This is a genomic window from Aquabacterium sp. (genome assembly GCF_035476535.1).
GTDB lineage: Bacteria > Pseudomonadota > Gammaproteobacteria > Burkholderiales > Burkholderiaceae_C > Pseudaquabacterium.
Window position 1 is genome coordinate 1 of the sequence record NZ_DATILJ010000154.1, and the last position, 46,269, is coordinate 46,269.

General features: G+C 69.2%; 41 protein-coding genes and 1 pseudogene. 22 read left to right on the plus strand and 20 right to left on the minus strand.

Translation table 11 applies throughout. The annotated features are described in order from the left end of the window. Positions 1-24: 24 nt before the first annotated feature. Complete coding sequence (locus VLK61_RS15035) at positions 25-1,710, minus strand: glycoside hydrolase family 3 protein (protein WP_325422424.1); 1,686 nt, start codon at positions 1,708-1,710, stop codon at positions 25-27. Between the two features lie 53 nt (positions 1,711-1,763). Continuing rightward, the gene (locus VLK61_RS15040; RefSeq protein ID WP_325422425.1) at positions 1,764-3,095 is read right to left on the minus strand and encodes an MFS transporter; all 1,332 of its coding nucleotides are present in this window, start codon (positions 3,093-3,095) and stop codon (positions 1,764-1,766) included. Between the two features lie 174 nt (positions 3,096-3,269). Here VLK61_RS15040 and VLK61_RS15045 point away from each other — a divergent pair, with 174 nt between their 5' ends. Beyond that, on the plus strand, positions 3,270-4,349 hold the full coding sequence (locus tag VLK61_RS15045; RefSeq protein ID WP_325422426.1) for a LacI family DNA-binding transcriptional regulator: 1,080 nt from the start codon (positions 3,270-3,272) through the stop codon (positions 4,347-4,349). 42 nt (positions 4,350-4,391) lie between these two features. Here the strand turns inward: VLK61_RS15045 and VLK61_RS15050 are convergent, their stop codons facing one another. Next, a complete protein-coding gene (locus VLK61_RS15050) occupies positions 4,392-4,934 on the minus strand; it encodes a MarR family winged helix-turn-helix transcriptional regulator (protein ID WP_325422427.1) in 543 nt (180 codons plus the stop codon). A 136-nt stretch (positions 4,935-5,070) separates the two neighbouring features. On the opposite strand from VLK61_RS15050, the gene VLK61_RS15055 reads away from it, so the two are divergent. The 8 genes from VLK61_RS15055 to VLK61_RS15090 all read left to right on the plus strand — a co-directional run bounded on the left by VLK61_RS15055 (position 5,071) and on the right by VLK61_RS15090 (position 12,833). Continuing rightward, positions 5,071-6,336 (plus strand): acyl-CoA dehydrogenase family protein, encoded by a 1,266-nt coding sequence (locus VLK61_RS15055; RefSeq protein ID WP_325422428.1) that lies wholly within the window; start codon positions 5,071-5,073, stop codon positions 6,334-6,336. Between the two features lie 105 nt (positions 6,337-6,441). Beyond that, positions 6,442-6,987 (plus strand): flavin reductase family protein, encoded by a 546-nt coding sequence (locus VLK61_RS15060; RefSeq protein WP_325422429.1) that lies wholly within the window; start codon positions 6,442-6,444, stop codon positions 6,985-6,987. Between the two features lie 31 nt (positions 6,988-7,018). Beyond that, positions 7,019-7,522, plus strand: a complete 504-nt coding sequence (locus VLK61_RS15065) for a TRAP transporter small permease (RefSeq protein WP_325422430.1) — start codon at positions 7,019-7,021, stop codon at positions 7,520-7,522. 17 nt (positions 7,523-7,539) lie between these two features. Next, positions 7,540-8,814, plus strand: coding sequence for a TRAP transporter large permease (locus VLK61_RS15070; RefSeq protein WP_325422431.1), 1,275 nt, complete (start codon positions 7,540-7,542; stop codon positions 8,812-8,814). A gap of 25 nt (positions 8,815-8,839) precedes the next feature. Then, complete coding sequence (locus tag VLK61_RS15075) at positions 8,840-9,862, plus strand: TRAP transporter substrate-binding protein (RefSeq protein WP_325422432.1); 1,023 nt, start codon at positions 8,840-8,842, stop codon at positions 9,860-9,862. A gap of 17 nt (positions 9,863-9,879) precedes the next feature. Next, positions 9,880-10,860: an amidohydrolase family protein gene (locus VLK61_RS15080; RefSeq protein ID WP_325422433.1), complete on the plus strand. Its 981-nt coding sequence runs from the start codon at positions 9,880-9,882 to the stop codon at positions 10,858-10,860. Between the two features lie 39 nt (positions 10,861-10,899). After that, positions 10,900-11,760 carry an intradiol ring-cleavage dioxygenase gene (locus VLK61_RS15085; RefSeq protein WP_325422434.1) on the plus strand — a complete coding sequence of 287 codons (861 nt, stop codon included), beginning with the start codon at positions 10,900-10,902 and terminating at the stop codon, positions 11,758-11,760. Beyond that, the gene (locus VLK61_RS15090) at positions 11,757-12,833 is read left to right on the plus strand and encodes a maleylacetate reductase (RefSeq protein WP_325422435.1); all 1,077 of its coding nucleotides are present in this window, start codon (positions 11,757-11,759) and stop codon (positions 12,831-12,833) included. Before VLK61_RS15085 ends, VLK61_RS15090 begins: the two co-directional genes overlap by 4 nt. 16 nt (positions 12,834-12,849) lie before the next feature. Here the strand turns inward: VLK61_RS15090 and VLK61_RS15095 are convergent, their stop codons facing one another. Beyond that, positions 12,850-13,431: a pyridoxamine 5'-phosphate oxidase family protein gene (locus VLK61_RS15095; RefSeq protein WP_325422436.1), complete on the minus strand. Its 582-nt coding sequence runs from the start codon at positions 13,429-13,431 to the stop codon at positions 12,850-12,852. 4 nt (positions 13,432-13,435) lie between these two features. After that, the gene (locus VLK61_RS15100; RefSeq protein ID WP_325422437.1) at positions 13,436-13,609 is read right to left on the minus strand and encodes a hypothetical protein; all 174 of its coding nucleotides are present in this window, start codon (positions 13,607-13,609) and stop codon (positions 13,436-13,438) included. 68 nt (positions 13,610-13,677) lie between these two features. Between VLK61_RS15100 and VLK61_RS15105 the strand changes: the two genes are divergently transcribed. The 4 genes from VLK61_RS15105 (at position 13,678) to VLK61_RS15120 (ending at position 20,523) form a co-directional block, all read left to right on the plus strand. Then, a complete protein-coding gene (locus tag VLK61_RS15105; RefSeq protein ID WP_325422438.1) occupies positions 13,678-16,911 on the plus strand; it encodes an adenylate/guanylate cyclase domain-containing protein in 3,234 nt (1,077 codons plus the stop codon). A 22-nt stretch (positions 16,912-16,933) separates the two neighbouring features. Further along, entirely contained in the window at positions 16,934-17,590 is a 657-nt protein-coding gene (locus VLK61_RS15110) for a redoxin domain-containing protein (RefSeq protein ID WP_325422439.1), read from the plus strand. 85 nt (positions 17,591-17,675) lie between these two features. Next, on the plus strand, positions 17,676-18,443 hold the full coding sequence (locus tag VLK61_RS15115; protein WP_325422440.1) for a response regulator transcription factor: 768 nt from the start codon (positions 17,676-17,678) through the stop codon (positions 18,441-18,443). Between the two features lie 4 nt (positions 18,444-18,447). Beyond that, entirely contained in the window at positions 18,448-20,523 is a 2,076-nt protein-coding gene (locus VLK61_RS15120; RefSeq protein ID WP_325422441.1) for a PAS domain S-box protein, read from the plus strand. A gap of 25 nt (positions 20,524-20,548) precedes the next feature. On the opposite strand, the gene VLK61_RS15125 is transcribed toward VLK61_RS15120, so the two are convergent. Continuing rightward, positions 20,549-21,334, minus strand: coding sequence for a Crp/Fnr family transcriptional regulator (locus VLK61_RS15125; RefSeq protein WP_325422442.1), 786 nt, complete (start codon positions 21,332-21,334; stop codon positions 20,549-20,551). 230 nt (positions 21,335-21,564) lie between these two features. Here VLK61_RS15125 and VLK61_RS15130 point away from each other — a divergent pair, with 230 nt between their 5' ends. Next, complete coding sequence (locus tag VLK61_RS15130; protein WP_325422443.1) at positions 21,565-22,074, plus strand: ornithine carbamoyltransferase; 510 nt, start codon at positions 21,565-21,567, stop codon at positions 22,072-22,074. Here the strand turns inward: VLK61_RS15130 and VLK61_RS15135 are convergent, their stop codons facing one another. Further along, complete coding sequence (locus VLK61_RS15135; RefSeq protein WP_325422444.1) at positions 22,075-22,764, minus strand: sulfite exporter TauE/SafE family protein; 690 nt, start codon at positions 22,762-22,764, stop codon at positions 22,075-22,077. Further along, a complete protein-coding gene (gene hemN / locus VLK61_RS15140) occupies positions 22,764-24,182 on the minus strand; it encodes an oxygen-independent coproporphyrinogen III oxidase (protein ID WP_325422445.1) in 1,419 nt (472 codons plus the stop codon). The genes VLK61_RS15135 and hemN overlap by 1 nt, the downstream gene beginning before the upstream one ends. Positions 24,183-24,330: 148 nt before the next feature. Between hemN and fnr the strand changes: the two genes are divergently transcribed. Next, positions 24,331-25,074: a fumarate/nitrate reduction transcriptional regulator Fnr gene (gene fnr / locus VLK61_RS15145; RefSeq protein WP_325422446.1), complete on the plus strand. Its 744-nt coding sequence runs from the start codon at positions 24,331-24,333 to the stop codon at positions 25,072-25,074. Positions 25,075-25,203: 129 nt separating this feature from the next. Here the strand turns inward: fnr and VLK61_RS15150 are convergent, their stop codons facing one another. The 11 genes from VLK61_RS15150 to VLK61_RS15200 form a co-directional block, all read right to left on the minus strand. Then, positions 25,204-25,509, minus strand: coding sequence for a hypothetical protein (locus VLK61_RS15150; protein WP_325422447.1), 306 nt, complete (start codon positions 25,507-25,509; stop codon positions 25,204-25,206). Further along, a complete protein-coding gene (locus VLK61_RS15155) occupies positions 25,481-25,708 on the minus strand; it encodes a nitrogen fixation protein FixH (protein ID WP_325422448.1) in 228 nt (75 codons plus the stop codon). The genes VLK61_RS15150 and VLK61_RS15155 overlap by 29 nt, the downstream gene beginning before the upstream one ends. An 18-nt stretch (positions 25,709-25,726) precedes the next feature. Further along, positions 25,727-27,217 carry a cytochrome c oxidase accessory protein CcoG gene (ccoG, locus tag VLK61_RS15160; protein WP_325422449.1) on the minus strand — a complete coding sequence of 497 codons (1,491 nt, stop codon included), beginning with the start codon at positions 27,215-27,217 and terminating at the stop codon, positions 25,727-25,729. Positions 27,218-27,226: 9 nt separating this feature from the next. After that, positions 27,227-28,132 carry a cytochrome-c oxidase, cbb3-type subunit III gene (gene ccoP / locus VLK61_RS15165; RefSeq protein WP_325422450.1) on the minus strand — a complete coding sequence of 302 codons (906 nt, stop codon included), beginning with the start codon at positions 28,130-28,132 and terminating at the stop codon, positions 27,227-27,229. Further along, positions 28,129-28,296, minus strand: coding sequence for a cbb3-type cytochrome oxidase subunit 3 (locus VLK61_RS15170; RefSeq protein WP_325422451.1), 168 nt, complete (start codon positions 28,294-28,296; stop codon positions 28,129-28,131). The genes ccoP and VLK61_RS15170 overlap by 4 nt, the downstream gene beginning before the upstream one ends. An 18-nt stretch (positions 28,297-28,314) precedes the next feature. Continuing rightward, positions 28,315-28,938, minus strand: a complete 624-nt coding sequence (ccoO, locus tag VLK61_RS15175) for a cytochrome-c oxidase, cbb3-type subunit II (protein WP_325422452.1) — start codon at positions 28,936-28,938, stop codon at positions 28,315-28,317. 13 nt (positions 28,939-28,951) lie between these two features. Beyond that, positions 28,952-30,397 (minus strand): cytochrome-c oxidase, cbb3-type subunit I, encoded by a 1,446-nt coding sequence (gene ccoN, locus VLK61_RS15180; protein ID WP_325422453.1) that lies wholly within the window; start codon positions 30,395-30,397, stop codon positions 28,952-28,954. A gap of 20 nt (positions 30,398-30,417) precedes the next feature. Next, entirely contained in the window at positions 30,418-30,621 is a 204-nt protein-coding gene (ccoS, locus tag VLK61_RS15185; protein ID WP_325422454.1) for a cbb3-type cytochrome oxidase assembly protein CcoS, read from the minus strand. Positions 30,622-30,627: 6 nt separating this feature from the next. Then, positions 30,628-32,874 carry a heavy metal translocating P-type ATPase gene (locus VLK61_RS15190; protein ID WP_325422455.1) on the minus strand — a complete coding sequence of 749 codons (2,247 nt, stop codon included), beginning with the start codon at positions 32,872-32,874 and terminating at the stop codon, positions 30,628-30,630. Positions 32,875-32,989: 115 nt separating this feature from the next. Continuing rightward, a complete protein-coding gene (locus VLK61_RS15195) occupies positions 32,990-34,054 on the minus strand; it encodes an FAD:protein FMN transferase (RefSeq protein ID WP_325422456.1) in 1,065 nt (354 codons plus the stop codon). A 19-nt stretch (positions 34,055-34,073) separates the two neighbouring features. After that, positions 34,074-34,652 carry a c-type cytochrome gene (locus tag VLK61_RS15200; protein WP_414636817.1) on the minus strand — a complete coding sequence of 193 codons (579 nt, stop codon included), beginning with the start codon at positions 34,650-34,652 and terminating at the stop codon, positions 34,074-34,076. Positions 34,653-34,655: 3 nt separating this feature from the next. Here VLK61_RS15200 and nosZ point away from each other — a divergent pair, with 3 nt between their 5' ends. From nosZ to VLK61_RS15230, 6 genes and pseudogenes are all read left to right on the plus strand, one after another. After that, complete coding sequence (gene nosZ, locus VLK61_RS15205) at positions 34,656-36,590, plus strand: TAT-dependent nitrous-oxide reductase (RefSeq protein ID WP_325422457.1); 1,935 nt, start codon at positions 34,656-34,658, stop codon at positions 36,588-36,590. 40 nt (positions 36,591-36,630) lie between these two features. Then, positions 36,631-39,218, plus strand: a pseudogene (locus VLK61_RS15210) (4Fe-4S binding protein); the annotation flags it as partial. 6 nt (positions 39,219-39,224) lie between these two features. Continuing rightward, the gene (locus tag VLK61_RS15215) at positions 39,225-40,448 is read left to right on the plus strand and encodes a nitrous oxide reductase family maturation protein NosD (RefSeq protein WP_325422464.1); all 1,224 of its coding nucleotides are present in this window, start codon (positions 39,225-39,227) and stop codon (positions 40,446-40,448) included. Then, positions 40,420-41,358, plus strand: a complete 939-nt coding sequence (locus VLK61_RS15220; RefSeq protein WP_325422458.1) for an ABC transporter ATP-binding protein — start codon at positions 40,420-40,422, stop codon at positions 41,356-41,358. Before VLK61_RS15215 ends, VLK61_RS15220 begins: the two co-directional genes overlap by 29 nt. 9 nt (positions 41,359-41,367) lie before the next feature. Next, on the plus strand, positions 41,368-42,183 hold the full coding sequence (locus VLK61_RS15225) for an ABC transporter permease (protein ID WP_325422459.1): 816 nt from the start codon (positions 41,368-41,370) through the stop codon (positions 42,181-42,183). Further along, positions 42,180-42,707 (plus strand): nitrous oxide reductase accessory protein NosL, encoded by a 528-nt coding sequence (locus tag VLK61_RS15230; RefSeq protein ID WP_325422460.1) that lies wholly within the window; start codon positions 42,180-42,182, stop codon positions 42,705-42,707. The genes VLK61_RS15225 and VLK61_RS15230 overlap by 4 nt, the downstream gene beginning before the upstream one ends. On the opposite strand, the gene VLK61_RS15235 is transcribed toward VLK61_RS15230, so the two are convergent. Beyond that, entirely contained in the window at positions 42,696-43,472 is a 777-nt protein-coding gene (locus VLK61_RS15235; protein ID WP_325422461.1) for a helix-turn-helix domain-containing protein, read from the minus strand. The genes VLK61_RS15230 and VLK61_RS15235 overlap by 12 nt on opposite strands. 104 nt (positions 43,473-43,576) lie before the next feature. Between VLK61_RS15235 and VLK61_RS15240 the strand changes: the two genes are divergently transcribed. Beyond that, a partial coding sequence (locus tag VLK61_RS15240; protein WP_325422462.1) for a bifunctional acetate--CoA ligase family protein/GNAT family N-acetyltransferase occupies positions 43,577-46,269 on the plus strand: 2,693 nt, incomplete at its 3' end.

Genomic DNA, 46,269 nt, shown 5'->3' on the forward strand with positions numbered 1-46,269 from the left:
GCCGGGCGCTCGGCGCAACGACCTTCACCAGTGCGCTTCGACCTGGCCGCAGAACGCGTCGATCGGGCTGCGGCCGGTGAAGGCTTCGTCGCCGAGCAGCTTGCGCAGCACCGCGCGCTGCACCGGCTCGGTGGCCGTGTAGGCGTTGATATAGGCCGGCGCACGCGGCGCGTCGAGCAGGTAGCCGGCGTGACCGAAGGAGACGATCACCGTCGGGATGTCGGTCCAGAAGCGGCGCATCGCCTTGCGGGGGTCGTTGCCGTGCAATTGCAGCCAATCCAGGAAGACGCGGCCGCGGGAAAACAGCGACTCCTTGGCCAGCAGGTACAGCACCAGGTCGGTGTCGGCCGGTGTCGGCATCTGCGCGGGGTCGAAGGCGCGGACTTCGAAGCCACGCGCCGACAACCCGGTCAGCAGGTCCTGCAGCGGTCGCGGCTGGCTGTCGACCCAGTGCGTCTCGATGCCGGGGCTGATGACCACCACCCGGCGGTGACGCTGCGGCGTGAGCGGCAGCACGCCCTGGTCCTTGACCAGCGTGACGCTGGCGGCCGCGGCGCGCTCGGCCACGTCCAGGTGCGATGGTGTGCGCAGCCGCTGCAGCACCTCGTCCAGCGGGCGCAGCCGTTCGTCGATGCTGCGCCGGTGCAGACCCAGCCGCGCCTTCAGCGCCAGCACGCGCGTCACGGCCTCTTCGACCCGCGCCTCCGAGAGCCGGCCTTCGCGTAGGCCACGCAGCATCAGGTCCAGGTCGCCCTGCGCATCCAGGCTGAACAGAAATACGTCGCAGCCGCTTTCGATGACTTGCGGCACCAGCTCGGCCCGGTCGGCCCAGGTGGTCAGGCCGGCCATGGCAGTGGCGTCGGAGATCACGATGCCGTTGAAGCCCAGCTCGCGCCGCAGCAGCAGCGTGTTCATCTCGTGCGAGATGCTGGCGGGCCGGTAGGCATGGCGCCCGGCCTGCGGGTTGAGCCGCAGCACGCCGGCCGGGAAGGCGATGTGGCCGGCCATCACCGCCAGCACGCCGGCGTCGATCAAGCCCCGGTACAGGCGGCCGAAGCGCGCTGTCCAGTCATCCCAGCCCAGCGGGTTCACGGTGGTCAGCAGGTGCTGGTCGCGTGCGTCGTAGCCTTCGCCCGGCCAGTGCTTGGCGGTGCAGGCCAGGTCCTGGGCCTGCATCTCCTGCACATGCACCAGGGATTGCGCCAGGATGGTGTCGACATCGTCGCCATAGGAGCGTGTACCGACGATGGCGCTGTCGGGCCGCTGGTTGATGTCGATGACCGGCGTGAACGACCAGTCGAAGCCCATCGCCCGGCTTTCGGCGGCCAGCGTGCGCGCGACCTCGCGCGACAGCGCCAGGTCGTTCATGGCGGCCACGGCCATCGGGTTGGGCATCGGCGTGCCGCAGCCGTGGCCGTAGGCGCCGCCTTCCAGGTCGCCGGTGATCAGCGGCGGAATCTCGCTGTGCTCCAGCACCGCCCGCGTGGTCAGCCAGGCCTGGCGCGCATCGGCGCCCCAGGCCCGGTGCACGCCACCCGGGCGCGTGGCCATCACGGCCGGCACTTCGCCGGGCAGGTCGCGGAAGTGGGCCAGCACGAAGAGCTGCCGCACCTTCTCTTCCATGCCCAGGCTGTCGCGGGTGCGGCGCACCCAGGCGATGTCCTCGGGCGACAGGTTGAACGGCGGCAGTGCCAAGGCGTCGGTGTTCATCGTCACGGGGGATGGGTCCAAGAGATCCAAGAGGTCCAGGCGGCCCAGGTGGTTCAGGCGGCCACGGCGCGGCGGGCTTGCAGGTCGGTCTGCAGGCGGACCAGGCGGGCGCGGTCCAGCGGGTAGAGGAAATAGAAGGCGGCCATCACCGCGTACAGCAGCGCGGGCAGCAGGCCGATCATCAGCACGATGCCCTGGCGCGCCGCCTCGGAAATGACAGCGCCGGGCTGGTAGCCGGTGTGGCTGAGGATCAACCCCGACAGGGCAGCGCCCAGGCCGATGCCGAACTTCTGTGCGAAGGCCACCGAGCTGGTCGCCAGGCCGACGACGCGCCGGCCCGATTGCAGTTCGATGTCGTCGGCGGCGTCGGCCACCATCGACCAGATGACGGGGATCTTGATCGCGCCCAGCAGGCTGACCGTGAAGATCCAGGTGTTGAGCTGCCAGCGGCTGCCCAGGTCCAGCCCGTGCAGTGCCAGCAGCGCCAGCACGGTGAGCGCCGTGGTCCAGATGACGACGCTGCGCTTGCAGAAGCGCCGCGTCAGCTGGCTCGATGCCAGCACGCCCAGCAGCAGGCCGACCTTGCCGATGACGAAATAGCTGCTGGCCCACTCGGGGTGGCCGACGACATAGATCAGAAAGTACATGGCCACGCCCAGTGGTAGCGCGAAGGCGGTGAACTGCACCAGGCTGGCGGCGAACAAGGTCCACCAGGTGCGGCTGCGCAGGATGACCTTCAGCTCGCCGGCCAGGTCAGGCCGCTGCGGCAGCGGTGCCACGCGCTCCCGTGTCCCCGCGAAGCAGGCCCAGAACAGCAGCACGGAGAGCACGCCCATTGCCAGGACCGTGGACTGGTAGCCCATGCGGCGGTCGCCGCCGCCCAGCCATTCCACCAGGGGCAGGGTGGCTGCGGCCACCAGCAGGCCGCCGGCAAAGGCCATGAACATGCGGTACTCGGCCAGCCGCGTGCGCTCGACCGGGTTGGCGCTCAGCAAGGCCGGCATCGCCGAGTACGGAATGTTCACCAGGCTGTAGCACAGCATCAGGGCGATGTAGGTGGCGTACGCGTAGACCACCTTGCCGTCCAGCGGCAGCGCCGGCACGGTGAAGGTGGCCCAGGCCGCCAGTGCCAGCAGCGGCGGCGCGAACAGCAGGTAGGGGCGGCAGCGGCCCCAGCGTGTGCGCGTGCGGTCGATGGCGTAGCCCAGGAACAGGTCCCACACGGCGTCGGCCACGCGGGCGACGAACAGGATGCCTCCGGCCACGGCCGCGCCGATGCCGAACACGTCCGTGTAGAAGAACATGAGGAACATGCTGATCGACTGCCAGAACAGGTTGCTGGCGAAGTCGCCCAGGCCGTAGGCCAGCTTCTCCCTCACGCTCATGGCCATGTTGTCGATACCGGGTCGGGTGTTGTGGGGTGCCGAAGCAAAAAGGGACAACGTTGTCCCTTTCGCTATTTCAACGCAATTGCCCGCTTCGGCCACCAGGACAATCCCTAGTCCCGGTCCCGTGCGGCCGGCGCTCGCACGCGAATCGGCGTCGGTCGAGAATGGCGCATGAGCTTCCAAGCGCGCCCCAAGGTCACCATTCACGAAGTCGCCGCCGCGGCGGGTGTCTCGATCAAGACCGTCTCGCGCGTGATCCGCGACGAGCCCAAGGCCTCCGAGGCCACGCGCCAGGCGGTGCGCGAGGCCATCCGGCAGCTCGGCTATGTGCCGCACGCATCGGCCAGTGCGCTGTCCAGCAGCGTCACGCCGGTGGTGGGTCTGCTGAGCCTGAGCCTCACCGAGCCTTCGATGCTGCGCGCCGGCTACGAGTACCGCATGAGCATGCAGGTGGGGGCCTTCGCGGCCTGTCAGGCCGTGGGCTTCGGCCTGAGCCTGGTGCGCCTGTCCGAGCAGGACCGCTCACCCCATTTCACGGTCTTGATCGACCGCGTGCGGCGACGCGAGATCGGCGGCTTTCTCATCCCCTCACCCTTGTGCGAACGCAAGGGCCTGCTGCCGGCGCTGCGCTCCGCGGGCGCGCACTTCGCCACCATCAGTTCACCGGCAGGTTTGCACGACGGCCCGTCGGTGGTGGCCAACGACCGCGAAGCCATGCGGGCGATGACGCAGCTGGTGTTGCAGCACGGGCACCGCCGCATCGCGTTCATCCGCGGCAACGCGGGCTGGCGCGACGCTGAGCAACGCTATGCCGGCTACGTCGATGCACTGGCCGCAGCCGGGCTGACGCTGGACCAAACGCTGGTGGCCCAGGGCGCGTTCGCCTTCGACGCCGGCCGGCAGTGCGGGCAGCACCTGCTGTCCTTGTCCCGGCCGCCCACGGCCATCATCGCGGCCAGTGACGACATCGCCGCCGGCGTGATGGCCGTCGCCCATGAGCGCGGGCTGAACCTGCCGGCCGACCTGTCCGTGACCGGCTACGACGACACCGACATGGCGCGCAAGCTGTGGCCGGCGCTGACGACGGTTCACCATCCGGTGGAGCAGATGGCCGAGGAGGCGACGCGGCGCCTGGTGGCGCTGATGCGGCCGGCCCGCCATGCCGAGCCGAGCACGCCGGCGCAATTGGAACTGCGCGGCGAACTCGTGCTGCGCCAGTCGCTGGCGGCGCCCGGCCGGCCTGCGCGCTGAGACCGCCTGGGCTGGCCCAAGGGGCATGCAGCGCGCGGGCGTTCAAGGATCGCTGCTGTCCAGCACGGCGAGATTCACATAGACCGTGCGCAGCATGCCGCGCAAGGCATCGGCTTGCGCACTGCTCAAGCCGGCCAGCGACACGCGCTCGAAGAGCTGTGCCAAGGGGATGATGCGCAGCGTCAGATCGCGGCCGGCCTCGGTCAGGCTCAAGGCCAGGGCGCGCGCGTCCTCATCCGAACGGTCGCGCACGAGCAGGCCGCGTTGCAGCAGCCCGTCGACCACGCGTGACAGTGTCGACGGCTCGGCCGATGTGTGTTCAGCCAGTTGCGACAGACGCTGGTGCGGCGCGTGGTGCAAGGCCGCGAAGACGCGCCACTCGGTCAAGGAGATGTCGAAACGCCGGATCTCCTTGCTGAACGCCTGCCCCATGCGTGTGCCTGCGCGGGCCAGCAGATACGGCAGCGCAATCTCAAGATCGAAGTCAGCTGAATTACCACCATCCGCAGGTAATTTCAGCGGTTTTCGACTGGCGTTGCCGGGTTTCTTCGGGGGCACCACGGCGGGCGTCTTGCTCTTGCGCATGGCCGGATCGTACCAGTGCCCTGCGCCCATGGATTGGTGCAAACACCTATCTTTTATTAATTGCAAACGCAACTGTTTAATCCTCTAATCCCGGCTCATGGAACGTTGTCCTGCTGTGCCGGAAAAGGAGCCTGTCATGAGCGCTGGTGCCACTGCCTTCAACCGTCTGAGTAGCGTCGACCTCGCTGCACCGGGGCGCAAGTCGCCGGTCGCGGGGGCGCCTGAGCTGTCGAAAATCCTTGCGTCCGCAAGTGAACTGGTGCCGATGTTGCGTGAGCGCGCACAAGCCACCGAGGAGGCTCGCCGGGTGTCCGAAGCCACGACGCAGGCCTTCCACCAGGCCGGCTTCTTCAAGCTGATGCAGCCGGCCCGTTACGGCGGCTACGAGTACGGCTTCACCGCGTTCATCGACGTTGTCAGTGAACTGGCGCGTGGCTGCACCTCGTCCGCGTGGGGCTGCTCGCTGGGGGCCATTCACCAATGGCTGGTCGCCACCTTCCCCGAGCAGGCGCAGGACGACGTCTGGCGCGATGACCCGAGCGCCATCGTCTGCGGCTCCTACGCCCCCGCCACGGTGGCCGAGAAGGTCGACGGCGGCTACCTCGTGCAGGGCAAGTGGCTCTTTGCCTCCAATGTCGATAACTCGCAATGGGCGCTGCTCGGCGTGCACTTTCCGCCGGAGGAAAAGGGCGCGGCGCCGACGGCGGGCTTCCTGCTCGCCCCACGTTCGGACTGGACGGTCGAGGACAACTGGTTCGTCGCCGGGCAGGCCGGCACGGGCTCCAAGGCGGTGGTGCTGGACAAGCCCACATTCATTCCCGCACACCGCAAGCTCAGCTTTGCCGAAGCGTCGTCGAACCAGCCGCCGGGCAGCACGGTCAACCGCAACCCGATCTACCGCATTCCCTTCCTCTCGGCCGTGCCGGTGTGTCTGGTGTCGCCGATCCTGGGCACGGCGCAGGGCGCGGTGGACGAACTGATCCGGCTCGCCGGCCACCGCGTCACGCGCGGCGCCGTTGCCGGTGGCGGCAACCGGCTGGCCGAATTCTTCCCGGTGCAGTCGCGCCTGGCCGAGGCCTCGGCCAGCGTCGACGCGGCGCGCCTGCTGCTCTACCGCGACACGGCGCAGGTTGAACAGATGGCGGCCGACGGCCTGCCGATCAGCATCGAGCAGCGCATCCGCAACCGCCGCGATCACGCGTTCACCGCCCGCCTGTCGCGCGACGCGGTCGACGCCGTGTTCGCCTGCGTGGGTGGTGCCGGCCTGTCGCTCGACCAGCCGATCCAGCGCATGTGGCGCGACGCGAACGCGATCTCACGCCACATCAGCCTGAACTGGGACGCCGTGTCGTCGATGGTCGGGCAGTACCTGCTCGGCCTCGAGCCCAAAGGGCAGTATTGATGGTCCCCCCCGGAGCGAGCTTCGCTCGCCTCCCCCCAGGGGGGCGGCGCCAGTGGACCGGCAGAGCCGGATCCACGGCCCCTGCTTGGTGAGACGGAGCCGTCTATGTACTCCTGGGCACTGATCACCGGAGACGCTGCGGACAGCGTTGATGCGCGGCAACTGCGGCAGGCGCTTGGCGCGTTCCCGACCGGCGTCTGCCTGGTCACCACCGTCACCGCAGACGGCAAGCGCGAGGGCATGACGATCAACTCCTTCGCCTCGGTGTCTCTCGATCCGCCGCTGATCCTGTGGAGCATTCGCGACGATGCACGCAGCGCCGACGCCTTTCTCGGCGCGCAATCCTTCAACCTCGCGGTGCTGGCCGCGCATCAGCGCGATCTGGCGCTGCATTTCGCGCGGCCGGCGCCCGACAAGTTCAAGGCCCATGCCGAGGATTTCGAACTCGCGCCGAACGGCTGCCCGCGGCTGCAGGGCGCCGTGGCAAGCTTCGACTGCAGCGTGTATTCGCGCCATGCGGAGGGCGATCACACGATTCTGCTCGGGCGCGTTGAACGATTCACGCGCACCGATGCGGCGCCTTTGCTGTTCCACTCCGGACAAATGGGCTCGCTGTGGGACCTGGCCAGCACGCTGGCCAAGCCGGCCTGAGCCTGACCATAACGTCTGAAACGAGCGCCACATGACCACACCTCACAGTACCGATTCCAGTCCACCGCCGGCGTCACGCCTGTCCTGGGGCCTGGATCGCCTGCTCGGGCTGGCCTTCTGCGGCGTCGTCCTGCTGAACTTCGTCAGCGCGGCGACGCGCTATCTGGGGGGCGGGGCCATCCTGGGGGCTGACGAAGTGCAGGTCTACGCCGTCGTCTGGCTGGTCTTCATCGGCGCTGCCATCGCGGCCTGGCGCGGCACGCACCTGCGCATGGACGTGTTCTCGTCGCGGCTTCACGGCCGCGCGGCGCGGCTGCGCGACCTGCTGGAAGGCCTGCTGGCGCTGGCCGCCTGTGGCGCGATGGCCTGGGTCTCCTGGCGCTTCGTGAGACAGATCCACGAGATGGCGCAGCGCAGCGATGGCGCCGGCATCCCGATGTGGATTCCGCACGCGGCGGTCTTCGTCGGCTTCGCTCTGATCACGCTGGCGGCCGCCTACACGCTGGTGAAGAGCCTTCGCGCCATGCTGCGCTGAGCGATACGAGACTGCCCATGATCTTCACCCTTGCCATCATTCCCACCGCGCTGATGATCTGCGGCGCGCCGGTGTTCCTGGTGCTGCTGACGGCCTCGGCCGCTACCGTGCTGTTCGTCATGGACGTGCCGGTGGAGGCGCTGCACCAGACGCTGTTCGGCGCCATCGACAGTTTCGCCTTGCTGGCGGTGCCGTTCTTCCTCTACGCCGGCGAGCTGATGGGCCGCGGCAGCGTGGCCCGGCGCATCGTCGACATCATGCAGGCCGCCACCGGCTCGATGCGCGGCAGCCTGCCGCTCGCGACGGTGGGCACCTCGGCCGTCTTCGGCGCGATGTCCGGTGCCAGTGCCGCCACCGTGGCGACCATCGGCAGCCTGATGCTCAAGCCGCTGGCGCAGCGCGGCTATCCGGAGCAGTTCCGCGCCGGGCTCATCACCGCGGTGGGCGCCATCGACGTGATCATCCCGCCGTCGATCCCGCTGATCATCTACGCCGCGGCCGCTTCGGAGTCGGTGCCCAAGCTGTACGCCGCGGGCGTGGTGCCGGGGCTGCTGATCGCCGCCATCCTGGCGGTCTACGTGGTCTGGTACGCGCGCCGGCTGGGCATCTCCGACGGGCTGCCGTTCTCCGCGCGGCAGCTGTTCGTGGCGCTGCGCCGCGGCTCCTGGGCGCTGGGTGCGCCGGTGATCATCCTCGGCGGCATCTACGGCGGCCTGTTCTCGCCCACCGAGTCGGCGGCCGTGGCCTGTGTCTACGCGGCGCTGGTCACGCGCTTCGTCTACCGCGAGTTGAGCTGGGACCAGATCATCGAATGCGCCGCGCGCACCGTGATGCTGAGCGCCCAGATCCTGATCATCGTCGCCTGCGCGAACGTGTTCGGCTGGCTGCTCACGGTGAACCAGATTCCGATGGCGCTGGTCGATCTGGTCCAGGGCTGGCAGCTGTCGCCCTGGATGATCCTGCTGGCGCTGAATATCGTCTTCCTGGTCGTCGGCTGTTTCGTCGACCCGCTGTCGGCCATCCTCGTGCTGACGCCGCTGCTGATGCCGCTGGTGAAGGCCGCGGGCATCGACCCGGTGCACTTCGGCATCGTGATCACGACGAACCTGGCCATCGGCATGTTCCACCCGCCTTTCGGGCTGAACATCTTCGTCGCGCAGTCGCTGTTCAAGTTCCCGCTGGAGGTGATCTATCGCGGCATCGTGCCCTTCCTTTTCCTGTACCTCGCGGCGCTGGTGCTGATCACGTACATCCCCTGGCTGTCGCTGGCCGCGGTGCGGCTGATCTACTGATGAACCCATCCCCAAGGAGACCAAGATGTCCTCATCTGACTTGACCCGTCGTGCGTTGCTGAGCCTGGGCGGCGCCGCCGCAATCGCGGGTGTCGCCCCGGCCCGTGCACAAGGCACTCCGGTGGTGATGAAGCTCGCCTCGGCGACCATCAACGATGTCATCCACCACTGGATGAAGACCTTCAAGGCGGCCGTGGAGGCCCGCGCGCCCGGGCGCATCAAGGTGGAGCTGTACCCGGCCAGCCAGCTGGGCGCGATCCCGCGCATGGTCGAAGGCACGGCGCTCGGCACCATCGAGTGCTTCGTCACGGCCTCGAGCTTCCTGACGAGCCTGGATCCGCGCTTCGAGGTCTTCGATGTGCCCGGCATGATCGCCAACACGGCGCACGCGCAGCGCGTCTTCAGCACGCCCGAGTTCCGGCAGCTGGCCTTCGGCTTCGGCGGCGCCAAGGGCCTGGAGCCGATCTCGGCCTTCATGCACAGCCCGCAGGCCGTCGTGTCGCGCAAACCCATCCGCAGCATCGCCGACTTCAACACGCAGAAGATCCGGGTGCTCAGCACGCCGATGCAGATCGAGCCCTTGCGCAAGCTGGGCGCATCGCCGGTGCCGATGCCCTTGTCCGAGGTGATGCCGGCCTTGCAGAACGGGGCCATCGACGGCTTCATCGCCGCCTCGACCATCTTCTCGGCGCTGAAGTTCTATGACGCGGCGAAGTTCCAGACCGAGCTGCCGCAGTGGCCGATCATCGCGCTGGCCACCTGCAACAAGGCCTGGCTGGCCAAGCTGCCGGCCGATCTGCGCGCCATCGTGCAAGAGGAAGCCACCAAGGCCGAAGCACCGACGAACGAGTTCGGCGCCAAGGACATCCAGGCGGCCAAGGCGATATGGCTGCAGAACGGTGGGCAGATCATCGCGCTCTCGCCGGAAGACACGACGGCTTTCGCCAAGCTGGTCAACAGCACGGCCGTGGCCATCCTGCGCGGGAATGCCGCAGCGAGTGAAGCATTCCAGAAATTCGCCGCGCTGGCCCAGCAGCACAAGGCGTGAGCTTCAGGAGAACTGAATTGAACGGAAAAATCGGCCTCGAAGAGCACTTCGCAATTCCCGAGACGCTGCAGGACTCGGCCGGCTTCGTGCCGCCGGACTACTGGGCTGTGCTGAGCAAGCGCCTGCTCGACATCCACGACGACCGGCTGCGCCAGATGGACGACAACGGCATGGAGATGATGATCCTGTCGTTGAACGCGCCCGCCGTGCAAGCGATTCCCGATCGCGACAAGGCCTGCGAGATCGCGCGGCGCGCGAACGACTTCCTCGCGGAACAGGTGGCCCGCCGCCCGGACCGTTTCCAGGCCTTCGCGGCGCTGCCGATGCAGGACCCGGACCGCGCCACCGCCGAGCTGCAGCGCTGCATGAAGGAGCTTGGCTTCAAGGGCGCGCTGGTCAACGGCTTCTCGCAGGTGGACACGGCGGAGAACGCCGTCTACTACGACGCGCCGCAGTACGCGGACTTCTGGGCCACGGCCGAGCAACTGGACGCGCCGTTCTACCTGCACCCGCGCAATCCCCTGGCGTCGTGGGCTCAGATCTACGAAGGTCATCCCTGGCTGCTGGGCCCCACCTGGGCCTTCGGCCAGGAGACGGCGGTGCACGCGCTGCGCCTGATGGCCTCGGGCCTGTTCGATCGCCACCCGAAGCTGCAGATCATCCTGGGCCACATGGGCGAAGGGCTGCCCTACAGCATCTGGCGTGTGGACAACCGCAATGCCTGGGTCAAGGTGCCCAAGGCCTACCCGGCCAAGCGGCCGCTGGGCGACTACTTCCGCGAGAACTTCCACCTCACGACCTCGGGCAACTTCCGCACCCAGACGCTGATCGATGCCTTGCTGGAAGTGGGCGCCGACCGCCTCCTGTTCTCCACCGACTGGCCTTTCGAGAACGTGGACCATGCGGCCACCTGGTTCGACGCCGCCAGCATCAGCGAGGCCGACCGCGTGAAGATCGGGCGCGGCAACGCCAATCGCCTGTTCAAACTCGGCCTGTGAGTTGCGGCCTGTGAACTTCGGCATGCATCGGAGGCAGCCATGATCAACATCGACCAGTGGACCATCACCGACGCGGTGCTGGCAGCCCAGCAGGGCAGCAGCTCACCGCGCCTGCAGCAGGTGATGGCCAGCCTCGTGCGGCATTTGCACGACTTCGCACGCGAGGTGCAACTGACCGAGGACGAGTGGTTCGAGGGCATCCGCTTCCTCACACGTGCCGGCCATATCACGGACGATAAGCGGCAGGAGTTCATCCTGCTGTCGGATGTGCTGGGTCTGTCCACGCTGGTCACGGCGCAGAACAACGCCAAGCCGGCGGGCTGCACCGAGGCCACGGTGTTCGGCCCCTTCTTCGTCGAAGGCGCGCCGCGTGTCGAACTCGGCGCCGACATCGCCAATGGGGCCAAGGGCACGCCCTGCGTCGTGCGCGGCCAGGTGCGCGCGCTGGATGGCACGCCGGTGGCCGGTGCGGTGATCGATGTCTGGCAGTCCGACGAAGAAGGCTTCTACGACGTGCAGCAACCCGATCAGCCGGGTCACCGTGCACGCGCGCAGCTGGCCAGCGGCGAAGACGGCCGCTTCCACTTCCGCTCGATCCTGGCCCATTGCTACCCGATCCCGCACGACGGCCCGGTGGGTGATCTGCTCAGCGCGCTGGGCCGGCATCCGTGGCGGCCTGCCCACCTGCACTTCATGATCCAGGCGCCCGGCTTCGAGCGGCTGATCACCCATGTCTTCCGCAGCGGCGATGCCTACCTCGAATCGGACGCGGTGTTCGGCGTGCGCTCGACGCTGATTGCCGACTGGCGGCGCGACGAACCGGGCGAGAGTGCCGACGAGCCCGGCTATTCGCTGACCTACGATTTCGTGCTGAACCCAACTCAGCAGGCGCCGCGATGAGCTTGCCAGCCCACTTCATCTACGAAGGCCGGCCCGGTCGTGTGGTCTTTGGCGCCGGCAGCCGGCGCCATGTCGAACGCGAGCTGATCGCGCTGGGCGCGAAGCGGGCGCTGGTGTTGTGCACGCCGGAGCAGCAGGCCGTCGCCGACGAGGTGGCCGGCTTGCTCGGTGATCGCGCGGCGGGCGTGTTCCCGGGCGCGGTGATGCATGTGCCGATCGAAGTCGCCCGCGAGGCGAGCGCGCGGGCACTGGCCTTGGGTGCCGACTGTTGCGTGGCCGTCGGCGGCGGCTCGACGGTGGGCCTGGGCAAGGCGATCGCGCTCGATGCGGGGCTGCCGATCGTCGCCATCCCCACGACCTATGCCGGCAGCGAGATGACACCGATCTACGGCATCACCGAATCCGGCCTGAAGAAGACGGGGCGCGATGCACGCGTGCTGCCGCGCGCCGTGCTCTACGACCCCGAGCTGACGTCCACGCTGCCGCCTGCGATCCGCCTGACCAGCGGCGTCAACGCCATCGCCCACGCGGCCGAGGGCCTGTACGCGCACGACGGCAACCCGATCACCGCCTTGATGGCCGAAGAAGGCATGCGCGCCATCGCCGGCGCACTGGACCTCTTCGGCACGGGTGATGGCGGCGCGCAGGCCGAGGCGCATGCGCTGGCGCTGTACGGTGCCTGGCTCTGCGGCACGGTGCTGGGCTCGGTGGCGATGGGGCTGCACCACAAGCTGTGCCACACGCTGGGCGGCAGCTTCGATCTGCCGCACGCCGACACCCACACGGTGATGCTGCCGCACACCCTGGCCTACAACGCCACGCACGCAGGTGACGCGATGGCGCGCACTGCCCGTGCGCTCGGCCAGCCCGATGCGCCCCTCGCCGTTTACGAGCTGATCAGCCGTCACGCCGGCCCGCTGTCCTTGAAGCAACTCGGCATGCCGGAGGCCGGCCTGGACCGCGTGGCCGAGCTGGCCGTGTCGAACCCGTACCCCAACCCGCGCCCGCTGGAGCGCGACGCCCTGCGCGCGATGCTGCAACGCGCCTGGGAAGGTCAGCCGCCGTCGAGGTGAGGCGTTCGCGATGCGCTCAGCGCCGCGGCAGCACGTCGGCGACGAAGTCGAACGACTTCCATTTCGGCTCCGGCGGTGTGTGCCCTTCGCGCGGCGCGTAGACCGAGAGCTCGCTCGCGCCGACGGGGTGGATGTAGCGCGGGCAGTTCGGGAAGATGCGGCCGGCGCGCACGCGCACGACGAGCTGGGCGCCAGGCATCTCGGCGCGCAGCGGGTCGTCCTCGGCGATCGTCGCGTGGCCGTTCACACGCAACCGCCGCGGCGATTCGAAATCGATGAACAGCAGGCCGACGGCCGGGTTCACCAGCACGTTGCCCAGGCTGCGGAACATGCCGTTGCCGTCGTAGCTGGGGAAGGCCAGCTCGTCGGGCGCCGTCACGCGCACGAAGCCCGGCGCGCCGCCCTTGTAGGAGCAGTCGGGCCGGCCCTGCTCGTCGGCGCTGGCCAGGAAGAACAGCGCACGGCTCTCGATGAAGGCGCGGTCGTCGTCGGTGAAGGCCGCGCGGCCGAGCCGCTCGTCGAGCCGGTCGGCCAGGCGCCGCGAGTCGAAGCGGTCCTGCAGGCGGCGCATGCCGTCGTGGTAGCCGGGATGGTCCATCGCGTCACTCCTGGTTGACGTTTACCGGCCGTGCCGGCGCCGTGTTGACCTGCAGCCGGAACAGATCCGGTCGCGTGTAGTGTCCGACGACATCGAGGCTGCGTTGCGCGATGCCCACGCGCTCGAGGTCGATATCGGCACAGCGTACGCCTTGCGCCTTGGGCAGCGGCCCGGCCACCACCTGGCCGCCGGGTGGCGTGGCCGCGCGAAGTGGCGCAGGATGACGCCTGTTGACCAGGGCTCGCGATGACGATGAGCTGTGTGGGCTGCGGTTTTGCCTGCGACTTTGATTTCGCGTTCTGTCCGCGCTGCGGCATGGCGCGGGCGGCGAAGCTTGCCGAACCCGAGGCCGACCGCCGCCAGGTCACCGTGCTGTTCGCCGACCTCACCGGCTTCACCTCGCTGGCCGAACGGCTCGACCCCGAAACCGTGCGTGCCTTCCAGAACGCCTTGTTCGAAGCGATGGCCCAGGCCATCCAGCACTACGACGGCTTTGTCGAGAAGTTCATCGGCGACGCCGTGCTGGCGGTGTTCGGCGCGCCGCGCGCGCACGAGGACGATCCGCTGCGCGCGCTGGAAGCGGCGCAGCAGATGATGCAGCGTGTCGACGGCGTGAGCCGGCAGTGGGTGGCACGGCTCGGCCGCACGGTGACGCTGCACATCGGCATCCACACCGGCGCGGTGGTCGCCGGCAGCCTGGGCAGCGGCGCCGGCGGCACGTATGCGGTGACCGGCGACACCGTCAACACCGCGGCGCGCCTGCTCGCGGCGGCCGAGCCCGGCAGCGTGCTGGTGTCGCAGGCGACGCAGGCGCTGGTGCAGCACCGCTTCGCCTTCGCGCCGGCCACCGAGCTGGCGCTGCGCGGCCGCGCGGAACCGGTCCGGGTGCATCGCCTGGTCGGCGTCCGCAGCGATGCCGCGCCGGCGCGAGGGCTGGCCGAGCTCGGGCTCGTGGCACCGCTGGTCGGCCGCAGCGAGACGCTCGCGCAGCTGCTGCACGCGTTCGACCGCATGCAGCATGGCCGGGCCCAGTTCGTCTGCGTCGTCGGCGAGGCCGGCGCCGGCAAGTCGCGCCTGCTCGACGAGCTGTGCACACGGCTGCTCGGCGACCCGCGCTTCGCGACGACGGCGCTGCGGCGTGCGTCGTGCTCGGCGCTCGGCGAGCCGACCTACGGCACTTTCAGCGCGCTGTTCCGCGAGGCCTACCGCGTCGACGAAGCCGACTCGCTGGCGCTGGCGCGCAGCAAGCTGCAGCAGGGCCTGCTGTCGCTGGGCGCCGATGCCGCCGAGGCCGACTCGGTGGCGCAGGTACTGGACGTGCTGCTCGGCATCCAGGAGGCACGGCCACGCGACATCGAACCGGCCCAGCTGCAGCGCCAGATCACGCTGGCCGCACGCGCCCTGGTCGAGCGGCGGCTGGCGCAGCAGCCGCTGATGATCGTCGTCGACGACCTGCAATGGGCCGACGCGGCCTCGGTCGACTTGTTGCGCAAGCTCGTCGACGAGTTGGCGGAGCGGCCGCTGATGCTGCTGGTGCTGCAGCGGCCTGATGCGCGCGTGACACGCTGCCTGCGGGCCGAGTGCACGATGCTCGAACTCGGCCCGCTCGGTGACGCGGCCACGCGTGCGCTGGTCGACCACCTGCTCGGCGCCGCTGCCGGCGACGGCCTGGCGCCGTTGCGCGATGTCGTCGTGCAACGCGCCGGTGGCAACCCGCTCTTCGTCGAGGAGATCGTGCGCAGCCTGGCCGCACGTGGCGTGCTGGTGCGCCGGCAGGACCGCTGGGTCTGCGAAGCCGGCTGCGACACCGCGCATGTGCCGCCGACCTTGTACGGCCTGCTGCTGTCGCGCGTCGACGGCCTGGCGGCCGAGGATCGCCGCACGCTGCAGGAAGCGGCGGTGCTCGGCGCCGAATTCGACGCCGCGCTGCTGCACGCCATCGCGAGCGACCCCCGATCGGCCGGGCCGGCCCTGCAGCGGCTGGTGGTGGCCGAGCTGATCCGCGCCGAGGGCTCGGGCGGCCAGCGCTGGCGTTTTGCGCATGCGCTGCTGCACGAGGTGGTCTACCAGAACCTGCTGCTGGCCAGACGCACCGAGCTGCACGAACGCGCAGGGCGCGCGCTGGAGGCGGCGGGCGAGGCGGTGCATGAGGTGGCGCATGAGGTGCCGGTGGCGCTCGACAGCCCGGCACGCAGCCCGCATCGCCTGGCCGAGCTGGAAGCGCTGGGCCACCACTGGAGCCTGTCGCCGGACAAGCTGCGCGGTGCACGCTACCTGCTGGCCGCCGGCGACTGGGCCCGCGCGGTCTATGCCAACGACGACGCGATCCGCCACTACGAACGGGCCTTGGGCACGCTGGCCGAGCTGGTCAGCGATGCGGAAGAGCCAGCCGTCGAGGCCGCGAGGCTCGACCTGCGCGAGCGCCTGGCCGACCTGCTCGGCCTGCAGGGCCGGCGCACCGACGCGCTGGCCCACTACGACGCCGTGCAGCAGGCGGCCGAAGGGCAGGGCGATGCGGTGCGGGCGGCACGCTTGCTTCGCAAGATCGGCGGCCAGCATTGGGAGGCCGGCGAGCGCGAGCGTGCCAGCGCCTGCTTCCACGCCGGCCTCGAACGGCTGGGCGATGGCGGCGATGCGCTCGAGCGCGCCTACCTGCTCCAGGAAATGGGTCGGCTGGCGTTCCGTGCCGGTGACAACGCCACCGCACTGGCGCTGGCCGAGCGCGCGCTGGCCGAGCTGCCGGCTGAACAGAGCCCCCTGGCCGACGACACACATCGTCCGCCCGCCCCAGTTGCGCATGACCCCGCCGCCGCGCCGGGCGAGCGCGCCCGCGAGGCCGCCGTCGTGCTGGCCCAGGCCTGCAACACGCTGGGCATTGCGTTGGCGCGCCTGGGCCGCTCGGCCGAGGCGGTGGCGCAGATCGAGCGCAGCGTGCGCGTGGCCGAATCGAACGACATGCTGCAGGCCGCCTGCCGCGGCTACACCAACCTGGGGGTGTTGTACGCGTCGCTGGACCCGCCGCGCAGCATCCAGACCTGCCTGCGCGGCCTCGAGACCGCGAAGAAGGTCGGCGACCTGGGCTTCCAGTCGCACCTGTACGCCAACCTGGCGGTGGCCTATTGCGCGCTGACCAACCGCTGCGAGGCCGAAGGCATCGAGGCGGCGCACGCGGCGGCGAGCCTGGACCGCCGGCTCGGGCTGCTGGACCACCTGGCGGTGCCGCTGATCGTGCTCGGCCAGATCCACCAGTGCCATGGCGACCACGTGCGCGCCTTCGCCTCGTACGAAGAAGCCTTGCTACTGGCCGAGCAAATTGACGAGCCGCAACTGCTGTTCCCTTGCTACGATGGCTTGGCGACGCTGCATCTCGATGCCGGCCGTCCGACGCAGGCAGAACGCTATCTGAGGCTGGCGCGCGCGGTCTGCGAACGTGCGGGCCTCGAGCCCGACGCCTTGATGGTGCTGCCGTTTCTGTGCTGAACCTGCCGCAAGGAGCCTCGACATGACGACTACCCTGTCGAACCCACCCGTTGCACCGGGCGATCTGGCGCCCGATTTCGTGCTGCCGGCGGTGGCCGGCCCCGGCACTGTGTCACTCGCCGACTACCGCGGCAGCAGTGCCCTGTTCCTGGCCTTGATGCTCGGGCTGTGGTGCCCGTTCTGCCGCCGCCAGCTGATCCAGCTCGCCGGCCTGGAGGGCCGGCTGAAGGCGCTGGGCGTGCAAAGCGTGGCGGTGGTCGCGACGGCGCCGGAGAACGCGCGCCTGTACTTCAGGTTCAGGCCGACCACGCTGTGCCTGGCGTCCGATCCCGGCCTGACGACGCACCGCGCCTACCGGGTGCCCAAGCCCGAGCCGACACCGGCGATGCTGCAGGAGATGGAGACGATCCGCATCAATCCGGACGGCATCTTTCCCGCGCCGCTGCCGATCGCCGAGGTGGCGAGCCTGCTGCAGCAGCGCGACGGCTATGTCACCAATCCCGTCGACCAGGGCGATGCCGAACGGCAGTGGCCGCAGCTGAAGGCCTTGTTCATGATCGATCGTGCGGGCATCGTGCGCTGGGCCTCGATCGAATGCGGCGACGAGGGCATGGCGGGGCTGGGCAAGATGGCATCGGCCGAGGTGATCATCGACGCGGCACGCGCCTGCGCCGCCTGAACGCACCCGGGACACGCCCGGCTCCGCGGGGTGCAAAGCTGCTACGCTCGCCCGAGCCGAGCCTCGCCCCCCCCCCCGCACTGCCGTGACGTCCACCCAGCACATCGCCGTTCTCGACGACGAACCCGACATCACGCAGCTGTTGGCGGGCTACCTGCAAGGCCACGGCTTTCGCGTCACGCAGGTGCACAGCGGCCGGGCGCTGATGGCCTTGATGCCGGTGGACGCGCCGGCACTGGTGTTGCTGGATCTGGGGCTGCCGGGCGAAGACGGTTTCACGATCGCGCGCCAGTTGCGCGAACACTGGCGCTGCGGGCTGGTCATCGTCACCGGCCGCGGCGATGCGGTCGACAAGGTGGTCGGCCTGGAAGTCGGCGCCGACGACTACGTCACCAAGCCCTTCGACCTGCGTGAACTGGTGGCCCGCATCAAGGCCGTGCTGCGCCGGCTGGTGCCGGCGGAGCCGGCCCACGCCGCGGCGTCGGCCGTGTCGCACAAGCTGCCGCACACCCTGCCGCACACCCTGCCGCACAACAAGCGCTTCGCCTTTGCGGGCTGGCTGCTCGATACGGCGGCGCGGCGCCTGAGCCCCGCGCAGGGTCCCGAGGTGCCCTTGACCAGCGGTGAATTCGACCTGCTGTGCACCTTCGTGCAGCACCCGGGCCGGGTGCTGTCGCGGGACTTCCTGCTCGAAGCCACGCGCGGCCGCGAAGCGGGGCCGTTCGACCGCACGATCGACGTGCAGGTCGGCCGCCTGCGCAAGAAGCTCGAAGCCGATGCCGAGGATCCGCAGATCATCAAGTCAGTGCGCGGCGCCGGCTACATCCTGGTGCCGCCGGTGAGTCCCGGCTGACACGATGGATGCGCTGCTGCCGCTGGATGTCGACGAGCGAACCGTCTTCCGCTCACTCTTCGTCGCCTACCCCGACGCGCTGCTATTGGTCGATGGCCACGGTGGCATCGTGATGGCCAACCCGGCGGCCGCGTCGCTGCTGGGTTATGCAGTCGAAGAACTCACCGGCCTCAGCGTCGATGCGCTGGTGCCCGACAGCATCCGGCCGCGCCATGCCGCGTACCGTGAAGCCTATGGTCGGGCGCCGCGCTCGCGGCCGATGGGCACGCAGATGGAGCTGGTGGCCAAGCGCAAGGACGGCAGCGAGGTGATGGTCGAGATCGCGCTGAGCCCGCTGCAGAACCAGGGCCTGCCGTTTGTCGTCGCAGCCATCCGCGACATCGGCGCCTACCCGCGCGTGAAGCAGGCGCTGCAGCGCGCCCGCTACAGCGAACACCTGGCGGCGCTGGGCCAGCTGGCGGTGGACACCCGCGATCCGCAGCTGCTGCTCGACCATGTGCCGGCGATCGCCGCCCAGGCCCTGCAGGTCGAGGTGGCGCGGGTGTTCCTGCTGGACCCCGACCGCAGCTCGCTGCATGTGGCCAGCGGTGTCGGTGGGGTGCCGGGCGAAGAGACCGGCGCACGCATCGCCTATGTGCCCGACAGCTCGCCCGGCCTGGTGCTGTCGCGTGGCGTGCCGCTGGTCGTCGAGGACTACCGGCGCGAACAGCGCTTCGTGGTGCCTGCGGCGTATCTCGAGGCCGGGTTGATCAGCGCACTGGCCGTGCCGATCACGGACCGCGGCCAGACCATCGGTGCGCTGGTCGTTCGTTCGCGCGAGGCACGGTCTTTCGGCGACGACGAACAGCGCTTTCTCGGCTCGCTGGCCAGCCTGCTGGCCGCCAGCCTGCAGCGCGCGCAGGCCGAGGAGGCGCTGAACCACGCGCAGCGGCTGGAAAGCGTCGGCCAGCTGACCGGCGGCATCGCGCATGACTTCAACAACCTGCTGACGGTGATCCAGGGCAACCTGCAGGTGATCCAGGAGCTGCCGGCGCTGGCGCAGGACGAGCATGCACAGCAACTGGTCGGCGCCGCGGCCCGGGCGACGCGGCGCGGCGCCGAGCTGACCGGCAAGCTGCTGGCCTTTTCGCGCCGGCAGGTGCTGCAGCCCAAGCTGGTGGACGTGGCGGCGATGCTGCAGTCGCTGGCGGACATGCTGCGCCGCACGCTGGATCAGCGCATCGTGATCCAGGTCGAACTGGCGGCCGCTGGCCCGCCGGTGCTGGCCGATGCCGGGCAACTCGAATCCGCGCTGCTCAACATCGCGATCAACGCCCGCGATGCCATGCCCGAGGGCGGCACGCTGCGCTTTCGCAGCATGGTGTGCGATGTGCTACCGCCGGCACTGCAGGGCGAGCTCGACGACCCGGCCTTGCATGCGGGGCCTTTCGTGGCGATCTCGATCACCGACACCGGCATCGGCATGTCCGAAGATGTGAAGGAGCGGGTGTTCGAGCCCTTCTTCACCACCAAGGAGGCGGGCCGCGGCACCGGCCTGGGGCTCAGCACGGTGTATGGCTTCGTGCGCCAGTCGCGCGGCGCGGTGGTGATCGACAGCGCGCCGCGCCAGGGCACCACGCTGACGCTGTACCTGCCGCAGGCCCAGCCCGAGGCGGCGGCATCTGCCGACGGCGCGGGTGCCAGCGAGGAGCTTCCGGCGGGGCTGAAGGTGATGCTGGTCGAAGACGATGCCGAGGTGCAGAAGGTCGTGCGGACCTACCTGCAGACCCTGGGATGCCAAGTGAGCGTGGCCAGCAGTGCCGAGCAGGCGCTGCCGATGTTGCAGGCCGGCGCGCAGATCGACCTGCTGCTGTCCGACATCGCGCTCGGCACGGGCATGCGCGGCACGCAGCTGGCCAGCCTGGTGCAGCAGCGCCTGCCCGGCGTCGCGGTGCTGCTGATGTCCGGCTATTCGGCCGAACTGCTGGAAGCCGATCGCGACTCGCCGCCCAGCTGGGAACTGCTGCGCAAGCCCTACAGCCGCAGCGAACTGGCGCGTGCGATGGCCAAGGTGCTGGCCCATCGCGACGCCGGCGATTGACGCGCGGCGTCGCCGCCGCGCCGCGTCATTGCAGCAAGGTGGTCGAGGGGGCCAGGCTGCGCTGCACGAAGTCGGCCAGCGCCTCGACCTCCGGGATGCGGATGTCACGGCGGCCTTTCTCGACGAATTCGATGACCCCGTCCCGCGCCAGCCGCGACAGCGCCCGGCTCACCGTCTCCAGCGTCAGGCCCAGGTAGTTGCCGATCTCGGCGCGTGTCAGGCGCAGCTTGATCTGGTCGTTGCGCAGGCCGCGGCCGGCCAGCGATTCGGCCCAGTGGTGCAGGAACTCGGCCACCCGGGCATCGGCCGGCAGCGTGCACACCGACATCAGCGAATCGCGGTCCCGCGTGATCTCGCGGCTCATCGCTTCATGCAGCGCCATCATCAGCGCCGGCCGGGTCGCGCAGGCCGCGATCAGCTGGTCGTAGCGCACCGTCCACAGCTCGCCGGTGTCCATCGCCACCGCATCACCGCTGTAGCTGCCGGCGGCAATGCCGTCGAAGCCGAGCCAGTCGCCGCGGAACTTCAGGCCGACCACCTGCTCGCGGCCGTCGCTGGAGGGGTTGACGATCTTGAAGAAGCCCGAGTTCAGGATGTAGAGCTGCGCGAAGCGTTCGCCGGCGCGGTAGATCACGTCGCCGGCGTGCACGACGCGGCGCTGCGGTGCCAGGTCTTCGACCAGTTGCTTGAGGGTGGCCGCCGTGCGCTCGCTGGCATGCTGGTGGGCATTCGCCCGGGCATCGGCCCGTGCGGCGCGGGCGCTATGGAAGGCGGCAGCGGGGAGGGCGGTGGCGATGGCACTGGTCAGCATGGCGGGCTCCGAAGAAGGGGGCAGCAGGATTCGATGAGGGCACTGTAGAAAGCCCGAGCCAATGCCGTGACAACGGCTGGCGCCACTGCGTGTCGATCGGTGAATGCTTGGTATCCGGCGTGTATCAGCACGCCTGCGGCGCGCGGCGTTTGATGCCGCGCAAGCCCGCTGCACGTCGAATCGTTAGTCTTTGCGTACCGCCGCCGACCCATTTCGTCGCGGCGGACACCATGTACCGCACCGACCCATCCGATGCCGCCCGCAACGCCGGGGCTTTTTCGCCTGCCCAGCGCGAGCCGGTGCTGGCGCGGGCCATGGCGTTGAAGCAGGCCGCACGCGAGGGCCTGGTGCAGGCGCCGCTGCGCGGCAAGTACTTCGGCCTGGTGAGTGAAAGCCCGGACAGCCCGGAGGCGCTGCTCTTCGTGCGCGCGGCGACCGAGCTGGGCGCCCAGGTGGCGCAGATCCGTCCCAGCGTGGCCCGGCTGGATCCGTCCGGCGATCTGGAGCAGACGGCGCAATGGCTGGGCCGGCTGTACGACGCCGTCGAATGCCAGGGCCTGGCACCCGGCATGGTCGAGCGCATGCGCGCCGCCGCCAACGTGCCGGTGCTCGACGGCATCGCGTGTGCCAGCCACCCGATCGCCGCGTGGATCGGCCAGGTGGACGCCGGATCCGACAGCGAAGGCAGTCGCTTCCTGGTGCAGGCCGCGCTGATGGATCTGGTGGAACGGGCCGGTTGATCAGCTGGCGCAGAAGGCGGCCAGTCGGGTCCACAAACCGTGGCTGATGGCCCATCCGGACGCCAGCACCAGGCCCAGCCCGGCGATGCGCAGGTCCAGCGCCTGCAGCCACCGACGAGGCGGCATGCGATCGGAAACCCGCCGCCACTGCGCGCGGGCCCAGGGCGCGGCCAGCAGCGCCGGCATCGAACCCAGCGCGAAGGCCGCCATCACCAGCGCGCCGCCCGCCGCGCTGCTGGCCAGCGCCGACAGCAGCAGCGCGGCCTGCAAGGCACCGCAAGGCCAGGCGACCCAGGCCAGGCCGGCCAGGCTCGCGCGCCAGGGCTTTGGGCGATTTCCGACGCGCTGCACCGGCACCGACATGGACACCGCAACGCTGCGCTTCATCCAGGCCGGCGAGCGGCCCGCGGCCAGCCACCACAGCCCGAGCGACAGGAAACCCATGTGCAGCGCCAGCCACAGCGGGCGCAGCGCCGGTGTCGCCTGGCTCCACGCGCCCAGCGCGCCGATGCTGCCGGCGGCCAGCGCGCCGCCGGCCATGTAGCCGAGCAGCCGGCCACCCTGGAAGCCGAGCGCGCCCGGGCGGCTGCCCTGCGTCAGCGCGGCGCAGGGCGCGCCGCACATCAGCAGGCAATGCGGCGTGGCGGCCAGGCCCATCGCCAGACCGGCCAGCGTGAGCGCCCCGTCCATCAGACGATGCGCGAAAACTGCGCGCGCTGCTGGTCCTGCTGCAGGTAGCGGTCGAAGACCATCGCGATCGCGCGCACCACATACCAGCCGGCGGCGGTGACCTGCAGCGCGCCGGCTTCGATCTCGACCAGGCCGGCCTCGGCCAGCGGTGCCAACTGCGCCAGTTCGCGGGCGAAGTAGGTGCCCATGCGGATCAGGTGCGACAACTCGATCGATTCGAAATCGACCCGGCCCTGGCACATCAAGGCCATGATCACCGCCCGCCGCACCAGGTCGTCGCGGTTCATGACGTAGCCGCGCACCACCGGCAAGCGGCCCTGGCGCAGCGCGTCGTAGTACTCCGGCAGCGTCTTGGCGTTCTGCACATAGCTCAGGCCGACGCGGCCGATGGCCGAGACGCCCAGGCCGATCAGGTCGTTGTCGGGCTGCGTGCTGTAGCCCTGGAAGTTGCGGTGCAGGCGGCCCTGGCGCTGCGCGACGGCCAATGCGTCGCCGGGCAGCGCGAAGTGGTCCATGCCGATGTGGCAGTAGCCCTGGGCGCCCAGGCCGGCGATGGCCGATGCGAGCATGGCCACCTTGTCGGCGGGCTCTGGCAGATCGTTGGCGCTGATGCGGCGCTGCGGCTTGAAGCGCTGCGGCAGGTGCGCGTAGGCATACAGCGCGATGCGGTCGGGCCGCAGCAGGCCGATCTGGGCGATCGTGCGCGTGAAGCTCGCCGGCGTCTGCTGCGGCAGGCCGTAGATCAGGTCGGCATTGATGGAGTCAAAGCCCAGCTTGCGCGCGGCGACCATCAAGGCCTGTACGCTGTCGAAGCTCTGCACCCGGTGCACCGCCTGCTGCACCTGGGCATCGAAATCCTGGATGCCGAAGCTCAGGCGATTGAAGCCGAGCTGGCGCAACCACAGCAGGCGTTCGGCGTTCACGGTGCGCGGATCGACCTCGATCGACAGCTCGGCCGCATCGGTCAGGCGGAAAGCGTGCCGCAGCGAGGACATCACCCGTTCGAGTTCAGCGTCGGACAGGAAGGTCGGCGAGCCGCCGCCGAAGTGCAGCTGCGAGACGGCCTGCGGCCGGCCCAGCGCGCGGCTGACCAGTGCGATTTCGGTGTCCAGCGCGTCCAGGTACTGCGTGGCACGTTCGTGGTGCCGCGTGATGACCTTGTTGCAGGCGCAGTAGTAGCACACCGATTCGCAGAACGGGATGTGCACGTACACCGACAGCGGCAGGACCGCGCCGGCGCCGCCGCCGGCAGGACCGCCCTGGGCGCGCTCGGTCAGCGCCAGCAGGCCATCGTCCGGCCCGACGGCTTCGACGAAACGATCGGCGGTGGGGTAGGAGGTGTAGCGCGGTCCGGCACCGCCGAAACGCTGCAGCAGCGCGGGCGACAGCACCGGGTGGGCCGCGGTGGGGACAGACACGGGGAAAGACGCGGGGGAAGGCGAGGCGAGCGCGGACATGGCCGAATGCTGCCGGCTGAGCCGCGGCCCGAGCTTGCGCTGGCGCAAGGTCGATGCAGGTGCCGGCCACAACAATCATGAACACTGACCTCCCTCACAGGACCGTGCCATGACTTTGCCTTCTGCCGTTTCGCCGGTACCGGTGGCTGCCTTGAAGGTGGCCTGTTCCAGCTGCAACCTGCGCGAGCTGTGCCTGCCCTGGGGCTTGTCCGACCCGGACCTGCAACGGCTGGACGCCCTGGTCGCGGTGCGGCGCAAGGTGCGGCGTGGCCAGTTGCTGTTTCGCCGCGGCGAGCCCTTCGATGCGCTCTACGCGGTGCGCAGCGGCTTCTTCAAGACCCGCGCGACGACCGACGACGGCCGCGACCATGTCACCGGCTTCCAGATGGCCGGTGAACTGCTGGGGCTGGACGGCATCAGCACCGAGCGTCACAGCTGCGACGCGGTGGCGCTGGAGGACTCCCAGGTCTGCGTGATCCCGTATGGCGCCTTCGAGACGCTGTCGCGCGAGTTTCCCGAGCTGCAGCGCCAGTTCCACAAGCTGATGAGCCGCGAGATCGTGCGCGACCACGGCGTGATGCGGCTGCTCGGCAGCATGCGCGCCGAGGAGCGGTTGGCCGCGTTCCTGCTGAACCTGACGCAGCGCCTGGAGGCGCGCGGCTTTTCGTCGTCCGCGCTGCTGCTGCGCATGACGCGCGAAGAGATCGGCAGCTACCTGGGCCTGAAGCTGGAGACGATCAGTCGCAGCTTCTCGAAATTCCAGGACGACGGCGTGCTGCAGGTCAGGCAGCGCGAGATCCGCGTGCTCGACCCGGTGGCGCTGCAGCGGCTGGTCAACGGCGTGGCTTGTTGAGCGGCCCGCCGGGCACGCTGTCGGGCAGCGTGCCGAATGCGTCATCGGCAAGCATGCCGAGTGCGTCATCGGCAAGCATGCCGAGTGCGCCATCGGCAAGCATGCCTAGTGCGCCATCGGCAAGCATGCCTAGTGCGCCGTCGGAGCGGGTGCCAGCAGCAGCTGGGTGATTGCGGTCGACGTGGCGATGGTGCCCCAGAAGATCAGGAAGGTCACCGAGTAGACCGCGCTGCGCGGCCAGTCGATCGCGTCGCTGCCGAACCAGTGCAGCGCCGTCGGGTCGACCACCACGAAGACCAGCATCTCCAGCACGCCGGCCATCACGAAGGCCGGCCACAGGATCATCAGTGCCTGCAGGCGGAACGGCGGGGCGACAGTGGCGCTGCGCTCGGCCGGCAGCGTGGCCTCACCGGGGTGCACGGGGCGCGACGACATGGTTGCGGGCCTGGGTGGCCGGCGACATCGCTTCGGCGCGCGGCTGGGGTGCCTTCAGCAGCGGCACGTCACCGCCGCGCCAGGCGATGGCGAAAGTGATCGTGCCGGCCACGACCACGACCGCCGGGCCGGCAATCACCAGCCAGACGATCGGTACACGCCACCAGGGCAGGGCGGGCAGCATCAGGGATTTGTTCATGCGGTCTCCCAACCACTCTCAACGAGGGACGACGAAGGTGGACTTTTCGCTGACGGCATCGGCGTCGTGCCCGATCGGTGTCACGCGAAAGCGAATCGCATGCGCACCGGGGCCGATGGCGGCTGCGGCCTGCGGCGGCACGCGCACCGCCAGCGTCACCCAGCGAGCCTGCGCCGGCGGCAGGTCCACCTCGATGGTGCTGGCCAGTTCGGCACCGGGGACGCCGCTGACGCCGACGCGGTAGCGCTGCAGGCTCTCGGTGGCGTTCATCAGCTGCAGCCGGTAGAGGTTCTCGATCTGGCCGTTGTCGACCAGCCGCGCCAGCGTGCCGCGGTCGCGCACGACATCGACCTTCAAGGTCTGGCGCAGCGACAGGCTGGTGGTGAAGGCTGCGGCGATGGCCAGCAGCACGCCGCCATAGATCAACACCCGCGGCCGCAGCACGCGTTTGAACATCTGCCGCCGCGTGAAGCCCTTGCGCACGCCGTTTTCGGTGGCGTAGCGGATCAGCCCGCGCGGGTACTTCATCTTGTCCATCACGCCGTCGCAGGCGTCGATGCAGGCGCTGCAGGCGATGCATTCGTACTGCAGCCCCTCGCGGATGTCGATGCCGACCGGGCAGACGTGCACGCACAGACCGCAATCGATGCAATCGCCGAGACCGAGCTTGTCCAGATCGGCGCCGCGCGCCCGCGTACCGCGCGGGTCGCCGCGTGCCGTGTCGTAGCTGACGATCATCGTGTCGCGGTCGAACATCGCGCTCTGGAAGCGCGCATACGGGCACATGTACTTGCACACCTGCTCGCGCAGGAAGCCGGCGTTGCCGTAGGTGGCCAGGCCGTAGAAGCTGACCCAGAACCATTCCCAGGGGCCCACGCCCTGCGCGGCAGGGCCGCCGATGCCCATCAAGGTGAGGGCTTCGGCCCCGAGCGTGTGGATCGGCGTGAAGTAGCCGACGAAGCTGAACCCGGTCCACAGACTGATGGCCAGCCACACGCCATGCTTGGCGCTCTTGCGCCACAGGCGCTTGAAGCTGCGCGGCCCGGCATCGAGCTTGATGCGCGCCCCGCGTTCACCTTCGATGTGATGTTCGACCCACAGGAAGATCTCGGTGTACACCGTCTGCGGGCAGGCATAACCGCACCACATGCGCCCGGCCACCGCGGTGACGAAGAACAGGCCGAAGGCCGACAGCACCAGCAGCCCGGTCAGGTAGATGAAGTCCTGCGGGTACAGCACCAGGTCGAAGATGAAGAAGCGGCGCGCGGCCAGGTCGAACAGCACCGATTGGCGGCCGTTCCAGCTGAGCCACGGCAGGCCGTAGAACAGCGCCTGCGTCAGCCACACCAGCGCCCAGCGCCAGCGCGAGAACCAGCCGTGCACCGAGCGGGGATAGATCTTCTTCTGCTTCTCGTACAGCGAGACGAGTTCGGTGCCTGCCGCGGTGGCCACCGGCGTGGCAGCCGACCTGGCCACAACAACAGGCTGGATGGGAATCACGCGGCGCATGGTGCGCGCTCAGGGCGCCCCGGTGTTCGACAGGCTCCACACATAGGCGCCGAGCACATGGATCTGCTCGCGCGACAGGCGCGACGCGTGCGCCGGCATCACATTGGTCTTGCCGCGGTTGATCATCGCGACGATGGCGTCCTCGCCCCAGCCGTGCAGCCAGACCTTGTCGGCGAGGTTCGGTGCACCGAGCGCCGGCGTGCCCTTGCCGCCGGTGCCGTGGCAGGCGCCGCAGGCCGCGAACTTGTCGCGGCCGAGGTTCGCCGCAATGCTGTTGTGCGGGCTGCCCGACAGGCTCAGCACGTAGTTCGCAACGTTGCGCACGTCGTCGGCATTGCCGATCGCCGCGGCCATCGGCGGCATCACGCCCTGGCGGCCCTGGGTGATGGTTTCCTCGATGCGCTCGGGGCTGCCGCCCCACAGCCAGTCGGTGTCGGTGAGGTTCGGGAAACCCTTGCTGCCGCGCGCGTCGGCACCATGGCAGGTGGCGCAGTTGTTGGCGAACAGCCGCTCGCCCAGCGCCATCGCCCGCGGGTCGCGCGCCAGCTCGGCGGCCGGCTTGGCGGCCAGACCGGCAAACAGCGGCGCGGTGGCGGCACGCGCTTGCGCCTGCTCGGTGCTGTGCTCCAAAGTGCTCGTCCATTGCAGCGCGCCGCGCACGCTGCCCAGGCCCGGGTACAGCGCCAGGTAGATCGCCGAGAACACGACTGTCAGCACGAACAACCACATCCACCAGCGCGGCAGCGGGTTGTTCAGCTCGCGCAGGTCTTCGTCCCAGACATGGCCGGTGGTGTTGTCGCCCGCCATCACGCGGCGCCGCGCGGCGATGACCAGCAGCGCGAGGCAGGCCACCAGCCCGGCGATGGTGACGCCGGCGATGTAGATCGACCAGCCGCTGTGGAAGAAGTCGCTCATGGCCGGGCTCCGTCGGTTGTCGCGTTGTCCTCGTCCAGGAAGGGCAGTTGCGCCGCGGCATCGTGCTCGGCCCGGCGCCTGGGCCACCAGGTCCAGAGCAGCAGGCCCAGGAACAGCAGCAGGCTGAGCAGCGTCACGAGGCTGCGGAGGTCATTGAGGTCCATGGTGTGATTTCGTCCTGGCTACTTGAGCTGGGTGCCCAGCGATTGCAGGTAGGCCACCAGCGCGTCCATCTCGGTCTTGCCCTGCAGCGCCGCGGCGCTGGCGGCGACCTCGGCGTCGCTGTACGGCACGCCCAGCCGCTGCATCGCCTTCAGCCGTGGCGGCACGCTGGCCGCATCGACCTGGGCGTGCTCCAGCCACGGGTAGGCCGGCATGTTGGATTCGGGTACCAGGTCGCGCGGGCCGGCCAGGTGCAGCCGCTGCCACTCGTCGCTGTACTTGCCGCCGACGCGGTGCAGGTCCGGTCCGGTGCGCTTGCTGCCCCACTGGAACGGCCGGTCGTAGACGAACTCGCCGGCCACCGAGTAGTGGCCGTAGCGCAGCGTCTCGGCATGCAGCGGGCGGATCATCTGCGAGTGGCAGTTGTAGCAACCCTCGCGCAGGTAGATGTCGCGGCCGACCAGCTGCAGCGCGCCATAGGGCTTGAGCCCCGGCACCGGCTCGGTCGTCGAGCGCTGGAAGTACAGCGGCACGATCTCGACCAGCCCGCCGATGGCGATGGTGACCAGGATCAGCATGATCATCAGGAAGTTGCTGGTCTCGATGCGCTCGTGACCGGTGGGATTGGTGTGTTCTTGTGCCATGGTGATTGCGTTTTCAAGCGCCGGCGTGGGCCAGGGCCGGGATGCGGCTGGGCTGCACGCGACCGCTCTTGACCGTCATCACGACGTTCCAGACCATCACGCCCATGCCGCCGAGGTAGAGCAGGCCGCCGCCCAGGCGGATCACATAGAACGGCCAGGTGGCCTTGACCGATTCGACAAAGGTGTAGACCAGCGTGCCGTCAGCATTCAGCGCACGCCACATCAGGCCCTGCATCACGCCGGCGATCCACATCGCGGCGATGTAGAGCACGATACCCAGCGTCGAGATCCAGAAGTGCAGGTTGATCGCCGGCACGCTGTACATCGTGGTGCGGCCGTACATGCGCGGGATCAGGTAGTACAGCGAGCCCATCGAGATCAGGCCGACCCAGCCCAGCGCGCCGGCGTGCACGTGGCCGACGGTCCAGTCGGTGTAGTGGCTGAGTGCGTTGACGGTCTTGATCGACATCATCGGCCCCTCGAAGGTGGCCATGCCGTAGAACGACAGCGCGACGATCAGGAACTTCAGGATCGGGTCGTCGCGCAGCTTGTGCCAGGCGCCCGACAGCGTCATCACGCCGTTGATCATGCCGCCCCAGCTGGGCGCCAGCAGCACCAGCGAGAAGACCATGCCGACCGACTGCGCCCAATCGGGCAGCGCGGTGTAGTGCAGGTGGTGCGGGCCGGCCCACATGTAGGTGAAGATCAGCGCCCAGAAGTGCACGATCGACAGCCGGTAGCTGTACACCGGGCGCTCGGCCTGCTTCGGGATGTAGTAGTACATCATGCCGAGGAAACCAGCCGTTAGGAAGAATCCCACGGCGTTATGGCCGTACCACCACTGCACCATCGCGTCCTGCACGCCGGCATAGGCCGAGTAGCTCTTGGTCAGGCTCACCGGCATGGCCGCCGAGTTGACGATGTGCAGCAGCGCCACGGCGATGATGAAGGCACCGAAGAACCAGTTAGCGACGTAGATGTGGCGCACCTGGCGCCGGCCGATGGTGCCGAAGAACACCACCGCGTAGGCCACCCAGACGACGGCGATCAGCAGATCGATCGGCCACTCCAGTTCGGCGTACTCCTTGCCCTGCGTCATGCCCAGCGGCAGCGTCACCGCGGCCAGCACGATCACCGCCTGCCAGCCCCAGAACACGAAGTTGGCCAGCTTCGGCAGGAACAACGGCACCTGGCAGGTGCGCTGCACGACATGCAGGCTGGTGGCCATCAGCGCGCAGCCGCCGAAGGCGAAGATCACCGCATTGGTGTGCAGCGGCCGCAGCCGGCCGTAGCTGAGCCAGGCGATGCCGTTGGTGAGGTCCGGAAAGGCCAGCTGCGCGGCGATCAGCACGCCCACGGCCATGCCGACCACGCCCCACAGCACCGCTGCCAGTGCAAATCCGCGCACCGAGTCATCGGTGTAGTTCACCGTGCCTGGCGCTCGTGCAAGTGTGTTCATCCGGGTCACCATTTCTTCGTTCAGCTGACGACACCGGATTTTTCGGCGCCTGGCCGGCGCCGGGCTTGATCGGCGTCAAACGCTTCGCCGTCGCCATCGAAAATCTGCTCGCCCTGTTGTTCCAGGTCGTCGAACTGGCCACGCTGCAGCGCCCAGGAGAACAGGCCCAGGATCGCCAGCACCAGCACGGCGCTCATCGGGATCAGCAGGTACAGGATGTCCATCGCGATTCAGCGCGTCAGGCGCAGTGAATTCAGCACGACGAACAAGGAGCTCGCCGCCATGCCCAGGCCGGCCGCCCACGGCGGCAGCCAGCCCAGCAGAGCCAGCGGAATGCAGGTGGCGTTGTAGGCCGCGGCCCAGGCCAGGTTCTGCTGCACCACCCGCAGCGCGCGCCGCGCGATGCCCCGCGCGTGCACCAGGTCCTGCAGCCGGTTCGAGACCAGCACACCGTCGGCCTGCGTGCGGGTCAGTGCACTGCCGGCGCCCATCGCGATCGAGACATCGGCCCGGGCGATCACCGGCGCATCGTTGATGCCATCGCCGAGCATCGCGACGATCTCGCCGCGCTGCTGTGCCGCGGCGATGGCGGCCAGCTTCTCGTCCGGCGCGAGCCCGCCCAGCGCCGAGTCCGTCCCCGCCGCCAGGCCCAGTTGCGCGGCCACCTGCCGCACGCGCGCTGGCGCATCGCCCGACAGCAGCCGCACCTGCACGCCGTCGGCCTGCAGCGCATGCACCGCGGCGATGGCATCGTCGCGCAAGCGCTCGTCGAAGCGCAAGCGCGCCAGTGCGCGGCCGTCGCAGGCCAGCCATGTCGAGACCCGCTCATCCTGTGCGTCAGCATCGCCGCCGGTCCAGCGCGCGGAACCCAGGCGCCAGCAGCGGCCCTCGGCGTCGCGCGCTTCGAGGCCCTGGCCCGGTTGCTCGTGCACGTCGCGCCAGGCGTGCTCGCTGCCTTGCGCGCCGGAACCCGGCCCCTGCAGCGCCTGCGCCAGCGGATGGCTGGACCAGGCGGCCAGCGACGCGGCGATGCGCTGCAGCGACGCGGCGTCGTGCGGCCCGCCGTCCACCAGGCGGTCGACGCCGCTGCAGACCAGCGCGCCTTCGGTCAGCGTGCCGGTCTTGTCGATGAACAGCGTCTGCAGCCGGGCCAGGCCCTGGATCGCGTCGAGCCGGCGCAGCAGCAGCCCGCGCCGGCTCATCGTGCCGGCCGCGGCGATCAGCGCCGAGGGCGCCGCGAGCGACAGCGCGCACGGGCAGGTGACGATCAGCACCGACACCAGCACCCACCAGACGCGGCCCGGGTCGATCTGGCTCCAGGCCGCGGCGGCCAGGCCGGCCAGCAGCAGCACGCCCCACAGGAAGGGGGCCGCCCAGCGGTCGGCGGTGGCCAGCAAAGTCGGCCGCTGCGTGCGTGCCGCGCGCATCATCGCGACGATGGCTTCGTGCCGCGTGTCGGCGCCGACCCGGTCGACGCGCATCAGCACCGGCGCCTGCAGGTTCAGGCTGCCGGCCACCAGCGCATCGCCGGGGCGTTTGGCGACCGGCCGTGATTCGCCGGTGAGCAGCGATTCGTCGGCCGCGGTCACACCCTCGAGCAGCACGCCGTCGGCCGCGAAGGACTGGCCGACCGGCACGCGCACGCGGTCGCCGGGCACCAGGCGGTGGAGGCTGACCGACTCGACGCTGCCATCGGCGGCGACACGCAGCGCCGCTGCGGGCAGCCGCTGGCAGCTGTCTTCCAGCGCCCGCTCGGCACGATGCCGCGCCTGCATTTCCAGGTAGCGGCCGCCGAGCAGGAAGCTGACGAACATCGCCAGCGAATCGAACCAGACCTCGTGGCCGAAGGTGCCGCCGGGGTCGAAGGCCGCGCCGCTGCTGGCGATGAAAGCCACCGCGATGCCCAGCGCCACCGGCACGTCCATGCCGATGCGCCGTGCCCGCAGCGCGCGCCAGGCACCGGCGAAGAACGGCGCCGCCGAGAACCACAGCACCGGCAGCGTCAGCAGCCAGCTGCCCCAGTCCAGCAGTTGTTTCTGGTCGGCCGGCAGCTCGCCCGGTGCGCTGACATACGCGGGGGTTGCCAGCATCATGATCTGCATCGCGCAGAAGCCGGCGACGAACAGCCGCCACAGCGCCGTGCGCGCCTCGGCCTGGCGCGCGTTGCGCGATGCGGCGGCGGTGTCGGGAAGCGCGCGATAGCCGCTGGCTTCGACAGCGGCCAGCAGCAGCGAGACGCGTGTGGCCGCCGGATCCCAGCGCACGGTGGCGCATTGCGCGGCGGCACTGACACGCGCATCGATCACGCCGCGGGTGGCGCGCAGCGCACGCTCCACCGTCGGTGCACAGGCGGCGCAATGCATGCCCTGGATGCGCAGCGCCGACTCGGCGGTGCGCTGGCCGCCGGCCCGTGTTTCCCAGCGCGTGAACGCGGCCATCTCGGCGGTGTCGTCCAGCACGCCGATGGGTGTCAGCATCGCGGCGCGCTCCGGGGGCGCCTGCTGCCGATGGCGGGCAGAAGGATCGTCATGGGGTGTTCAGGCGGCTTGCCCAGCCATGGGCTTCCTGGGGCGGTGCTGCGTTGCCACGGGATCAGGCCGCGGCGAGACGGCTGCGCAGCGCCGGCGTGATCCACAGGGCGCCCTCGCGGCTGGCGATCAAACCCTCCACGCCGGGCGTGCTGCGCAGCAGTTCGCGGCCGGCCGCGGTGTCCAGCACCATCGTTGCCGCGCCCAGTCCGTTCAGGGCGGCCAGGTCGGTGCCGACCAGCGTCACGCCGTGCGGCCCCTGCGCCGGGTAGCCTGTCTTCGGGTTCAGCACATGGTGATAGCGGTGCCCATCGCGCACGAAGCAGCGTTCGTAATCGCCTGACGACGCGACAAAACCATGCCGCACGGACAGCGCGCCGATCAGCCCATCTGGCCGATGCGGATCTCGAATCCCGACCCGCCAGGGACGCGCCGCCGCGGCGGTCATGGCCACCACGTCGCCGCCGCCGTTGACCAGCGCGGTCTCGAGTCCGCTCGCGCGCAGCGTCTCCAGACCGGCCGCCAGGATGTACAGCTTGGCGATGCCGCCGGGGTCGATGCGCATGCCGCGCCGGGTCAGGCGGGCGGTGCCGGCCCGGGCATCGAGCACCAGCTGGCGGTAATCGACCACGGGAAGATGACGTGCAATGTACGCGTGCTCCGGCATCGACGGGCTGCGCGGGTCGAAATGCCAGCGACCGACCGAACCGACGGTGACGTCGAAGGCGCCGCCGCTGCGGCGCGACATCGCCTGCCCCATCGCCAGCACCTGCATCAACTCGGGCGGCACCGCCACGGCTTGCAGGCCGGCCGCGTGGTTGACTGCCGCCAGCCGGCTGGTCGCCGTGTAGTGGCTCATCATGTCCACCAGCAGCGCCATGCGGGCAAAGGCCGCATCCAGCGCGGGGCGCAGCAGCGCTGCGTCTTCGGCCATGGCCGCGATGTCGACGCGCGTGCCCATCAGCGTGCGCGACGCGCGCAAGCGTGCCGGCTCCCCGCGAGCGATGCTCACCAAGGGCCACGCGGTGAAGCCGGCGCCGAGCGCCGCACCCAGCACCCAGCGGCGCCGGCCGCGGTCCATCGACGCCGGCGGCGCGTCGGCGCGGGCCGCGTTCATGTCGTGCGCCATCACCGTCTCGGCCCTGCGTTCAACGCGAAGCGGCGACCATGAAGTCCACCGCGGCCTTGAGATCGTCAGCCGACAAGGTGGTGGAACCACCACGAGCCGGCATCTGGCCCTTGCTGCCGGTGAAGCCTTCGGCCGCATGTTTGTGGAGCACGTCCACGCCTTGTGCGATGCGCGGCGCCCAGTCGCCCTTGTCGCCGGGCTTCGGTGCACCGGCAACGCCGGCAGCGTGGCACAGCGCGCAGGTCTTGTTGTAGACGGACTTGCCGGCCGCGTGGTCTGCGGGCGCTGCGGCAGGTGTCGTCGCTGTCGCGGCGACGGCAACCTGGGCCGGCGATGCGGTCTCTTGCTTGCCGCAGGCGGTGAACAGAACGGATGCAGAAAGCACCAGGGCGAGCGAGAGATGTTTCATGGTTGTTGGACTCACTGTGGAATGGGGCGAGGTGAATTTGAACTGCTGCCGGGCAGCCAGCACTTGAGAAATCGCAAGCCCCGCGTGCCAGTGCGCGCAGATGATCCAGCCAGCAAAAGAGGCGGGGTGGCCACAAGACGCTGATCCGGACTCTCTGCACTGGATGACCATCTCGATACCGAGGACCAATTCATGAATGAAGTTGCAAGAACGCCATTGGCATCCGAAGCCGTGCGAGGCCGCCGTAGTTTCCTGAACACCGCTGCAGCGGCAGGCCTGGCCGGCGTCGGCATGTCGGCCTGCTCCGAGAAGCCGGCAAGCGCACCGACGGCCAAGGCCGTTCCCGGAGCGCACTCGAACGCCGGCGAGCCCGGCGGCTCGATTCACATGAAGCCGGGCGAGCTCGACACCTACTACGGCCTGTGGAGCGGTGGCCACAACGGCGACATGCGGGTGCTCGGCCTGCCCTCGGGCCGCGAGATCACGCGCATCCCGTGCTTCGTGCCCGACGCGCTGGTCGGCTGGGGCCTCACCAACGAGTCCAAGAAGATCATGGGCACCAAGGCCGACGGCAGCCTGAAGTACACCGTCGCCGATACCCACCACACCCACGCTTCCTACAAGGACGGCAATTACGACGGCCGCTACGCCTGGATCAACGACAAGATCAACAGCCGCATTGCCCGCATCCGGCTTGATTACTTCATCTGCGACAAGATCACCGAGTTGCCCAATGTCCAGGGCTTCCATGGCATCTTCCCGGACAAGCGCGACCCGGTCGATGCGGCCATCAACCACACGACGCGGGTGTTCTGCGGCGCCGAGTTCCATGTGCCGCTGCCCAACACCGGCGGCGATCTCGACAAGCCCGAAAACTATCGTTCGCTGTTCAGCTGTGTCGACGCCGAGTCGATGGAAGTGCGCTGGCAGGTGCTGATCGACGGCAACTGCGACCTCGCCGCGACCTCCTACGACGGCAAGCTGGCGGCCACCAACCAGTACAACACCGAGAACGGCGCCAGGTTCGAGGACATGATGTCCGCCGAGCGCGACGCCTGCCTGTTCTTCGACGTCGCCCGCATCGAGGCGGCGGTGAAGGCCGGCAAGTTCAAGACCATTGGCGACTCCAAGGTTCCGGTGGTCGACGGCACGCGCGCCTCGAATGCGGATGCCAAGACGGCGCTGACAGCCTATGTGAGCGTGCCCAAGAATCCGCATGGCGTGAACGCCAGCCCGGACGGCAAGTATTTCATTTGCGCCGGGAAGCTGTCGCCGACCTGCACGGTGATCGAGCTGTCCAAGGTGCTCGACTGGTTCGACGGCAAGCTCGACAAGATCGACAAGGCCATCGTCGCCGAGGTGGAAGTGGGCCTGGGCCCGCTGCACACCGCGTTCGACGGTCGCGGCAATGCCTACACCACGCTGTTCCTGGACAGCCAGCTCGTCAAATGGAATGTCGATGCGGCGATCAAGTTCCACGCCGGCGACAAGAACGCCAAGTACGTGGTCGACCGGCTCGATCTGCAATACCAGCCCGGCCACGTCAACGCCTCGCAGTCCGAGACCAAGGCGGCCGACGGCAGATGGCTGGCGGTCGGCTGCAAGTTCTCGAAGGACCGATTCCTGCCGGCCGGCCCGCTGCATCCCGAGAACGAGCAGCTGATCGACATCTCGGGCGACAAGATGGTGTTGATGGCCGATCACCCGGTGCGCGGTGAGCCGCACGACTTCATCATCTTCAAGCGCGAGTTGCTGCGGCCGAAGCAGATCTATGCGCTCGACGAGTTTCCCAATGCGGTCAAGGACCCCAAGGAAAGCGGCGTGGTGCGCAACGGCCGCAAGGTCACGGTGAAGATGACCTCGCAAGCGCCGTCCTTCAGCCTGCGCGAGTTCAGGGTCAAGAGGGGTGATGAGGTCACGCTGATCCTGACCAACCTCGACAAGGTGGAGGACCTGACGCATGGCTTCGCGATCCCGAAGTACAACGTCAATTTCATCGTCAATCCGCAGGAGACGAAGTCGGTCACCTTCATCGCCGACAAGCCGGGCGTGTACTGGGCCTACTGCACGCACTTCTGCCATGCGCTGCATCTCGAAATGCGCAGCCGCATGATCGTCGAGGCCTGACAGCCGGCCGCGCGCTGGGGCGCGCGGCGCTGCTCCCACCATGAACCTGCTTGCCATCCTGCTGCGCCTGTGCGTGGCGGCCGCTGCCTTGCTCGGCGCGCCGTCACTGAGGGCCACCGCCTACGAAGTCGCGCTGCCGGCCGAGATCCACAGCGCGAAGAGGCTGTGCGACCTGGTGCCGTGCACGGCGGTGTTTCCAGGCGCCAGCGCGTTCTCCGAGCGCAAGGGCCAGCCACCCTATGTCGAGGCCTACGCCGACGACCGGGGCACGCCCCGGCTGCTGGGCTACGTGATGCTGTCGACCGACATCACCGACACGCCAGCCTATTCCGGCAAGCCGGTGGTCACGCTGATCGGCATGGACCTGAAGGGCCGGTTCGTCGGCGTCAGGGTGCTCAAGCACTCCGAGCCGATCCTGCTGCTGGGCATCCCGGAAACCGCGCTGACGAAGTTCAACGACCAGTACCTGGGCAAGTTCGTCGGCGACAAGATCGAGATCGGCCAATCGCGTCCCGATGAAGGCATCGTCGGCATCGATGCGATCTCCGGCGCCACCGTGACGGTGATCGCGCAGAACCAGGTGATGATGACCTCCGGCGGCGCCATCGCGCGCCAGACCGGCATTCTGGCGGCCACCATCCGTCCGCAGGCCCGTTTCACCGACAGCGGGCGCACGGTTGACTGGGCGAGCCTGGTCGCCGAAGGCAGCGTGCAGCGCTTGAGGGTGCAACCCGAACAGGTCGGACTGGACCGCAGCGGCACGCCCTTCATCGAGCTGTGGTTCGGCTACCTGAACCAGCCCGATGTCGGCCGCTCGGTGCTCGGCGATGCCGGCTGGTCCAACCTGATGGCGCAGCTGAAGCCCGGGGAACACGCGCTCTTCGTCATCCGCACGCAGGGCACCGAATCGTTCAAGGGCTCGGGCTTCGTGCGCGGCGGCCTCTATGACCGCATCCAGGTGCGGCAGGGCCTGGACAGCTTCACCTTCCGTGACCTCGACTACCTCAACCTCTATGGCGTGGCCGCCGTCGGCGCGCCGCGCTTCAGCGAGTCAGCCATCTTCATCGTGCGCTCGCCGGCGTTCTCCGCGGCGTTTCCCTGGAAGCTCAATCTGCTGGGCAACCGGGTCGACCGCAGTACCGGAATCCGCAGTTTCGCCAACTTCGATGCCGAGTACTGGCTGCCGGCAGCAGCGCTGCAAGGCGGACGACCGGTGGTCGAGCGGCCCGAGGCCACCTGGGTCAAGGTGTGGAAGGCGCGCGCGGTCCAGATCGGGCTGTTTGCCGCGCTGCTGCTCGGCGTGGCCGTGGTCTATGCCCTGCGCGACCAGCTGACGCGGCGCGCCACGCGCAAGAACAAGTGGCCGGTGAATGTCTTCAAGTACAGCGCCTGGCTGCTGAGCATCGGCTTCGTCGGCTTCGGCCTGATGGCGCAGCCGTCGATCACGCAGGTGCTGACCTGGTTCCACGCGCTGCTGTTCCACTGGACCTGGGCGCTGTTCTTGAGCGACCCCTTCGTCTTCCTGTTCTGGGTCTTCATCATCGTCACCGTGTTCGTCTGGGGGCGCGGCCTGTTCTGCGGCTGGTTGTGCCCGTTCGGTTCGCTGTCGGAGCTGCTCTACAAAGTGGGCGGCCTGGTCGGGCTGAAGCGCTTCCAGCGCGCCTTGCCCCGGGCCTGGCACGACAAGCTGAAGTGGCTCAAGTACGGCGTCTTCTTCGGCCTGCTCGCGGTGTCGATGTTCTCGATGGGCTGGGCCGAGATGCTGGCCGAGGTCGAGCCGTTCAAGACCACCTTCCTGGTCGGCTGGTTCACGCGTTCGTGGCCGTACACGTTGTTCGCAGCCAGCGTGCTGGGCCTCTCGGTATTCATCGAGCGGCCGTTCTGCAAGTACCTCTGCCCGCTGGGTGCCTCGCTGGCGATGCCCTCGACCTTTCGCTGGTTCGGGCTGCGTCGCAAGCAGGAGTGCAGTTCGTGCAAGGCCTGCGCGACGGGCTGCGGCGCGCAGGCGATCGACGCCGACGGCCGCATCGATCACCGCGAATGCCTGCACTGCCTGGATTGCATGGTCCTCTACACCGACACCCACGCCTGCCCGCCGCTGGCCAAGGAGCGCAAGCTGCGCGAACGGCAGGGCCTGCCGCTGACGCGCATCGGCCGCGACGGCTACTTCATCCCCATTCACCCGGTGCCGGCGGATCGCCCGGCCGCGAAGGCCTGAACACCATGGTCGACCCCCGCATGCCCACCGATCCGGCCGAGCCCGCCTATGCCGCCGGCCGGCCCGGTGTCTGCGGCTGGCTGTGCGCCGAGGCCTGGGACCACGTCTGGCCCTGGCGGCGCCGCGCGGCCGGCTTGCCGCGTGCGCTGCAGGCGGCGGGCTTCGCGCTGGCACTCGCGGCCACGCTGGTCTGGGGGCTCGCCGCGATGGGCCAGCTGCGCGCCGGTGCCGTCATCGGCTCGTGGTTCGGCTGGAGCGTCTACGAAGTGCTGATCCGGCTGGGCGCCAAGCGCTACGTCAAGGACGGGCCCTGGTGGGGCCGGCGCTACCGCGTGGCCAGCGTGATGGACATGGTGTGCTACGTCGGCTTCAAGAACCTGCTGATCGGCGCCGTCTTGTTCCTGGCGCTGCTGCCGATGGCTGCGCAGGCCGCGACCTGGACGGTGCGCCCCGGCGAGGCCATCCAGCCGGTGCTGGACCGCGCCGCGGCGGGCGACGTGATCGAGGTGCGGCGCGGCCACTATGCCGGCAACCTGCTGATCGGCAAGCCGCTCACCTTGCGGGGTATCGATCGGCCGACCATCAGCGCGGGCCAGCAGGGCGACACCATCCGCGTCAAGGCGGTCGACGTGACGATCGAAGGGCTGATCGTGCGCGACTCCGGCGACAGCCTGCTGGCGCAGAACGCCGGCATCTACCTGACGCCGGGCTCGCACCGCGCGCTGGTGCGGCACAACGACCTCGTCTACAACCTGTTCGGCCTGTGGATCGAGAAGGCCCAGGACGTGCGGGTCGAACACAACCTGATCGTCGGCAAGCGCGAGTACGCCTCGTCGCAGCGCGGCAATGGCGTGCAGCTCTACAACACCACCGGCGCACGCATCATCGGCAACCACATCAGCTTCGTGCGCGATGCGCTGTACGTCGATGTGTCGCACGACGCGGTGTTCCGCGGCAACCGGCTGCACCACAGCCGCTATGGCACGCACTACATGAACTCCTACCGCAATCTGTGGGAGGACAACGACACCTACGCCAACCGCGGCGGCCTGGCGCTGATGGAAGTGCGCGACCAGGTGGTGCGCAACAACCGCGCCTGGGGCAACAGCGACCACGGCATCATGCTGCGCACGCTGCAGGACTCGGTGATCGAGCACAACGTGGTGGCCCGCAATGCACGCGGCTTCTTCATCTACGACGTCGAGTACGCGCACCTGAAGGGCAACCTGGTGGTCGACAACCAGGTCGGCGTGCACTTGGCAGCCGGCTCGACGCGCAACCGCGTCGAGGGCAACGACTTCATCGGCAATCGCGAGCAGGTGCGCTATGTCGGGGCGCGCGACGAGACCTGGGGCGCCGAGGGCGGCAACCACTGGGCCAACTACCTCGGCTGGGACCGCGACGGCGACGGCCGCGGCGACGTGCCCTACGAAGCCAACGACATGGTCGACCGGCTGGTCTGGCGCCATCCGTCGGCCCGGTTGCTGCTGGCCGCGCCGGCGGTGCAGGCGCTGCGCCTGGTGGGCCACCAGTTCCCGCTGCTGCGCGTGCCCAGCGTCATCGACCCGAAGCCGCGCATGCGGCCGGTCCACACCCAATGGAGCGAGTGGAATGGAAAGCAGACCCGTGCCGGGCGCTGACGGCGCCGAGGCCATCACGCTGCGCGGCGTGGTCAAGCACTACGGCGCGGTGCACGCCGTCGACGGCGTTGATCTCGACGTGCGGCGCGGCGAGGTGTTCGGCCTGATCGGCCGCAACGGCGCCGGCAAGAGCACCTTGTTCAAGATCATGCTCGGGCTGGTCGGCGTGGATGCCGGCGACATCCGCATCCAGGGCGTGCCGGTGTCGGGGCGCAGCTTCCGCAGCGTGCGGCGCGGCATCGGCTACCTGCCGGAGAACATCGTGCTGTACGACAACCTGAGCGGCCTTGAAACGCTGCGCTACTTTGCGCGGCTGAAGGGCGCGCCGGCCGGTCAGTGCGAAGCCGCACTCGATCGCGTGGGGCTGGCCCATGCGGCGGGCAGGGCGGTGCGCGAGTACAGCAAGGGCATGCGCCAGCGCCTGGGCTTCGCACAGGCGCTGCTGGGCTCGCCGCAGGTGCTGTTCCTCGACGAGCCGACGACCGGGCTCGATCCCGAAGCGATCCGCGCCTTCTACCTGAGCTTGCGCCAGCTGCGCGACGAGGGTGTCACGATGATCATCACCTCGCACATCCTGGCCGAGTTGCAGGAACGCGTGGACCGCCTGGCGATCCTGGCGCACGGCAAGGTCCAGGCGCTGGGCAGCGTGCAGCAACTGCGTGAGCGCATGGCCCTGCCGCTGCGGCTGGAGGTGCTGGCCGAAGATTCGGCGCTTGCCTCTCTGCAGGCGGCGCTGGCGCCGCTGCCGGTGCATGAGCTGCGCCACCAGGGCCCACGTTCGTTCGCCAGCTTTCCACGCGACGCCAAGATGGCCGTGCTCGCGGCGCTGGCCGGGCTGGGCAGCGCGGTGCGCGACATCGTGGTCCACGAGCCGACGCTCGAAGACGTGTTCTTCGGCTTCGCCGACTGAGCGGCCGCGATGGAACTGCACCAGGTCTTCGTTGTCGCGCTCAAGGAGTTGCGCGACCGCCTGCGCAACCGCTGGGTGCTGGCGGTCGCGCTGGTCTTCACGGTCTTCGCGTTCGTCATCGCCTATGTCGGCGGCGCCCAGCAGGGCGCGCTCGGTTTGCGCTCGGTCGAGTTCACGATCGCCAGCCTGGTCAGCCTGGTGATCTACCTGATCCCGCTGATCGCGCTGCTGCTCGGCTTCGATGCCATCGTCGGCGAACGCGAACGCGGCTCGCTCGAGCTGCTGCTGACCCTGCCGATCACCCGGCTCGAGCTGCTGCTGGGCAAGTACCTCGGCCTGGCAGCGGCGCTGAGCCTGTCGACGCTGGTCGGCTTCGGGCTGGTCGCCGTGCTGCTGGCGGTGCAGACGGGCGTGGCCGGCCTGGTGCCCTACCTCGGCTTCATGTTCAGCTCCGTGCTGCTGGGCCTGGCCTTCCTGAGCCTGGCGGTGATGCTCTCGGTGCTGGCATCGGACCGCACCCGCGCCTCGGGCCTGGCGATCGCGCTGTGGTTCTTCTTCGTGCTGGTGTTCGACCTGCTGCTGCTCGGCCTGCTGGTGGGCGCCGGCGGCGCCGCCGGCGGCGACTGGTTCGCCTACCTGCTGCTGCTGAATCCGGCAGACGTCTTCCGCATCCTCAACGTGTTCTCGCTCGACGACGTGCGCAGCCTGTACGGGCTGAGCAGCATCGTGCCCTCGGCCCTGGCCAAGCCCTGGCTGATGAGCCTGGTGATGCTGGGCTGGATCGTCGCGCCGCTGGCCATTGCCACCTGGAGATTCCGACCATGAACTTCAATCGCCGCCACTTGTTGCTCGCCGCCTGCGCCGCGCCGCTGACCGTGCTGATCGGCTGCAGCCAGTCGGACGCGGCCACGCCCATCAAGCCGGCGCAGATCGACCCGGCCACCACCTGCGACCTGGACGGCATGCTGCTGGCGGACTATCCCGGCCCCAAGGCGCAGGTTCACTTCGTCGGCGTTGCGGCACCGGTGTTTTTCTGCGACACCGTCGAGATGTTCGCCACTTTGCTGCGCCCAGAGCAGGTCAGGGCGGTGCGCGCCGCATTCGTGCAGGACATGGGGCGGGCAGACTGGGACAAGCCGCAGGGCCACTGGATCGAGGCCGACAAGGCCCTCTACATCGTCGGCAGCAAGCGCCACGGATCGATGGGGCCGACCTTTGCCAGTTTCGCCGCCGAAGCCGACGCGAAGAAGTTCGCGAGTGCCCATGGGGGCAGACTGCTGAGCTACGCAGGGATCAAGCCGGACATGGCCGACCTCAGCGGTGGCGCAGTGCACGACTCACGGATGTAGCGCCCGATCCGCGGCCTGAAGCGGATGCACGCTGAGCAGGGCCCGAAGCGCCGCAGGGTCCAGGATCTGAATGCGCCGCTGGCGAACCGCCAGCAGGCCGTCCGCCTGCAACTTCGAGAAGCACCGACTGACGGTTTCCAGCTTCAGCCCCAGGAAAGTGCCGATCTCCTGGCGCGTCATCCGCAGGACGAGCGCGCTCGATGAAAGGCCGCGCATCTCCAGTCGCCGTGCAAGATCGAGCAGGAAGCTTGCGACCCGCGCCTGCGCGCGCATGCTGCCCAGCAGCACCATCACGCCCTGGTCGCGGACGATCTCCCGACCCATGATCTTGTGGACCTGGTGCTGCAGGCCGGGAAATTCACGCGAGAGATCTTCCAGCTTCTCGAACGGAATGACGCACACCTGAGCGTCCTCGAGGGCCACCGCGTCGCAGGTGTGAACATCCGTGCCCACGCCATCCAGCCCCAGCAACTCACCCACCATCTGAAAGCCTGTCACATGCTCGCGCCCGTCTTCGCAGGTGGTGCGGGTCTTGAAGAAGCCGGTTCGTACCGCATACAGCGCCTCGAAACGATCGCCGGCACGAAAGAGGCACGCGCCGCGTTCAACCGGCTGGCGCTTGACCACCAGGGCGTCAAGGCGTTCGACCTCGGCGTCATTGAGTCCCACGGGCAAACACACATCGTGCAGTCCGCACTTCGCGCAGGCGACCTGGAGCGATGCTGCGCTGAGTTGCGTGGGTGTCTCTTCGGCGCGTGTCGACATGGATCAGCTCCTGAGTTTCCTGTTGTGCATTGTTGGTGCGCCCCTGGGGTCGCGGCTTGCGCGGGATCAAGGTGCCGAGTGTTCGCGCGGAGCACGATTCACCAATGAGCACCCGCCACCTCGAACACCTGCTGAACCCGGCCTCGATCGTGGTGTTCGGCGCCTCCGACCGCGCCGGCAGCGTCGGCGCCACGGTCTGGCGCAACCTGCGCGCCGGGCAGTTCGCCGGGCTGGTCTTTGCCGTCAACCCGCGCCTGTCCCGACTGGACGGCGAAGCGGTGGTCGCCAGCGCGGCCGCGCTGCCGCAAGCGCCCGCGCTGGCGCTGATCTGCACGCCGCCGGCCACCGTGCCGGGCATCGTTGCAGACCTGGCGGCGCGCGGCACCCATGCCGCGATCGTGATGAGCGCAGGTTTGAGCCCGGTGCAGAAGCAGGCCGCGCTCGATGCCGCAAGGCCGCAGCTGCTGCGCCTGCTCGGGCCGAACTGCATCGGGCTGCTGACGCCGCACCTCGGGCTCAACGCCAGCTTCGCGCACACCGATGCACTGGCGGGCGATGTCGCCTTCGTCTCGCAATCCGGCGCGCTGCTCACCGCGGTGCTGGACTGGGCCAAGTCGCGCCGCGTCGGCTTCTCGCACCTGGTCTCGCTCGGCGAGCGCGCCGATGTCGACTTCGGCGACCTGCTCGACCACCTGGCCAGCGATGCCCGCACTCGCGCCATCCTGCTGTACATCGAATCGATCGAGTCGCCGCGCAAGTTCATGTCGGCGGCACGCGCTGCCGCGCGCAACAAGCCGGTGATCGTCGTCAAGGCCGGCCGCGCCGGTCTCGGCCTGCAGGCGGCCGCGTCGCACACCGGTGCGCTGGCCGGTTCCGACATCGTGTTCGATGCGGCGATCCGCCGTGCCGGCATGCTGCGCGTCGACACGCTGCAGGACCTGTTCATGGCCACCGAAACGCTGGCCCGCTTCAAGGGCACACGCCGGGCGCACCTGCCGGGCAGCGACTCGCAGAGTGATCGCGAGGACTGCCTGAGCCTGATGACCAACGGCGGCGGCGCCGGCGTGATGGCCGCCGATGCGGCTGCACTGGCCGGTGTGGCGCTGCACGAGCTGCCGCCCGCGCTGCGCGAACGCCTCGATGCGCTGCTGCCACCGACCTGGTCGCACGCCAACCCGATTGACATCATCGGCGACGCTCCGGTGACGCGTTATGTCGACACGCTGCAGGCGCTGCTGGCCGAGCGCGAGACCGGCTCGGTGCTGTTCCTGCACGCGCCCACCGCCATCGTGCGCAGCGACGACATCGCGCGCGCCTGCGTGCCGCTGGTGCGCCAGGCGGCCGGGCGGGTGATGGCCTGCTGGCTGGGCGACACGGCAGTGGCCGAAGCACGGCGCATCTTCGAGGACGCCGGCGCTGCCGACTATCCGACGCCCGAGGAAGCCGTGCGTGCGTTTGCGCTGCTGCAGACCTATCGCCGCAACCAGGCCTTGTTGCTCGAAGCGCCGACCGCCAGCGAGAACGGCCCGCCCGACATCGCAGCGGCCCGCGCAACGATAGACCGTGTGCTGGCCGAAGGCCGCGAGATGCTGAACGAGCTGGAGGCCAAGGCGGTGCTGGCCGCCTACGGCATCCCGACCGTGGCGACGGTGGCCACTGCGCCCACCGCCGACGCCGCCGTGATGGCCGGGCCGGATATTGGTTATCCCGTCGTGCTGAAGATCCTGTCGCCGGACATCAGCCACAAGTCAGACGTCGGCGGCGTGCAGCTGAACCTGCAAGACCCCGCTGCCTTGCGCAGTGCCGCCGAAGCGATGCTGGCCCGGGTTCACGAGTGCCGGCCCGACGCACGGCTGACCGGCTTCACGGTGCAAGCCCAGGTGCAGCGGCCGCAGGCGCAGGAGCTGATCCTGGGCGCCAGCATCGACCCGACCTTCGGGCCGGTGCTGCTGTTCGGCCAGGGCGGCACGGCGGTCGAGGTGCTGGCCGACCGCGCCATCGGCCTGCCGCCCTTGAACCGCGTGCTGGCGCGCGAGCTGATTTCACGCACCCGCGTCGCCCGGCTGCTGGCCGGCTACCGCGACCATGCGCCGGCGCGGCTGGACGCCATCTCCGACGCGCTGATCGCGCTGTCGCAGATGCTGGCCGACCTGCCCGAGCTGGCCGAGGTCGACATCAACCCGTTGTGGGCCGACGAGCATGGCGTGCTGGCGCTGGACGCGCGCATGCGCATCAGCCCGCGTGCACCGGCGGGTGCGACGCACTTCGCGATCGCGCCGTATCCGGCGCAGCTGGCGCAGGTGATCGACTGGCATGGCGAGCCGCTGCTGCTGCGGCCGATCCGGCCGGAGGACGAGGCGCAGCACCGTCGCTTCGTCGAGCGCTTGACGCCGGAGGACCTGCGCCTGCGCTTCTTCAACGCCCGCCGCAGCCTGCCGCGCAGCGAACTGGCCCGGCTGACGCAGATCGACTACGACCGCGAGATGGCCTTCATCGCCGTGCGCACGCTGCCCGACGGCACGCCGCAGACGCTGGGCAGCGTGCGCGCGGTGAGCGACCCTGACGGCATCGAGGCCGAGTTCGCGATCATCGTCGACTCGGCCGAGAAGGGCCGCGGCCTGGGCACGCTGCTATTGCGCAAGATGATCGGCTACCAAGGCGCGCGCGGCACGCGGCGGCTGGTCTGCGACGTGCTGACCGAGAACCGCGCGATGCAGGCGCTGGCGCAGGCCGCAGGCATGCAGCGGCAGGCCATTTCTGAGGATCCGCAGGTGCTGCGCTACCTGCTGCCGCTGGC

Coding starts and splice junctions, on each gene's coding strand:
- VLK61_RS15150 (WP_325422447.1), bottom strand. CDS start 25,509: ATGTCGTCGCGCCCCGTGCACCCCGGTGAGGCCACGCTGCCGGCCGAG.
- VLK61_RS15040 (WP_325422425.1), bottom strand. CDS start 3,095: ATGAGCGTGAGGGAGAAGCTGGCCTACGGCCTGGGCGACTTCGCCAGC.
- VLK61_RS15235 (WP_325422461.1), bottom strand. CDS start 43,472: ATGTCGACACGCGCCGAAGAGACACCCACGCAACTCAGCGCAGCATCG.
- VLK61_RS15230 (WP_325422460.1), top strand. CDS start 42,180: ATGAACTTCAATCGCCGCCACTTGTTGCTCGCCGCCTGCGCCGCGCCG.
- VLK61_RS15215 (WP_325422464.1), top strand. CDS start 39,225: ATGGCTGCGCAGGCCGCGACCTGGACGGTGCGCCCCGGCGAGGCCATC.
- VLK61_RS15060 (WP_325422429.1), top strand. CDS start 6,442: ATGTACTCCTGGGCACTGATCACCGGAGACGCTGCGGACAGCGTTGAT.
- VLK61_RS15070 (WP_325422431.1), top strand. CDS start 7,540: ATGATCTTCACCCTTGCCATCATTCCCACCGCGCTGATGATCTGCGGC.
- ccoS (WP_325422454.1), bottom strand. CDS start 30,621: ATGGACATCCTGTACCTGCTGATCCCGATGAGCGCCGTGCTGGTGCTG.
- VLK61_RS15195 (WP_325422456.1), bottom strand. CDS start 34,054: ATGGCGCACGACATGAACGCGGCCCGCGCCGACGCGCCGCCGGCGTCG.
- VLK61_RS15170 (WP_325422451.1), bottom strand. CDS start 28,296: ATGGACCTCAATGACCTCCGCAGCCTCGTGACGCTGCTCAGCCTGCTG.
- VLK61_RS15095 (WP_325422436.1), bottom strand. CDS start 13,431: ATGGACCATCCCGGCTACCACGACGGCATGCGCCGCCTGCAGGACCGC.
- VLK61_RS15090 (WP_325422435.1), top strand. CDS start 11,757: ATGAGCTTGCCAGCCCACTTCATCTACGAAGGCCGGCCCGGTCGTGTG.
- VLK61_RS15135 (WP_325422444.1), bottom strand. CDS start 22,764: ATGGACGGGGCGCTCACGCTGGCCGGTCTGGCGATGGGCCTGGCCGCC.
- nosZ (WP_325422457.1), top strand. CDS start 34,656: ATGAATGAAGTTGCAAGAACGCCATTGGCATCCGAAGCCGTGCGAGGC.
- VLK61_RS15105 (WP_325422438.1), top strand. CDS start 13,678: ATGACGATGAGCTGTGTGGGCTGCGGTTTTGCCTGCGACTTTGATTTC.
- VLK61_RS15045 (WP_325422426.1), top strand. CDS start 3,270: ATGAGCTTCCAAGCGCGCCCCAAGGTCACCATTCACGAAGTCGCCGCC.
- fnr (WP_325422446.1), top strand. CDS start 24,331: ATGACTTTGCCTTCTGCCGTTTCGCCGGTACCGGTGGCTGCCTTGAAG.
- VLK61_RS15065 (WP_325422430.1), top strand. CDS start 7,019: ATGACCACACCTCACAGTACCGATTCCAGTCCACCGCCGGCGTCACGC.
- VLK61_RS15120 (WP_325422441.1), top strand. CDS start 18,448: ATGGATGCGCTGCTGCCGCTGGATGTCGACGAGCGAACCGTCTTCCGC.
- VLK61_RS15130 (WP_325422443.1), top strand. CDS start 21,565: ATGTACCGCACCGACCCATCCGATGCCGCCCGCAACGCCGGGGCTTTT.
- VLK61_RS15225 (WP_325422459.1), top strand. CDS start 41,368: ATGGAACTGCACCAGGTCTTCGTTGTCGCGCTCAAGGAGTTGCGCGAC.
- VLK61_RS15085 (WP_325422434.1), top strand. CDS start 10,900: ATGATCAACATCGACCAGTGGACCATCACCGACGCGGTGCTGGCAGCC.
- ccoG (WP_325422449.1), bottom strand. CDS start 27,217: ATGCGCCGCGTGATTCCCATCCAGCCTGTTGTTGTGGCCAGGTCGGCT.
- VLK61_RS15055 (WP_325422428.1), top strand. CDS start 5,071: ATGAGCGCTGGTGCCACTGCCTTCAACCGTCTGAGTAGCGTCGACCTC.
- VLK61_RS15035 (WP_325422424.1), bottom strand. CDS start 1,710: ATGAACACCGACGCCTTGGCACTGCCGCCGTTCAACCTGTCGCCCGAG.
- VLK61_RS15125 (WP_325422442.1), bottom strand. CDS start 21,334: ATGCTGACCAGTGCCATCGCCACCGCCCTCCCCGCTGCCGCCTTCCAT.
- VLK61_RS15190 (WP_325422455.1), bottom strand. CDS start 32,874: ATGCTGACACCCATCGGCGTGCTGGACGACACCGCCGAGATGGCCGCG.
- ccoP (WP_325422450.1), bottom strand. CDS start 28,132: ATGAGCGACTTCTTCCACAGCGGCTGGTCGATCTACATCGCCGGCGTC.
- ccoO (WP_325422452.1), bottom strand. CDS start 28,938: ATGGCACAAGAACACACCAATCCCACCGGTCACGAGCGCATCGAGACC.
- VLK61_RS15155 (WP_325422448.1), bottom strand. CDS start 25,708: ATGAACAAATCCCTGATGCTGCCCGCCCTGCCCTGGTGGCGTGTACCG.
- ccoN (WP_325422453.1), bottom strand. CDS start 30,397: ATGAACACACTTGCACGAGCGCCAGGCACGGTGAACTACACCGATGAC.
- VLK61_RS15050 (WP_325422427.1), bottom strand. CDS start 4,934: ATGCGCAAGAGCAAGACGCCCGCCGTGGTGCCCCCGAAGAAACCCGGC.
- VLK61_RS15110 (WP_325422439.1), top strand. CDS start 16,934: ATGACGACTACCCTGTCGAACCCACCCGTTGCACCGGGCGATCTGGCG.
- VLK61_RS15075 (WP_325422432.1), top strand. CDS start 8,840: ATGTCCTCATCTGACTTGACCCGTCGTGCGTTGCTGAGCCTGGGCGGC.
- VLK61_RS15220 (WP_325422458.1), top strand. CDS start 40,420: ATGGAAAGCAGACCCGTGCCGGGCGCTGACGGCGCCGAGGCCATCACG.